The organism is Paenibacillus sp. ISL-20 (genome assembly GCF_018613005.1).
Lineage (GTDB): Bacteria > Bacillota > Bacilli > Paenibacillales > Paenibacillaceae > Paenibacillus_AQ.
The window spans coordinates 230,687-288,357 of record NZ_JAGGRD010000036.1 but is presented as its reverse complement, the minus strand read 5'-3'; the positions used below and the strand labels follow the sequence as shown (position 1 = coordinate 288,357).

Here is a 57,671-nt window from a genome sequence, read left to right as displayed (position 1 = left end):
GCCGGTATGTACCGCGAGTTCCCACCACCACCGCATTACAGCAGAGGTGACATTAGCCGGGCAGCCGACTCCAGCAGCCGGGTCATGATTCTCTTTTTACGGGTATGATTGCGGTCGTACAGGATAGCGGATTCCTGGTCCTGCTCGAAGTCGGATACCAGCCTGCGTACGCTTTCCGTATGAACGAGTAAAGCATTAACCTCAAAATTAAGGTGGAAGCTCCGCATGTCCATGTTAGCCGTGCCAATGGTTGCGACCTCGCCGTCAACGATCAGCAGCTTCGAGTGCATAAACCCTTTTTCATATTCATACACCCTTACCCCGGCATCCAGCAGAGCCGGAAAATAGGAATGGGAAGCCAGGAAGGGCAGCCATTTGTCCGGTTTCGACGGAAACAGAATCCGTACATCAAGACCGGACAAGGCAGCAACCCTGAGCGCGGTGAATATGTCTTCATCCGGTATAAAATAAGGCGTAGCCAGCCATACCGACTTACGAGCCGACACAATCATGGAGAAGAAGATGTTCTTCAGGGCTCTTAGCTCATTGTCCGGTCCGCTTGCAATAATCTGGACGGCACCGGCACGGTTCTCCAGCAAATCCGGTGAATAATAGATGGGTTCACTTGGCTGCTCACCCGTCATGTACTGCCAATCCTGCAAAAAGATAACTTGCAGCGTTCTGACAGCCTCTCCGCGAACAAGCATGTGGGTATCGCGCCAGAAACCGAATGCCTTGCTACGGCTTAAATACTCATCCCCTACATTCAATCCGCCAACGAATCCGACACTCCCGTCAATAACAACGATTTTGCGATGATTGCGGTAATTCACGCGGCTCGTGAAAAATATCGTTTTGGGACTGCCGAATACGGCGACCTGTACACCCGCATCCCGCATCTCCTGCAAAAAGGAAGGCGGCAGCTGCAAGCTGCCAACGGCGTCCACCATAAACCGAACGGCTACCCCCTCTTTCGCCTTCCGTATCAAAATTTCCTGGATCTGCTTTCCGATCGCATCCGGACGGTAAATGTAATATTCCATATGAATGTGATGCGCCGCTTGTTCCAGCTCCGCAATCAAGGCCGCAAAAGTCTCTTCCCCGTCGGTCAGCACCTTGGTATCGCTCGAGAAGGATATCGGCGTGCGTGCAAGGCGGGTAGACAGCTGAAGGAGCTGCTGCACTTCAGGCTTAAAGCAGGAGATGTCTGGGGTGTTCTTCCGGAGCACTTCGCTGGTATATACCAGAACGTCCTTCCGCGCCTTTTTATCGTATTTTCTCCGCTTGAAATAGTTCTGTCCGAACAAAAAATAAAAAACAAGCCCTACGATAGGGACAAGCGCCAAGAGCAGAATCCAGGCCAACGTGCTGGTGGGATGACGATTCTCCATAAAAATCATGAATCCGATGGATACTACGGTTAGCGTAGAGAATATCCCGATAATGGTCCCGGTCGTCTTCCCGAAATAATCCATGCCAAAATAATAAAACGCGAACAAAAGCGCGGTAATCAGTACAGCCTCTATTCCCTTTCTCATATCGTTTACCCCTTGTTCTTCATCGTTTCTGTCTCTATGTGTGTACGATGCTGGTCACACCATATTCTACATGATCTCCCCCAGGAACTAAAGACTGTTCTCCTTTAGCCGACAAGGCCTGATGCCCAAAAATAAAATATTGACAATGCGAACCCCATTTGTTAAAAATATAACTAACGATCGTTAGTTAGGAGGAATCTAATGAGTGCCGCCGACATTAAACAATCCGCCCTTGCCCACTTTGCCAAAAACGGTTACGAAGGGGCATCGTTAAAACATATCGCTGACGACTGCGGAATCAAAAAACCGTCGATTTATGCCCATTTTTCCAGCAAAAAAGATTTGTTTCTGCAGGTGCTTCAGGACGTATTCCAGCGCCAAGAGGACTTAATGGTAGGCTATTTTCTCGACCATGTGGATCGGCCGCTGGAGCAGCAGCTGCACGGATTTCTTGAAAGCCGTCTCCAAGCTTATCGTATGGATGATGAAGTCCGGTTCTTCTTGCGGATGGCCTTCTTCCCGCCAAGCACGCTGTATGACGAAGTGATGGGGATGGTATATCCATTGCTGGACCAGCAGGAGGAGAACCTGTCCAAACTGCTTGCCGCAGGCTGCCCGGTTCACGGACGCATTATTCGTTATCCGCGTAATGCCGCGATTGCCTACATGACCTTGCTGGACGGAATTCATCTGGAAACCGTGTTCGGCGGAGAAGAACGGGCCCTAAGACGGCTTGTGGCCGCTTGGCCCGTGTTTTGGTTAGGGGTAACGAAACAGGGATATAACCACGAGAGTTAATGCCCCCTATTCTACGCATGATAAAAGGGCCTAAGGAGAATAGGAATCGGTAAGTGAGGGGTTACTGTTATTTTCATAAAAGGAGTGACAATCATAATGAATCGCAACTGGCTTTATGTGCTGCTTGGTGGATTGGTTGAAATCATATGGGTGATGGGTTTGAAGCATTCCTCTAACACATGGGAATGGCTTGGAACCGTGGCCGCCATTACAGCGAGCTTTTATCTTATTATCGAGGCGGCCAAACGGCTGCCGGTCGGAACGGTGTATGCCGTCTTCACGGGAATTGGCACAGCCGGAACCGTGGCTTCTGAAATGCTGTTCTTCGGAGAACCGTTTAAAGTACTCAAGGTGTTACTGATCTGTGTGCTGCTGGCAGGTGTGGTCGGACTCAAACTAATTACCAGCGATCATGCAGAACCGGAGGTAAGCAAGTAATGGCCTGGGTTGCTCTTGTATTTGCCGGATTATTTGAAATCGGCGGCGTTATCGGTATCAAAGGCGTGTCGGAACGTAAGGGATGGCGCTATGTACTGATTTTGGCCTTATCTTTTGCCGCCAGCTTCTCCCTTCTTTCTTATGCCATGACCGTACTGCCTATGGGTACCGCTTATGCCATCTGGACGGGAATCGGAACGGCGGGCGGCGCGATCACCGGGATGTTCCTGTTCGGGGAACCCAAGGAGTGGCGGCGGGTGCTGTTTATTGCCATGATTCTGTGCTCGGCTGTCGGTCTGAAATTGATCAGTTAAATAATTTCAACAAATTTCATATATTTTCAGAACCCATGAAAAGGGACGACCGTAGTAAAGTTGAAACGGTCGTTCTTTTTCATATATAATAATTCTTGACCTCTTGGTCAATCCAAGAACCGCAAAGTTCTCAAGCGAGGTGAGCTATTGATTGGCTGATAAAACGGCAGAAAAACGACAGCAAATACTCATCACTGCGATGCAGCTGTTTTCCGCGAAGGGCTCTTCGGTTACCTCCATGCAGGAAATCGCCGAAGTATGCGGGATGTCGAAAGGCAGCCTCTATCTTCATTTCAAATCCAAAGAGGAACTGGAAAAGAGCATTTACGAGCTTATCGCAAGCCGGATTAAAGATGAGATTCTCCGGGTCGATCAAGATCCGCTGCTTGCACCTAAGGAGCAGCTGCGCAAGCAGACGGAAGTGCTTCTGGTCCATTTTCTGGAGATCCGGGAATTTCTCCTGAAGCAATTCCATGATCAGATGCCGCCGGGGAAACCGCCTTTTGACAAGGAAAACATGCGGCAGGAAATGCTAGCTACATTGCAGTGGTTTAACAATAAGCTGAAAACCATTTATGGACCGGACGTAGAGCCGTATACGATGGAGATCGGCATGTTTATGGGCAGTATGCTCGGTTCGTATATCCGTTTCCTGTTCATGCCGGGATTTCATTTGAATGTGGGAATCATCGCTGATCATCAGATCCAGCTGCTCGATGATATTGTAGCCAGCATTCTGCGCAGACGGCCCGAGCCCCTGATCCCGATGGAGGCGGTTGGGCAATTGGGTCAATTATGCCAAACCGACATGCGCACGCAGCGTCACCCTCTCATTGTCATTAAGACGATGAAGAACGAGCTTAAGAAGATCCAGGCGGAACCGGATGTCCGGGAAGATGCGATGGAGTCGCTCAATATTATGGAGAAGGAGCTGCTTGCCCTTCAGCCCAGCCGGGCCGTTCTGAAAGGAATGCTTGCCAACTTGGAGGGGATCGAGGACCTTGAAGCATTGTTTACGGAGCTCAAGGGCACCATTGTGACTGTACTCGAAAGCTATCTTACACCCGGTGGAATGATGAAGGGGAATTAGTCCAAGTTAGAGACATAGAGTTTTGGAGAGGAGAGAGAATCGCCTAATGAAAGGAATTATCAATTTCTCGCTGCGCAACAAGTTTGCGATCTGGCTGCTGACCATCATCGTCAGCTTCGGAGGGTTATACAGCGGACTGACGATGAAGCAAGAAACCATTCCGGATATTAACGTCCCGTTCTTAAGTGTCACCGCGATCTATCCGGGTGCAGCCCCTGAAGGTGTTGTGGAGGATGTTACCAAACCGCTCGAGACGAGACTCCGCAATATTGACGGCGTCAAAACCGTAACCTCCACTTCCATGGAGAATGCAGCCAATGTCATGGTTGAGTTTGATTATGGTAGTGATCTGGACAACGCTACGGCGGCTGTTCGTGAAGCCATTAACGAGGTAAAGCTGCCTGATGACGCTCAGAAACCTACCATATCCAAATTCAGCATGAGTTCCATGCCGGTTGTCTCCCTAAGTATTGCGAACAAAGACAATATGGCATTGGATGAATTGACACGCCTCACAGAGAATGACATCGTTCCGGAGCTGGAGGATTTGGACGGAGTTGCTTCCATCCAGGTAGCCGGACAATTCGTGAACGAAGTACAGCTTAAGTTTAATCAGGACAAACTGAACGAGCTTGGCCTGACGGAGGATACCGTCAGAGGTATCGTGCAGGGTTCCGCGCTGTACGTTCCGCTCGGCATGTTCGAAATGGAAAAATCCCAGAAGGCCGTTGCTATTGATGGCGGCATCATCGGCATTGACGATCTGAAGAATATCGCTATTCCGGTTATTCCGGGTGGCGGCGGTGCAGACGCATCTGCCGGAGCTGGTGCTCCGAATGCCGGGACAGGTCAACAACCATCGCAGCAGCCTTCCGGTAACGCAGCTGGGGCAGGCCAACAAGGCGCTCCTGGAGCCGGTGCGGCTGCTGGCGGACCAAGCGGTGCTCCTGCCATTCCGACCGGCATTCCAACTGTGAAACTCAGCGAGATTGCCAAGATTGAAGTTATCGGAACCTCGGAATCCATCTCCCGCACCAACGGGAAGGAATCGATCGGTATCCAAATCGTGAAAGCCAACGACGCCAATACGGTTGACGTTGTCAATCAGGTGAAAGACAAGGCCGAAGAATTGAGAGGCCTCTATCCTGGCATGGATCTGACAATCATGCTGGACCAAGGCAAGCCGATTGAAGACTCTGTTCATACGATGCTCTCCAAGGCATTATTCGGCGCACTGTTCGCCGTTCTGATCATTATGATCTTCCTGCGCAACATCCGTTCGACGATTATATCGATCATTTCGATCCCATTGTCCTTGCTGATTGCGGTTCTGTGCCTGAGACAAATGGATATCACCCTGAATATGATGTCGCTCGGTGCCATGACCGTTGCTATCGGCCGGGTTGTCGATGATTCGATCGTCGTTATCGAGAATATCTACCGGCGCATGTCCCTCTCGACCGAGAAGTTGACGGGCCGAGAGCTCATTAGCGCTGCTACACGTGAAATGTTTGTACCGATCATGTCCTCCACCATCGTAACCATCGCGGTATTCCTGCCGCTTACCCTGGTCAGCGGTATGGTCGGAGAGCTGTTCATGCCATTTGCATTGACGATGGTCTTTGCACTGCTCGCTTCCCTGGTCGTGGCGGTCACGCTCGTACCCGCTATGGCGCACAGCCTGTTCCGCAAAGGCTTGAAGAACAAACATGATCATGCAGAGAAACCGGGCGCAATGGCCCGCGGGTATCGTTCCATTCTGAAATGGACGCTAAATCACAAAGCCATTACATTCCTGGCAGCCATCGTGTTATTGGCAGGAAGCTTGTTCCTGACGAAGTACCTTGGAGTTAGCTTTATTCCTGAACAGGAAGACAAATATGCCATGGTCACTTATTCTCCTGAACCTGGCGTCATGCTGGAGGATGTAGAGGAACGCGCATTAAAAGCGGAGAAATTGATCCTGGATCAGCCTGGAGTGCAAACGATGCAGTACTCTATCGGCGGAAGCAACCCGCTTGGTATGGGATCAGCCAATTCCGGATTGTTCTATATTATGTATGACCCCGACACGAAAAACTTCGAAGATGTCAAAAAAGGGCTTGTCGAGGATCTTGCCAAGGAAGTACCGGATGGCACTTGGTCCAATATGGACATGGCGGCCGGCGGCTTTGGCGGCAGCCAGTTAACGGTTAACGTCTTTGGCGACTCTCTGGAGCAGATCAAGCCGGTGGCTGATCAAATCGCAGAGCTAGCAAATAAGGATACCGCTACCTTCGACAATGCAAAGACCAGCTTGTCCGAAGCGTTCGAGCAGTATACGCTGGTTGCTGACCAAGAGAAGCTGAGCTCCCTTGGCCTGACAGCCGGACAATTGGCAATGAAGCTGTCTCCGGTACGGGAACGTCCGGTCTTGACCGAAATCAAAATTGAGGACAAGACCTACAATGTTTACATTGAGACGGACAGCAAGACCTATAAGAGTATAAAAGAAATCGAGAACGAAACTGTCACCTCCCCGCTCGGTATCGAAGTACCGATCAAGGATGTGGCCAAGGTGGAAAAAGGAACGACTCCAGACTCCATTATGCGCATCGACGGGAAAATGGTTGTGACCATCACAGCCGACATCCTGTCCAGCGATGTAGGATCGGCCTCCACCAACCTGGAGACTGAAGTAAACAAGCTTGAGCTTCCAGACGGCGTATCTGTCCAGTTCGGAGGCGTCACAGAGCAAATCAACGAAACCTTCGGACAGCTCGGACTCGCCATGCTGGCAGCCATCGCGATTGTATACTTTGTGCTTGTGGTTACATTCGGTGGCGGTCTCGCACCGTTCGCCATCCTGTTCTCGCTGCCGTTCATTGTCATCGGAGCCATTATCGGCTTGCTTATCACAGGCGAGACACTGAACGTGTCTGCACTCATGGGCGTGCTCATGCTGATCGGTATCGTCGTGACCAATGCAATTGTATTGATCGACCGCGTAATCCATATGGAGCGCGAAGGAATGAGCACACGCGAAGCCCTGCTTGAAGCCGGCGCTACCCGTCTTCGTCCAATCCTGATGACGGCACTCGCAACGATCGGCGCTCTTCTGCCTCTCGTATTCGGTTGGGAGAGCAGCGCAGGCATCATCTCGAAAGGTCTCGGCATTACGGTTATCGGCGGTCTGATCAGTTCGACGCTGCTCACGCTCGTGGTGGTACCTATCGTGTACGAGTTCCTGATGAAGTTCAGCAAGAAAAGAATCGAAGATTAAGTAGAACACCAAAGCCCCGGCCCTCCTATAATAGGAGACCGGGGCTTTTTTTGATGACTATGATGTTGACGACTATGATGTTGTCTTGCTCGCTAATGTACCAGCACAGCTTCCCTGGAATGCTTCCACGTCTTCAGCATGTTCAGATCCTGTGCAAGGAACTCCTCCAGCAGACTGAATAACGACTGATAAAGCGGACTTTCCGTGGATCCTTTCAGATCCTTGCAGAGGGATGGCACCCATGACAACAGATGCTCCTCCAGAAACTTCTCTTGAACCTCCATCAATTGCAGCATGCTATGTTCACAATACGTATTGTTCAGCATACGGTCATGAAGCAGTGTCATAAATTCCAGTTCAATGGCTATATGATCGTCCGCTTCCCCGTGCAGTTTATTAAAGGCAATACCGACGGATGCATAACAATCGGCTAAATCCTGAGCGCATCCATCCTTCGTATAATGAGACTCTGCCGCCTGACGCTGTTTGGACTGCTGAAGCAATCGGCGGTATTCCGCCCCTTCATATTCGCAAATCCGAACCAATTCCTCAGGTGAGCGTCCACATAAATATGTCATCAGTTCCGCACCGGCCTTCGAACACTCCGCAGCCTTGCTAATTCCACTTCCGCGGCTCCATTCCGCAATCATAGACAAGCTGGGCCAATTGCCCAAAAAATCAATCAGCAGCTCGTAGACCGTCCCCCGGTTTTCAAGCCATCTGTGACAGACGTCAGGCACCTCCAAAGTTTGAACAGGTGATATCGCCATATCGAACCTCCTATTGGTAACCTTTCTTGTTGGATGTGATATCCTTGACAGTATATCTTAGATGAACACCTAATGAAAGCAGTTAGAAATGATTTCCGAAAATTTCGGAAAAAATCAGGAAACTTTCGGAAATCTAGAATGTCACTACTCGCTTTCAAGGGGAGAAAGCTTTTGTCCACAGCTTCAATATAATGGATCCCGTAAGCGTTTACTGTGATTCTTCTCACAAAAGAATGGCCGTTTTGCCGCTGCTTGTCCTGCCGTCATGACCCAAACGGCGCATTGACTCCCGTTCGGGGAATGGCTACAATGTGACCATGCATGCTATAAAGGGGGATTTCCATGATCGAACCGCTTAAAGATTCTTTCGGTCGGGTCCATGATTATATTCGCATCTCGGTGACGGATCGATGCAATCTTCGTTGTGTCTATTGTATGCCGGAAGAAGGAATGGAATTCCAACCTCACGATCAGATTATGAGCTATGAAGAGATCGCAGCGATCGTGCGCGTCCTTGCCCCTATGGGCGTCTCCAAAGTACGCCTTACCGGCGGGGAACCACTGGTGCGCAAGGATCTGGAATCCTTGGTCCATATGATTGCTTCCATTGAAGGAATTCAAGATATATCACTTACCACCAACGGGATCATGCTCCCATCCAAAGCTCGTCTGCTTAAGGAAGCGGGACTCACCCGTATCAACATCAGCCTGGATTCGCTTCATGAGGAGCGTTACGCGCGCATTACGCGCGGCGGACGGGTGCATAAAGTGCTGGAAGGCATTGAAGCCGCTTATGAAGCCGGCCTGGATCCGATCAAACTGAACATGGTGTTAATGAAGGGCTTCAATGAAGACGAAATTCGCGACTTTATCGCTCTAACGCTCGATCGTCCCCTCCATGTCCGCTTTATTGAATATATGCCGATCGGCCAAGCATCCGATGTCTGGCGAGATTCGTATCTGCCGCTGAGCCGGGTATCCGAAGTGTGCCAGGAGGCGGGTTGGACCATTCAAGAAGAGCAGGGACCATCCGGCAATGGGCCTTCACGCAACATGAAGGTGGTTGGAGCTACAGGAACCTTCGGTCTGATCCATCCGGTCAGCGATCATTTCTGCGATTCCTGCAACCGCCTCAGGCTGACGGCGGACGGCCACATCAAGGCTTGTCTATACTGGTCCGACGAATTTAACGTGCGCCGTGTCGTCGATGATCCTTCCGCGGTGGCGAACCTGTTCCGCAAAGCGCTGGGCGATAAACCGCTGAATCATGAAATGGCGCTCGCGCTCGAGAAAAAGGCACAAAACCATACTCCCACCGTCCGGCGCATGTCGCAGATCGGCGGATAAACCCGTCTGCTGTGCGTATACTGCCGATGGCAGATTTATTATCGCTAGCGCGCAGTAATATATTAAAATTCCCCGCCAAGCATTTAGTTGGCGGGGTTATTTTTTTAGGATGAGTACCGGTTTCATCGGGCTTTGTACCTTGATACTGCTATAAAACTCTACTATCTATCCTCTGACAAGTCGGAACTCATCAGGCCGCCTGCTGCCTCATATTCCTCAGGCGTGTTCATATTAAATAAAATCCTGCGCGGATCAAGGCCCGTCATTGCCTCTAATTGCTCCTCGTGCACAAAGACGGCATTCAGCTCCTGCACCCATTCCACCATGCGCAGTTGTCCCTTAATCAACCTGTGCTCAAGGCCTTCTACGGTTACTTTGCGATATACCGCCAGAAGCGGATGCATCCTGCCTTCTACCACGGGGATTACAGCATCGGCTGCGTATTGCTTGTTCGCCAGATCCAGCAGTCCCCGAAGGAAACGTTCTTGGATATAAGGCATGTCACACGCAGCGACCATATTCCATGTGCTTTGGGATGACTTGAGCGCTGCATGAAGTCCCGCCATCGGGCCTTGCCCGACATAGAGATCGGGAATGCACTCCAATTCAAGAAATTGATAAGCGTCCGGGACATTGGTGGATAGGATTACCCGTCCGCTAACTTTGTCAAGTACCTGGACCGTTCGCTCGATCAAACGCATTCCCTCCATGGGCAACAGCGCCTTGTTTCTCCCCATTCTCCGGGAGGCTCCACCTGCAAGCACGATACCTGTCACCTGATCCGGCGAAAGGCCAACATCTAGGGGATGATCGCTCATATGTTCTACCCGCCTTTCTTACACGTTGTAAAAAAAGTTGATTCAGTTTACAGATTAATAACCAGAATAATGGAAAATCATTTAAAAGATGGTTTGTATCCCTTTTCAATGCATGATACATTGAAAGGAAAGCGGCTTCCTATGTTGCCGCGATTTTGGATTGTATTCGGTTTGAAAGGAATGACCTACTTGCGGAATATGGACAATGCTCAACCTTCGCTGACATCGCTCAAGCTGTTCAACTTCTTCATTTACGGAACCATGGTCATCTTCACCGGTTTCTTCCAGTTATATTTGCAAGACATCGGCATGAGCAAAATCGAAATCGGCAGTCTGATGGCAATCGCGCCATTTGTGTCCATCTTCGCAAATCCGTTCTGGGGATTCTGGGGTGACCGGGCGGCCAACATCAAACGCGTGCTGCTGATCATGATGACCGGTACGCTGCTGCTGGTCCAGCTTGTATTTCAGGCGAATACCTATGCAATGATATACATGACGATGATTTTCTTTTATTTCTTCCAGACTCCGATGTTCTCGCAGACGAATTCGCTGATTCTAACCTATATTGAGGGGACGCAGCAAAAATTCGGCTCGTTCCGGTTATGGGGGTCGCTGGGATGGGCGCTGACTGCAATTGCTGCAGGACCTGTCATCGACCGGCTCGGATCGGGACGCATCTCCATCGTGTTCTCGGTCATGCTGCTGGTGGCGGCGTTGTTCATGTTCACACTGCCCTCCATCCAGAAAACAACGGCGTCGGCATCGGTTAACCTTAAAGGACTCAGCAGGCTGTTCCTGAACCCCTATTTTGTCTGGTTCATTCTGTTAGGCATTATGGTATCCATTCCGAACACAGCCAATAACACCTTTATGTCCCTATACATTCTGGAGCTTGGCGGTACCAAGCAGATGGTGGGCCTTGCCATCTTCTTCTCGTCGATATTTGAAGTGGTGATCTTCATTCTGTTTGACCGCTTCCTGAAACGGAAAATCAATGTCCTGGTCGGCTGCCTGACAATTGTCAGCCTGCTCTTCGCCCTCCGCTGGCTGCTGATGGCGGAAGCCAACAGTGCGCTGGAGGTGGCCTTCATCCAGCTGCTGCACTGCGTAACCTTCGGCGGCTATTTCTATGTCGGCGTTCAGCTGACGATGCTATTTGTTCCGACGCCGTATCGCGCTTCCGGACAAGCGATCTATACCTTGAGCTGGAGCGGCATATCCGGTGTCATCGGCGGTCTCGCCGGCGGCTGGATGTTCCAGAACTTCGGGGCGCAGATCATGTACCGGACCGGTACGATGCTTGCCATTGTGGGTGCCATCGGCTTCGGCTGGATGTGGTACAACCTCCGCAAGCACGGGTACCAGCCGCTGCACCCGGACGATCCCGAAGGAGACGAGATCGAGGAGTACGCTGCTAGTTAGAACGTGGTCCGTACTAAAAGCCATTCAAATGATAGGATGGTATCACCGTAAATATAACAAGACTCGAATGAATCCTGGAACGGAATCTTCGAGTCTTGTTTACGTTATAGGGAGGCATGGGAGACTCTTCTACGCCCCCCAATGCCGCTGTTTCTATTTGCAAATCTTGATTAGCTCTTCGGAAGCTGGAACGAGCTCTTCAGCGAGACCACGCGGTTAAATACCGGACGCCCTGGCTGCGAATACTTCGAGTCGACGTTGAAATATCCGTGGCGGAAGAACTGGAACTTGTCCTGCGGTGCAGCATCCTTCATATTCGGTTCCACGAATCCTTGCACGATTTGCAGCGAGTTCGGATTGATGTCGTCCAGGAAGGACTTCTCGGCAGCTGCTTCTTCCGCTTCGCCTGCAACCTCTGGTACCAATTCGGCTTCTTCCTCTTCGTCCTTGAACAGCGGTTCGAACAGGCGGAATTCGGCAGGTACGGCCTGCGTTGCTTCCACCCAGTGAATCGTTCCTTTCACCTTGCGTCCGGTAAAGCCGCTGCCGCTCTTCGTCTCCGGATCATACGTGCAGTGGATCTCAACAGCCTTGCCGTTCTCGTCTTTGATCACATCATTGCACTTGATGAAATACGCATGCTTCAAACGCACCTCATTGCCAGGGAACAAGCGGAAATATTTGCTCGGCGGATCTTCCATGAAATCCTCTTGCTCAATATAGATCTCTCGCGAAAATGGGATTTGGCGAATCCCCATCTCCGGATTCTCCGTATTGTTCTCGGCATCCAGCCATTCCGTCTGGCCTTCAGGATAGTTCGTAATGACCACCTTCAGCGGGTCCAGCACAGCCATCGTGCGCGGCGCCTTCAGCTTCAGGTCCTCACGGATAAAGTGTTCCATCACTTGGCGGTCCACCGTGCCGTACGCCTTCGAAATTCCCGTCTCAAACACGAAGTTGCGAATGGCTTCAGGCGTGTATCCCAGACGGCGAAGTCCGGAGATTGTCGGCATGCGCGGATCATCCCAGCCATCCACCACATGCTCGTCTACGAGCTGCTTCAGTTTCCGTTTGCTCGTAACCGTCTGCGCCACGTTCAGACGCCCGAATTCGTACTGATGCGGCGTGCTGTCCATCTCGCATTCCGCCACAACCCAATCATAGAATGGGCGCTGATCTTCAAACTCCAGAGAACACAGGGAATGCGTAACCCCTTCAATAGCATCCTCCAGCGGATGGGCAAAAGCATACATCGGATAAATGCACCACTTGTCGCCTGTATTGTGATGATGCGCGTGGGAGATACGGTAGATGACCGGATCCCGCAAATTGATATTCGGCGAAGCCATATCGATCTTGGCGCGCAGCACGCGTTCGCCGTTGGCGAATTCCCCTTTGCGCATCCGCTCGAACAGATCCAGATTTTCTTCCACGCTGCGATCCCGGTACGGGCTATTTTTCCCAGGCTCGGTCAGGGTTCCGCGCTTTTCGCGAATTTGGTCAGCGGATTGGTCATCCACGTAAGCTTTCCCTTTCTTAATCAACAGCACCGCACGGTTGTACATCTCTTCAAAATAATCGGACGCGTACCGCAGCTCTTCCCAATCGAATCCGAGCCACTTCACGTCCTCCTTGATAGAGTTAACATACTCAATGTCTTCCTTCACCGGGTTCGTATCATCAAACCGCAAGTGCGTCCGTCCGCCGAATTCATCGGCCAGCGTGAAATTGATCCATATGGCTTTGGCATGTCCAATATGCAAGTAGCCGTTCGGCTCCGGCGGAAAGCGGGTAACGATTTCCTTGACTTTACCGGACTTCAGGTCTTCGGTAATAACATTTTTTATGAAATTGGAGGGGGTTCCCCGATGGTTCTCCACGTTGATCAACCTTTCGTCCTGTAATTTCTGTCTATCTCCTGTATAAACGTGTTTCCCTTAAATATACCTGTAATGCCGTGATTGTTCAAGGAATTCGGCACTTCCGTGCCGCAAGTTGCCGACTTGGGATGAGGATTCCAGCGAGCAGCCTGCTTCCAGCATCTAACCTATCATACAGAGGACCCTCCCACAGCCGAAAATGCCGGTGAGAATCGTTTTGACGGGGGCTTTTCAATAGGGTAGCATGGAGAGAAAAACAACGATGGAAGGAGGCCTGCAATCATCTTATGAAACCTAGCAAATTTCCCAAAGAACAACGCGAACAACTGGTTGAACTGGTTCAGGAATACTTTGAAACAGAGCGCGGCGAAACCCTCGGCCATCTGGCCGCGGAAGGGGTTCTTGATTTTTTCATGGAGACCTTAGGGCCGCATCTATACAATCAAGCGCTCAGCGACTGCAGAACAGTGGTCAATCAGCGTATGATTTCCCTTGAAGAAGATATTTACGCATTAGAGCAAAAAGTGAAGCGGACTCGTTAAAGCTACATACACTTCACGATGGAGAACAAAGGAGATACCATATGTTTGGATACACATTAGATGACCATGTTGAATTACGCCCCCTTGCCATAGAGCATGCCCGGGCGATGTTCGAGATTACCGACCGGTCGCGGGACCGTCTCCGCAAGTGGCTCCCATGGGTGGATGCCGTAACCGAGGTCAACGATACCGTCAATTATATCAAAGGCGCCATGAAGCAAGCGGCCGAGAATGGCGGCTTCTCGGCCGGCATCTGGGTCCGCGAGGAGCTGGCGGGCACCATCTCATTCCATGAGATTGATTGGAGCAACCGCTCCGTCAGCATCGGATATTGGCTGGATCAGCATTTTACAGGGCAAGGCCTGATGACAAGCGCATGCCGGGCGTTCACGGATCACGCGCTGATGCGAATGGGCCTGAACCGAGTGGAGATCCGCTGTGCAACGGCGAACCATCGCAGCCGGGCCATTCCGGAACGGCTGGGATTTGTGCTGGAGGGAGTCATAAGGGAAGCCGAGAAGCTGCCTCAAGGGTATGTCAACCACGCGGTCTACGGCATGATTCAGAGCGAATGGAAGCGGATGAGGTAACCCGAAATAAAACCGGCTTGTATCCTGCGATAAGGACATAAGCCGGTTTTTGCTGTCTATGTGTTCAAGGCGAGGGCCTGGCCTGGCTGGGAGCCCCCGTCTCACTCCTGGTTGTCCCGCAGGGTCTCCAGCCATTTGCTGAATTGCTTCTTCAGGCTGGCTGACAGCACATCGATCTCCAGCATGCGGGACAACCCGCGTTCATCCTTCCGTCCATCCTTCATCATCTGGAGCACGTCCAGCACCGTTATGCCGGAAGGCTGAGATTCAAGCTGAGCGACCGCGGAATCCGCGCGGACATTCCCTTCCACCAGGACTCGAAAGTAAAACCCGCTGTAGCCCGTATTCAATACTCTTGCCGGCATATCTTTAGCGCCATGCTTTTGCGACAGCTTAAAGCAGGGATACCGGGGCTGGCTGACCTGCACCACCGCGTCGCCTATCCGGTATACATCCCCGATGCAGACCTGATCCTCCAGCATCCCCCGCAGCGTCAGGTTTTCGCCAAATGCAGCATACTCCATCTGCTTGCCCAAGGAGCGTTCCCAATAAGGATAATGCTCAGAGGGGTACGCGCACACCGCCTTATCCTCACCGCCGTGATTGACGAGATCGGCCTGACCATCCCCTTCGAAATTCAATGCACTTAGGAACAAGGGACCTTCCACAGGCTGCTTATAAATTCCGGTAGACAGGTCCTTTCCCTGGTAATCAACCGTTACAGGCTTTCCCACATTCAGCGATACAATGCCCATGGTCATGGAAAATAACCTCCGCCTTCTTTTCTTTTCATCTACTATATGCAATAGCGTGTACCCTTGTCCAGAAGCCATTTAAGTGACGAAAAAAACAGCCCGGCAAGCTGCCGGACTGTTCAACCCTGTGACTCCATCTCTCTGCTGCCCGTTAACCGGCCTAGAGGGATATCATGATGTGATCATGATAAGAAGCAACACATTAAGATATCATCGACGTAACGTCCATCCACGTAGAACTCCTGAATCAGCCTGCCCTCTTCCTGAAACCCGCAGTTCCTGTAAAAAGAGAGTGCGCCCGGATTGCTGGACAGCACCCGCAGCCTCAGCTTCGAAATGCCTTCCACGCGCGCCATATCCTTCACGGCCTCGATCAACCGCTGTCCGATGCCCTGCCGTTGATAGGCAGGGTGAACCGCTATGTTCAGCTCCAGCACATGACGATTACTGTGAAGGCTTGTGGGCGACCGGAATCCGATGTAGCCGCACAGTTCTCCCTCATGCAGCGCCACGAGCTGTGTGCCTGGCGGACAATGCAGAAGATAATGTTCTCTTGTGGTCCACTCCAATGGGGCAGGGGCCGTGTTGCGATCCCATACCAGTTCGTCGAGTTCCATGAGTGCAGCAGCATCTTTCATCTCGGAGAACCGGATGGTCAATGTCTCTTGCCGGGTCTTCATCGCCATCCCTCACTTTGATAACCATTCCCTCTATTATATCAGACCAGTTGGCCTTCTTGCAGACGAGTTTCACGGGTCAAGATTTATTGTTCATGAATAGAGGCGTAAATATCCACGACACAGCCGGTGTCGCCCTCTCCGGCCAATCGTTTGAAATCCGCACCTGCAATACAAACGCAGCCTGTACGGTATCGGTTCCGGATGGCATCCGCTGCCACATCCTGCCCGTTAATCGTGATACGGGTCCGCTCGGCGCGATCCATGTGATAAATGAACGTTACCGCCTTCCCTGCATAATTGAATTGGAACTCCAGGCCATCCAGCGTCTTCGGCAGGACCGGATCAATCACCAGGTCTCCTCCCGCTTCGCGAATGCCAAGCGCATTGGAAATCAGTTGGTTCATGTAGATCCCCGGGCCGCTGGAATAAATCCGCCATCCGCCTTTGACAGGCACGCGTCCGCTCCGCAGCGCATCAAACGATTCCTGCGCTTCATAGCGCGTGTTGAACTTCCCGTCCGAGCTGCTGAAATACGCATTGCTCTGACGCAGCTCCGCATTTGGCACAACCTCGGTAATGCCGATCGGGTTAATACGCTCAAGCCCGCTCCAAACCTCACTGCTCTTGCCGAGTTTTGCCATCGCCTCGACATAACGGATGTGCGCATGCACATATTGAAGGCCAACCTCCCGGCCAAAATTCGCCGCCTGCTCCGCCCGCTTAAAGTGCGTGCTAACGCCCCCGTCATATACGGCTGGACAGTTCATCAATCTCACGCCGTCCGGACAGAACAGCTGCTCACGGATGATCTCATAATGGCTTGCTGCCTGCTCCGGCGTCAGCAGCTCGCTAATCATGCTGCGCGTCATCGGAAGAAGGCGGTACTGGATTCCCGTTTCCTGATCGGACGGATGCAGCAGGAATTTGCTCTGCTCTTTGCTCTCCATATAGACAAAGCCGGGAATCACTTCAGAATTCAGAATATACGTGTTGAAATCCTGCTGGATTCCTTCCGCGAGGTCCCCTATCGCATCGGACATCGCTTGGTCCACACGCTCCATAACGCGGGAGAACTGGTTCAAGGTCTGATAGGTCAAAGCTACCGTCCAGCTGCTGACCATGAACTGCTTCAGCTGCGCGTTCGCCGGCTGAAGCGTATCATCCCAGTCCCCGTCTCCATAAGAAGACAGATAAGTGTCATGAAGGAAATGATTTTGAATATAGGCCATTTGCTTCTTCACATGCTCAAGCACGGTGTACGTCTGCTCCGTAAAATCGAGGCTGTGCTTTCTGGTGTAAGGAACAACCGAATCCAATATGCTGTAATCATGTGTGACGGCCAAGTAATCGCCCAGCACCTTAAGCGGCCATACGATAATATCGCCGTGGCTCTCTTCCTGCTGAATATGGGCATATTGATCAAACATGAACCACTGCGGCCAATTCCCGTCATCCTCATACTGGTGGGAATATACCTCTAGCAGGATATCGCGTACCTGCTCGTATTTATGCGTAGCCATGAAATATTCAACAGGCCCTTGGCACACATCGCGCGTTCCCCACGCCGCGCCGCCGTATTGTTCCAGACCATGCGGTACCGAATAGTGAACGAGCATGTTATGCGTATACCACCAGGCGAGCGCATTCACCTTGAACAAGCCATCTTCCTGTCCATTCTGCAGACTCAGATGGAACCCGTTCATGACGGAAGCATAGAATGAGCGGTAGCTTGCAATCTCTTCATCGGCTTCCCGCACCGCGAGCGGAGCGTTCGCTGCATCAAGGCTGCCTTGTACGGTCATGGTCCATTCCGCACTCTTGCCAAGCTCAAGTACTGTTAAGGAAGCACTGCCAGACGCGGTGTTGCTTGCCAGACAAGTTTCATCCTTAACCTGCATATCGGCTCCCGTCACGCCAAGACGATAATGCAAATCTGTGTACACAGAAGCACTGAGTGAAGACGAATCGGCACGGAACGTCAGAATACCGTCTTCCTGAACCATATGATAAGGCACTTCGTATTCGTTGACATCCATCGTGATCTGCATAGTGACCAGATAACGATAAGCCCTTCCGCTCTCGGAACGGACTTGAAGCGTAACCTCCGATGCCGCAGCAGACGTGAAGTTGGTGATGATCAGCATGTCGCCTTCGGTCCTATAGTACCACCGCACATAGTTAAAGCCGATCTCGAACACGGATGGCATCGTCAGGAGACGATACTCGCCGTCCATTTCCACATAAATCCGCTGACCGGATGTCTTAGGCACGTTCAGTGCATTTCGCGCATGACTCATCATTTTGTTGAAGTTTGTGTTCCCCGTTACCAGCTGGGAATTAAACACACCATACATGTAAGAGGTTGTCGTAATGACAGGACTGCCCAGCTTCACATTGTTGCCACTCATCAAGATATGTCCATGCGGACGCTCTACGCGAAGCTCCTTCTCCTTCATGACGATATGCTCATAAGTATCCGTGAAGAACGAGAGCAGTTCTTCCCCGTCACGCTCCTCTTGGCGGCGTACAGGGTACAAAGCGTTCAACTCGTCTTCCGTCAGCGGCAATGTGCGCAGAGGCTCCCCGAAGCGATTGGATCGCTCGATCCGAGGCAGCGGATTGCCTGACTCCGTCAAGCGGGACGCTTCAACCTGCTGCCATGCAGCCTGAAGCTCATCCTGGAATTCCAGCGTTGTGACTGCATCCGGATGATTCTCTTTAAACAAGCCGTAAAATATGAACCGGGTCGTGCCACTAAGCGTTACGCGAGGGGACTGCAGGGCCGTATAGGCAAACTCGTATTGATATACCTCATTCGGCAGGCTCTCCTTGGATAAAGCCTCCGCCTGATTCGTCTCTTTATAGGAAAGGCCAAAAAACTGAAAGCCATCCGTTGCATACCCAACTGCAGAAGTCAGCGCTCCTTGTTGAAGATAGGGGAATACATCTCCCTGCGGCTGATTTTGACGGGAGCACACAACATACCCCAGATCTTCCTGCTGGAACACAGCATGGTCGATGTATTGGGACAAATAAGCTTCATTGGTTCGAACGGCGCCCGGATGGGCGATGCCGATATCCTGTCCATACACGACATCAGCTAGAATTCCTTCCCCCTGGAGCTGAATGTCCCAGAACCACGCGCCGGTATCCGTGGGGGTAAACAGAACCTTATAATCTACTCCCTTGACGCTGCCTTCCCACATCATCCGGCTACCCGTATGAGTGACCACGCTGTTGGAGTGTACCCCGAGCATAGGAACAGCCTGAATGCCGCTTTCCGTATGGATTCTCAGAAACAAATTGTTAAGGGCGCCATCAATCGGATTGGCGAGTAGCTGATTGATCATCGTCGTGCCGTAAGTGGCTTGATAAAGATCACCGCTAGGCAAAAAGGAAAACGTCAATTCTCCCGCCTGTAGTACAACTTTTGCATCGTGCATTACATGATTGGCTGTCACAAGTTTCACTTCCTATTCTGCATAAATGATGTTAGTCGTGTTATTTCCGAAGCCGAAAACGTCTTGTCTCCGTATCCCGGCTGTTCTTTCCGACCATGACGTCGAACTCACCCGCATCGCTGGTGAATGACAGATCCGAATGATGATAACGCAGCTGTTCTTCGGTCAGCGTAAAGGTGATTTCCTGGCGTTCGCCCGGCTGCAGCAGCACCTTGCGGAAAGCTTTCAGCTCCTTGATGGGTCTAACGACCTCACCGGATCGGTCCCGGACGTACAGCTGGACAACTTCTTCACCGGCCATATCGCCAGCATTCGTTACCGAAACCGTGATTTCAAGAGGTTGATCCGGGGACATCTCTTCCGCCGACAGGCTCATGCTCCCATAGAGGAAATCCGTATAACTGAGGCCGAATCCAAACGGAAGCAGCGGCTCATTCGGAATGTCCAAATATTGCGATACATAGCGTACCTGCGCATCGGGCGCATCCTTCGGACGGCCGGTATTAAAATGGTTATAGTATACCGGCACCTGCCCAACGGAATAAGGGAACGACATGCTGAGACGTCCGGAAGGATTCGCCTCGCCCATAAGCAGGGCAGCTACGGCAGCTCCGCCTTCACTTCCCGGGAACCAGGCTTCCAGCACGGCATCGACCTCATCCAGCACGCCGTGCAGATCCAGCGGACGACCGTTGAACAATACGGCAACCATCGGCTTCTCCAGCGTTTTCAAATGCCGAATCAGCTCGAGCTGCGGCTCCGGCAGGGTTATAAGCGCACGGCTGCCGGCTTCGCCGCTCATCTCGGAATCCTCGCCCAGCGCAAGCACGATCACGTTGGCTTCCTTCGCCGCCTTCATCGCCTCATCCAGCTGCTGCCCGGTCATGGCGTTCACATTACAGCCCTCAGCTACCGTGAGGGCACCGGAAGATAGCTTGGAGCGCAGTCCCTGTTCCAGGGTTACCGCATCTTCCTTGGAGCCTGTCCACGACCATGGCCCAAGAATATCGGCGCTGGCAGCGAACGGGCCGATCAATGCCACACGCTGCTCACCGCGCAGCGGCAGCAGCGAGTTGTTTTTCAATAGAACGCATGATTTCGCCGCAGCCTCCCGGGCCGCCTGACGGTGTTCTTCGCAGAACACAATCTCCCGTTCCGCCTGCGGATCGGCTCCCCGTACAGGGCGCTCGAACAGTCCAAGGCGCTTTTTCAATGACAGAATGCGCAGCACCGCTTCATCGATCAGGCTCTCGTCTACCCTGCCTTCTCGTACCATGTCCGGTAAATGATGAACATAACTGGAAGTCATCATCTCGATGTCCACGCCCGCTTCGACGGCTCTTAACGCTGCCTCCGCCTCGTCCTCCGCTACCCCGTGAGGAATCAGCTCTTTGACCGCACCCCAGTCGGAGATCAGCACGCCGTCAAAACCCCATTCGCGGCGCAGCACATCACGCATCAACCGCTTATTGCCCGTAGCCGGTAAGCCATCCACAGTATTAAAGGCAGTCATGACCATCTCAACACCCTCATCCAGCGCAGCCTTGTACGCAGGCAGGTAATATTCCCGCAGCTGACGCTCGGACATGTCCACCGTGTTGTAATCGCGGCCGCCTTCGCCTGCTCCATATGCGGCAAAGTGCTTCACGCAAGCTGCCAGCCGGTTGAGATCGCCGCTTAGATCATCCCCTTGGAAACCTCTGACAAAGGCTCTGGCAAATTCACTGTTTAAGTAAGGGTCTTCGCCAGTCGACTCCATCACGCGTCCCCAGCGGGGGTCGCGCACCAGGTCTACCATCGGCGCAAATGTCACATGCAGGCCGGATACCGACGCTTCACGGGCGGCGATTTCCGCACTCCGCTCCGCTAGGCTAGGGTCCCAAGAGCTCCCCATGGCAAGCGGCACCGGAAAGATCGTTTTAAAGCCGTGAACGATATCGGCCATGATCAGCAGCGGAATTTTCAATCGATTCTTGCGCAAATGTGCTTCTTGTACGGCTATCACTTCCTCCGCACCCGCCAAACCCAGCACGGAGCCGGCATTACTTACGATCTCATCGGTGATGCCAAGCGACTCCATCGGTCCTGTAATCTGCCCCGATTCCTGAGCGCCTTCGAAAAAAGGGACGGCCAGTTGTATAAGCTGCGCAATTTTTTCCTCCAGCGTCATCTGCTCTACCAGAGAAAGTAGTTGTTGATCTGCCATTTCCCATCCTCCTTTGTTATTGCTGTTCACTTCATAGTCGATTCGAAACGTTTTGATTTCCCCCGAAGCGATCCATATTTTCCCGAAAATCATATATTTTATAAGCGTTTTTACTTAAAAATTAACCTTCTAAAAAACAAGGAAACTAGCGCTTATTCGTGCATATAATCGAAACGTTTCTATACATGCGGACGAAAAAAAATCAGGGCAGAGGCAGCCAATCCAGCACACGCTGAATTTTACGGTCCCAATATCCCCATTCATGACCACCGGGTTCTTCCTCATAGGTGATGTGAAGCCCCAGGCTGTCCGCATATCGTCTAAAGGTTTGGTTATCGTTATACAAAAAGTCTTCGGTCCCACAACACTGATACAACATCGGTTTGTCGCCTGTATATGCCGCGAATTCCGTGGCCAAAAACAACAAATCGTCCCGGCTCCCCCGTAATCTATCGACACGGCCAAAGAGGGTTCGAATTTCTTGCTCCTGAAAGCCCGGCCCTGCAGCACGACTGACAAGATCCAGCCCACCCGACAGGCTTGCACCCGCCGCATATCGATCCGGATAACTCATGGCCAGCTTGAACGCTCCGTAACCCCCCATCGAAATTCCGGCGACAAAGGTATCTTCCCTTCGTCCGGACACCGGAAAAAACGATGGAACGAGCTCTGGAAGCTCCTCGCTCAGGAAGGTAAAGTAAGGCAAGCCGTTTGCCATGTCCATATAATAGCTTCGTCCGACGCCCGGCATCACGAGCGCAATGCCTTTATTCTCGGCGTATCGTTCGATGGACGATCTGCGCATCCATTCTGTCTGATCCGCTCCTCGGCCGTGAAGCAAATAAAGCACCGGCAGTTTCGAAGAAGAACCGTACGGCATCAAAGCGGCTTGCGGTATAAAAACCTCGATGCCGGTAGACAGTTTCAGTGTTTCGGAATAAAAATCACACGTGATCCATGCCAAGTTCCTCATCTCCAATCCGGTCTATTAATTCTCTACTTTGCTCTTCCCTGCAGATGCCCGTTCCATCATTTCAGTCGTCAGCATATAAGACTGCTTCACGGATTCACCGCCCAATATCTGAAACAGCAAATGGGCTGCAAGCGATCCCGCCTCGCTCTTGGGCTGCTTGATGGTGGTTAGCGGCGGATTCACGTATTCGGCTAATTGAATATCGTCATATCCGATGACGGATACATCATCAGGCACCGATATGCCACTCTCCTCAAAAGCCTTCAATCCTCCGATGGCCATCTCGTCGTTGCCGTAGAATATGGCCGACGGGAGCGCCCCCTGCATGATCATCATCTTGGTCGCATTGTAACCACCCTCGCGCACGAAGTTGCCGCTGAGACGCCATTTCGACTGTTCCTCCAGCCCCGCCTCGGCAAGTGCCCGTAAATACCCCTGATAACGCAAATGATTATCGTACGAATCCGATGAACCGCTGATGTATGCTACATGCCGATGACCGTTCTCAAGCAGATAACGGGTAGCCGTATACCCTCCTTGTTCCCCATCAACCAGCACATTCACCAGGTATTCGCTGCACAATGGACGATCCATCACGACGATCGGAAATTGGGGACCCGAGGTCTCGATCAGAACTTCATCCCGGATATTAGGTGCAAGTATGATGGCACCGTCTGCCCTTTTCTCTCTCAAAAATTTAACCGCCGTTGAATCTCTGCCCCCTATCGAACTGCAGGCGATCAGATCATATCCATTGGTTAAAGCGACTTCCTGCACACTTCGGATCAGCTCGGAATAATAAGGGCCGGATAGATCCGTCAGAATAAGAGCTATTGTCTTGGTGCGGCTCCGCTTCAAATCCATGGCAAATCCGTTCTTCCGATAATTCAACTGCCTTGCTGCATCGAGCACCTTTGATCTTGTCTTGGAACTCACTCTGCTGTCGCCGCTTAACGCGTATGAAGCCGTCGACAAGGCGACTCCAGCGAGCTTTGCCACATCCTTTATCGTTGCCATTTCCTTACGCCCCTTCTACTACTTAAAAACTCTATCTATCTTATTTCATGCCAGAGATCGTATATCCTTCAATAATATGTTTTTGGAAGAAAGAAAATACGATAATAATCGGAACAACCATAAATGCAGCGCCTGCCATCTGGAGGCCAAAATCAGATCCATGCTGCCCTTTCAGAAGCTGCAGACCCACCGAAAGCGTATAAAGCTTTTGATCGTTTGCCATAATGAGAGGCCACAAGAAACTGTTCCAGGCGCCAATGAACGCCAAGATTCCCTGCACAGCAAATACGGGCTTCGTGATGGGAACGATCAACTGGAAGAAGATCCGCAGCTCTCCCGCTCCATCCAGCCTTGATGCTTCAATCAGATCCGTCGGGATCGTGGACATAAACTGACGGAAGAGGAAAATACCGAATGCTCCGACCAGGCCAGGCAGCACAATACCCGCCATCGTGTTAGTCAATCCCATGGCATTAATCAGCAGATAGACCGGAATCATGGTAACCTGTCCCGGAATCATCATCGTTGCCAGCACGAGATAGAAAAGCTTCTTATTGCCAGGAAACTCGTATTTAGCGAATGCATATCCTGCAAGCGCATTGAGGAACAGACCGACAAAAGACCAGAACACAATGATAAGCGTATTTTTCAGGTATACGATAAAGTCCAGCTTCGTAAATAAATCCACATAATTTTTAACCGTAAATTCTTTCGGTAATAACGTTGGCGGAACCGCCGTAAATTCATTTTCCGGCTTGAATGAGGACGTGATCATCCAGATAAATGGGATCATCATCAGCAGTCCCCCTGCAATGAGCAGCACCGTCATGACTGTTTTCTCAATTCTTTTAGCTGCCATACCCTGAGCCTCCTTCAGTTACGATAAGGAACATCGCTTGAACCTGAACCTTAATATTCGACATCTTTTCTCTTGACTGCGAATTGTACGACCGTTACAGCGATAATGATGATGAAGAGCACAAACGATCCTGCAGCCGCATAACCAAAATTGCTAAGCTGGAAGCCATTGTTATAAATAAAGAGAGCCATCGACATCGTTGAATTGAGTGGGCCGCCCTTGGTCATAACCAGCGGCTCTTCGAAGAACTGAATCCAGCCGATCAATGTCGTAATGGTGACAAAGAAGGTCGCAAAGCTAAGCAGCGGTACCGTAATATATAGAAGCTTCTTCCATTTGCTCGCTCCATCAATTTCCGCAGCTTCATAATAGGAGCGTGGAATACCCTGCAGCGCAGCCAGGAAAATGATCATGTTGAGTCCGATGGATTTCCATACGGCCAGCAGAATCAGCGATAGCTTGGCTAGTGCCGGATCTGTCAGCCACTGCTGAGCCGGAACTCCGAACCAGGACAATATATGGTTAAAGAGGCCGTAATGGCTGTTATACAAGTAACCCCAAACAACCGCGACCGCCACAATATTCGTAATGGAAGGCATATAATACACGACGCGGAATGTTTTAAACAACAATCCCGTACCATAGTTAAGCAGCAATGCAGCGCCCATGGCAAGCATTACGACAAGCGGAACTCCGATAATAACATAGAACATGGTGTTAAACATGGATTTCAGAAAGACCGGATCTTTAAATACATTCATAAAATTATCGAAGCCAACGCCTTCAATGTTTGAATAATTAGCGAGACCAGCAAGGTCAATATCCGTGAAGCTGATGACAAGCGCAATGATGATCGGAATGATTGAGAACGTCAGAAGCAGCACCAGTGCGGGCGCAATAAACATATAAGGATACTTATATTGATTAAAGCGCTTGATAAAGTTCTGCAATGTCATTCACCTCCTGCAAGTGTGGGTTTCTCAATACAAGAATAACGCTCTTTGGAAGCAGTCAGGCTTGTTTCATCCTTCGAAGAAACAAGCCAGGCTGCGTGAAGACGCACTCTTATTTTTTGTTTAGAATTTCAGTAGCTTTCTTATTCAAAAGATCCATTTCTGCTTTGATGTCAGCTCCGCCAAGGGTAATTTTCTCAAAAGCAGCAATGGCTTCTTTGGAGACAGCATCCCACTCCTTAATGAACGGAACAGGCTTAGCGCTTTCGAGCTGTTTACCAAAGGTAGCAAAAATCGGATCTTCAAAGCGTTGGTCTTCCCATGCACTCTTAACAGCAGGCAGGTTTTTGGCCACATCATAGTTGGTCAGCTGCGATTCTTTTTCACTCATGAAGGAGATGAATTTAACGGCTTCATCTGCATTTTCGGTTGTATTGAATACCGACATGTTCGCTCCGCCGAGGAACGATGCATTGTTTTCTTTAGCTGGAAGTGTTGTCGTAGCCCATTTGCCTTCAATCTCAGGCGCCTTGTCTTTAACGCCTTGAATCATCCAAGGACCGCTGATAAACATCGGGAATTGTCCGTCTTTAAATGCGGCAAACAGATCCAAATCACTGGTAAGCGGCGTCATACCCGTGTCGTAGAAGCTCTTCAGGTATTCCATGGCTCCCATGAATTCCGGCTCGTTAAAATGAGGTGCCCGGTTCGCATCGATCATATCGCTTCCATTCTGCCAAGCAAACATGGACAGATAGTTCATATCTTTAGCATCGATGGTGATTGCGTAATTGCCGTCCCCTCTAGCTGCCAGCTTCTTACCGGCATCCTTCATTTCATCCCAAGTCTTAGGACCTTCCGGATAGCCTACTTCAGCCAGAATGTCCGTACGGTAGAACAGTACGCGCGTTTCCACATACCATGGGATGCTGACAACCTTGTCATCATAACTCATGGTTTGCACAGCACCGTCAAAATAGTTTTCTTGCTTCAAGTTTGGATACTGTTCAAGATAAGGCGTCAGATCGAGCAAAGCTCCAGCCTGAGCAAATTCCGGAATCCAGGTTGTTCCCATTTGAACGACGTCAGGGCCGCTTTTGGATGCAACCGCTGTTAGCAGCTTGTCATGCGCGCTGCCCCAAGGAATCAATTGAACGCTTACTTTAACGCCTGGGTTCTTCTCTTCATATGCCTTAATCAGAGTTTCATCTGTTGTGTCACCCATCAACCAAACTTTCAGCTCTTTCTTGCCCTCGCTGCCTTTGCTGCCTCCGTCTGCTTTCTCAGACCCGCCCGAGCATCCGGCTAATACGACGGAGAACATCAGTAATGCTGCCAACGTCCACAATATTGATTTTTTTCTCATTCTACATTCACCCCGTTTTTAATGTTTACCACCATGCGAAACGTAATACAAAACCTAATTGAAAGCACTTACTTCGAAACGTTTCGATTTTATTCAAAAAAATAAAGACGCCGGATAAAAGTTATTTCTATAATCCTACTGTCTCTTCATTCCCCCTATAAAGCACCTTTTCATGGTTATCCTTGGGATAAACATGCTCTTGCGTATTCTTAATACATAGCTTGCTTGCTTGATAACTTCAAAAAACGCATTCACTTTTGAAACGTTTCGACAAGTTCATTATAGCTCCCCCTGAGAGCGATTTCAATATCCTTTTTATTTTTTTTGTAAGGCGTTTCTTTGACAATGGGTGTAAGCCTTGAACCATAGACAAAAAAAGCATCAGGCTTCGAAGGATGCCCAATGCTTATTCCTATATCTTGAAATTATTACAACTTTTAAAACCTGAGTTAAGCTTTAAGGTGACCTGCATCCTTGTCATGACCGTCATGATGCAGCGGGATGCCCTTACTAAGCCGGCCATGTACCGCAAATGACAGGAATGACAGCACGGCAACACCTGCTGCCAACCATGCCACCGGCGTCAGCCCGCCGCCGTCATACATCGTTCCCATCGCATAAGGCCCAATCACCCGGCCTGCGGCTCCCATGCCGCCTGTCACGCCGATATAGAACGGTGCGGCTTGTCCTGCACGCTCCGAGATAAAAGCCGGGATCGCAGGAGAAATCAGCATTTCACCCAATGTAGCCAGCACCATCGCGAAGATCATGCCCGGATAACTGTGCACCGTCACGATAACGACATAAGCTGCCAGATAGAACAACGCGCTTACCGTCATCTGACTACTCTCTGTGCGGGCCGCCCAGCGCTTGATGGCATTCGTGAGCGGCTGCGCGGCAAAAATCAGGATCCCGTTCAGCGTCCATAAATAGCCGTAAGCTGTCTTGGACATTCCCTCCGAGATGATGAATGGAGACACCCCTGTATTCCAGATGGAATTCCCGAACCACAGGAACAGGGAACCCAATCCCATAAAGAGGTAGATTCGGGTGTTCCCGAGCAATGCCCAAGCCCCGGGGCCTGCTGGCAGCGGATTCTTAGGCTGCGGATGATGAGCCCCTTGCGATACGTCCGTTCCACCCAGCTTCGTCAGGTAGGACAAGAAGAAAATCGCAAATCCGAAGGACGTGACCCCGTTTAAGACAAAGCTTAAATGATAGGATATCTCCGCCAGGAAACCGCTCATAGCTGTTCCCAAGGCTACACCGATATTATTCGCGACATAAATGACATTAAACAATTCTCCCCGCCGATCGGCAAACCGGAAGCCGATAAATGCCTGAATGGCCGGCATCGACACCGCGTTACAGAATCCGATGAAACCCATCATCGCGATGAACAAACCCCATAGTCCATTAATGAATGGAAGGGTGAACAACCCGAGGGCATTCAGCAGCAGCGAGCCCACAATGAGCTTTTTCACCCCGACCCGGTGGTACAGCGCGCCACCAAGGAGTTGACCGAAGATCCCCCCCATGGACTGAATCAGAATGACAAAGCCTGCATCCTTCATGCTGCGTCCCAGTTCATCAAATACATACATCGTTGTCAGCGGCCACATCAAGGACCCGCCTGCAGAGGCAACGAGACTTGCAACAAGAAAACCTCTTACTTCCTTAGGGTACTGCTCCAACCATTTCATGTTTATAATCTCCCAGCAGCCTCGCAGCAGTATAATTACGCATTTAACCTAAAAAAAGCCCATGCGGGCTTTTATAATTCTTCTTAAAGAAAGAGGCGAACGCCATCTTTTTGATGCTCCTATAATCCTGTAAGAATGAACATTACTTGTCATTTCTTATCGCCCAAATCCTAGTATCGCTTGAGAGATCCATTTTTAGCAAGCACACTCATTGACGCTTTACCATAACAGCGAACAGGACGTTTAATAGCGGATCACTAATTCTCAAATACCCCCTTGGTTCGGAGCTTTCCGTCTATCCCGACGCCTTCTTATCAGGATTTGAATTTCTTGATCTTGCAGGAATGCGTATTTGAACCGAAGTGCCTATTCCAACTTTGCTGAAGATGGACACGCCATATTCACTCCCGTAATGCAGCTTCACTCGCTGGTCAATGTTTCGAATCCCGCAGCCCATATGGCTGTTATCCCGGGGATCGAATATTTCATCGATTCTCCCCTGCTTCATGCCAAGGCCGTCATCGATGATCCGGTACAGGACATCATTTCCTTCTTTCTTAACTGAAACGCGAATATGAATTCGATCTCCACTCCAAGCATGCTTCAGTACATTCTCAATGAAGGGCTGCAAAATCAGTTTAATAGTCTCGTAAGGCCATATATTCGTATCGATATCAAAAGTGACTTCCATACGCTGACCATATTTTACCTTTTGAATATCCAAATACGCATTGGCCTGCTCAATCTCTAATGCTATGGGTATCAATATTCTTCCTGAATTTAATGTGAGTCGATAAAATTGGGCCAACTGCACGACCATATTCTGAAGCTTCTCCGTCTCGCCAAATTTCGCAAGTTGGTTAATGGATGATAGCGTATTGTATAAGAAATGAGGATTGATCTGCGATTGTAGCATTTCAAGCTCGGCTTCCTTCTTTTGAAGTTGGGTTAAATACACTTCTTTTATTAACGCTTCGATATCCTCACCCATCGCATTCAAGGCATTCGCAATTTGAGGGAACTCCCCTTTGCCCCGATAAGTGATCCGTTTATGCAGATCCCCTTCCCGAAATGCATTGAGTACCCCTACAATCTTCAGGATTCGCTTGGAGAAGGATTGGGAAATAACATACCCCATATATGTAAACAACACTATGCAGATGATACAAATGACAATCAAAACGGTTCGTACTCTCTTCGCTTCCTGTTCAATAATGTTAAGCGGAACTTGTGCAACTATCTTCCAATTCTTCTGTGGTAAATCTTCTTCGATGATCAAATAATTTTTCTTATCGTGTGCTGCCAAAGCAGCATACTGCTCTGCCTTGATGCGGGTTGTGTTATGTTCAACGAATGGGCCGGAAGTAAACACCACATTCCCGTAGGGATCCAGTACCGATAACATACTTCCTTCGCCAAGCTTCGTGTAATCCACACTATCGAACAGCTGCGACAAGCGAACACTGAAGCGCATGATTCCCATTTCTTTAATCTCGAGTGGATTATTCATATCCACCAAACGTCGAATCATTGAGATCCGCCCATCCCGTTCATCCTCTTCTACCTGCCTCCATATCATCGTTGAATTATATTTCTCTTCCGGTAGTGTAAAATACCAAAACTCACTGGAAATTCGAGTCATATGGTAAATATCATACGTTTGTTCGTTGAAATCTTGATTTTTCTCGTTGTCCCAATTTTTATATCTCTCGTACACCGTTTGATTATGAAAATAGACAGATAGCCTTAAATTAAGACCTATCGCCTTTGCAGCGCTCTCCAGCTTCGGAAGAATGACATTGTTCATGCGGATATGATTATCCGTGCCCGATAAATTCCTGCGGACGCTCTGAATCAATGTAGGATCATCGTACAATGTCGCCGATGTTTGAACGATATCGTCCACTTTATAGGCTACGTTATCTCGAATCTGCTTGAGCGTCCCCTGGATATTGACCCGGGTTTGTTTGCGCATCGTCTCATCATACATAGAATGTAAAATATAAAAGTTCACGAAAACCAACAGCAATATAAATATTGTAAAGGTCAACATGAGCTTGTAGCCGATAGGTATATATCCCAACTTCTTGCCATTTGTTCTGGATGATGGAATCCAGTGATTGTTCATCCCAATTCTCTCTTTCGATATTCCATCGGTGTCATTGCGAATTTTTCTTTAAATTGGCGGCTGAAATAAGGAAGATAGCGGTATCCTACCTGATTGGCGACCTCGTATATTTTGATACCGGGCTCCTTCAGCAATTCGCACGCTTTTTCCATGCGCATCTGCACAAGCAGCTCATTAAACGTATTTCCTGACTTTTCTTTAATTAGAAATCCGATATGACTAGGCGAAAAAGAAAAATGTTGTGCGATATCCTTTATCGTTATATTCTCGCTCATACGTTCCCGCATGGTTTGGATTACACTTCGGATAAACTTGCTATCCTTCGAATTGGATTTCTCGTACAATCTTTCAGAAATTTCGAATATATGCTGTATAAACCAGGAGCGAATATCGCTAACGGTTTCCAATTGCATCAGAATATCCAGATGATGAATTTCCATGCCCAGCAGCTCAAACAAATCTTCGTTTCTACTGCTTAAATATTGCTCGAGCTTCCAAATAATATAATTTGACATATTATGTACGGTAAATCGTGAGCGCAGACTTCCAATGGAACCGAATAATTTCTCCAGCTCATCACAAATCTGAACAAGCTCATATTTCTCCATTGCATTCAGGAGAACAGTCATACGCTCATCTAGAATCTTGGCGTCGATCATTCCCGGCTCGGCACTGACGTCTTCGTACTTAATCACGCTTCCCTTGCCTAAAAACATTTTGCCTTCCACAGCTTCAACCGCTTGCCGGTATGTAATCTGGAGTTGGTTCAAGGTATGGACAGGTTCGCCCAGCCCTGTCGTGATCGAGATTGTCAAATGCTGCCGAAGCTTATCTATCAATGCGTCTACCGTTTGAATGACATCGGAATCCTCAAGCAATATCGCTACCCGTTGAGTTGACAGCTTGCAATATAGCAGCTTGCCCATTTCCGCGATAGCCTCCTGAATTTGCTGCAAGAATATCCTCGCCATTTCCCTTTGTGAAGAAAGACTACCCGCTTGGCGCCATGATACGTTATCGAGCTCCATAACAGCGATGCGGATTGGCCACTTCAACTGGTCGAATTCATATGAAAAGCTCATCATTGTCAACGATTCTTCTGACTCTTCTGATTCTTCCCGTTCAAGCAAACGTATGAGAAAATCACTTTTGACAATGGGAATCATCTCCTGGTAGGCCATCTCCACTTCGCGATGCTTCAACTCATCATCAAGATCCCGTTTCACCTTGAGCAATGACGAGATCAGTTCTTTGTCGTTCATTGGCTTCAGCACATAACTATAAGCTTTCAGAGACAACGCTTCCTGAACATAACTAAATTCCTGATATCCACTGACAAATATAATTCGTATATTCGGTTTATGTTCTAATGCAATACGTGCAAGCTCAAGACCGGACATATAGGGCATGTTAACGTCGCTGACTAGAATATCAATGTCCTTATTCTTAATGATCTCACATGCCGATAATGCATTATTAATGCCATCTACTACTTCCATGCCCAGATCAACCCAGGGAATGAACCTCTTCATACCTTCCAAATCTAGTTCCTCATCATCTACGAGCAGCACCTTGTACATGGTAATCCCCCTAACCAATTGTAAAAATTTCCCTTATTTTCATACTAATATCATACTATACATAACGAACTAACGAATATAAAACAAGGGTAATCGATACTAAAACAGAATCATCCCACAGAGTCCGAGGGACTCATTGGGATGATTCATTACGATTGTTCGATTAAAGATTATTTATTCTGTTTCTCAAGATTTGCCTGCCACTTAGCTGTACGGTAATCAAGAAGCTGCTGGTAACCCAGATCCATCAGACTCTTGTTTCCTTGATCAAGAATTTGATCTACTTCTTCATCACTCTTCGCCATAACGGAGTTAGCATAAATTTCGAGGAACAATTCATCCACAGATTTGGCAATAATATCTTCATCTGAGTTTGGAGGAGCATCAAGACCAACAAATTCAGTAACGTTTAATTGTGTCGGCCAAGTAACCGTTTGTTGGTAACGAACTTCCCACTGCTGTTCTTCAGCAGGAAGGCTTTCCATATACTTCCACTTGGCAGGGTCAATGTAACTCGTATTACCTACGAGCTGCCACGGGCTATTCTCAGCTGAGATTTTTGTTACTTCTTCTCTATCATAATTTTCTGTGAAATTTGGTTGACCATTCTCATCGAATCCCTTCCAGTTCTTACCTTCTGGACCGAAGAATTGAACGTTCATACCTTCTGGACCTGTCATCCAGTCAAGGAATGCGAAGATTGCCTCTGGATCTTCGGCTGCTGTAGTAATATGTGCAGCGTTCCATCCAAAGCTCGTGTAAGTACCTGCAGTAATCTTGTTCTTATCCAATCCTGGCTTATGAATAGGCCAAATCATGAAATAACCGCCATTTGGATCGTCCTTCGTTAATTCAATCTGTGCTTTTGCTGCGATATCTGTCGGGCTTGAACCTGCAAATACAGCCACCCGGCCAGTCATTACTTTCTCTTTAACCATATCCTCGGTTTGGCTAAATGCATCTTGAGAAATAAGTTTCTCTCTGTAGAGCTTAGCGATATATTTCTGAGCTTCACGGAATGTTGGATCTGTAAGTAACGGAGTCAGTTTTCCATCCTTTGGAACAGCAAGCAAGTTTGCTTTTAAGTTCGAATAGCTTAATTGCTCTCCAAATGCCGTATATAATACCCCAAGTCCTTGTCTATCCTGCGCCCGGTGCGGTTCGAATGGAACAATTGTATCACCATACTTGTCTTTAACCATCTTCAAGTAGTTATACAAATCGTCAGTTGTTTCAAGTGGTGGCTGACCTAACTCATCATAAATTTTCTTGTTAACAACATAACCTGCAGTACCATAAGGATTAGATGAGTACCAGTTAGGGAATCTGTAAATCTTTCCATCGTCAGCACGAAGCAGATCCAGATCGCCCATCCATGTTTTCAGGTTAGGATATTTATCTAACCAAGGATCGAATGCAACGAGCTTACCTTCTTTTTGAAGGCTTAAAATCATTGGTTCGTCACGGTCTGTCCAGATCAAATCAGGGAGATCGTCAGATGCAATCATTGCACTCAGCTTTTGCTTATGTGCTCCATTAGCCGCAATTACATCGATTTTCACTTGCTTCTCTTCACTTAAATACTTACCAAGCGGAACGCTTTCCCACTTAGGGAAGTCTGTTCCTTCATAGTGAGCATAAGCTGAAAACTGAAGCGGCTTCTCGCCAAGTACCCACTTGCCTTCTTCACTGCCTTCTGCTGGCGGGTCCGTTTTCTCGCCGCTATCGCCGTTTGCTGCAGGCGGTGCTGCTGGAGCTGGATCAGCTGATTTGCCGCATCCAGCAAGAGCTGTGACCAGTACGAAAATCAAAGATACCATCAACAGCAAAGACTTTCTTGTCTTTCTCATTTACTAAACCCCTCTCATTCTAAAAATATATATGTTCAAAGCTGTTCGCCTTAAACCGTTCTTAAAACTACTCTTTCAACGAGCCTACAAGAACACCTTTAACAAAGTACTTTTGCACAAAAGGATATACAAGAATGATTGGCAGTGTCACTACAATCATCATCGCCATTGTGAGTGATTTGGAGGTGATCTGTTTTGACCGTTCCATTAACATAGCAGAAGCGCTATCAAGTACTGAGTTTGAATTCGTTACAATATTGGCATTCAGCGTCTGCCGCAATATCGTCTGTATTGGAAGCAAATTATCACTAGTAATGTAAATACTAGGCAAGAACCAGTCATTCCAGTGACCTACGGCTGTTAGCAATGATAGGGTTGCAATAACCGGACCGGACAGTGGAAGTATAATCCGGAAGAACATTCCCCAGTTGCTGCAGCCATCAATACTAGCTGACTCTTCCAAACCAGCAGGGAGACCTCTAAAGAAGGTCCGGAATATAATCATGTTCCACACGCTAATTAAGGATGGAATGATAAATACCCAGAAAGAGTTCATCAAACCAAGCGAACGGATCAAGAGATAAGACGGAATCAATCCTCCAGCAAAGTACATCGTAAATATAAAGAACACCATATAAAATTTCCTACCGATCAAATAGGTACGAGTCATTCCGAATGCCAAGAGGGCGGTCATAAAAATTGACGTTGCGGTTCCGACTATGGTCCGACTAACGGATATAAAGAATCCATTAGCTAATCGGTCATCATCTAATATAATTTTGTAATTCTCCAGTGTGAATTCCCGAGGCCAGAAGGTAATCCCGCCTTTAGCGGTGTCCACACCCTGGTTAAAGGATACGGCCACAGCATTCCAGAATGGATAAAGCGCTGAAAAGGCCAATAAAGTAAGAAATGTATAGATTAAGACAAGCACGATCTTGTCACCAGTGCTAATTCTTTTTAGCATGCTGTACCTCCTGATTGCTACTGATTATTACCATAGACTGTTACCGGATCTTCGGGCCGCATAGTTAGCGATCGTAAGCAGTATTATGCTGATGACCGCTTTGAACAATCCGATAGCAACCCCGTAAGAATAGCGATTTGCCCCTAGACCGACTCGGTAAACATATGTATCTACAACGTCGGCTACCGGCCTTAATACAGGGTTAGAGGCCAACAGCAAGATATCCTCGAATCCTGCATTGAGCAGGTTACCGATTGCAAGTATCATAAAGATGATAACGACTGGCATAATCGAAGGAACCGTAATTAGATAGATCTGCTTCGTCTTGCTAGCCCCGTCAATATCTGCGGCTTCATACAGTGCCGGATCTATACTAGCTATGGCGGCGAGATATACAATCGAGTTAAATCCAATCTCTTTCCATACGTTGGCCGAAATCAGAATTGTCCAGAAGTATTGTTTTAGAGAAAGGAAGTTGATCGGTTCATCAATTGCTCCCACACTCTGCAGCAGCATATTCACACTACCGTTCTCTGTGGATAGCATTGCCATCACAAATCCCGCGACAATAACCCAGGACAAAAAGTGAGGCAAGTAGGTAATAGTCTGGATCACTCTTTTGAAGAACATATGTCGAACTTCATTCAACATCAGTGCGAGAATAATCGGTGCCGGAAAACCAATAAAGAATTTAAGTAAACTGATTACAATCGTATTCCGAATAATCCTCTCAAACTCTGGGGCATTAAAAAAAGCCTCAAAATGTTTAAAGCCTACCCATGGATTCTCAAAAATCCGTGAACCAGTAAAAATGCTGTAATCCATAAATCCGGTAATTACACCGTACATCGGCAGATAGGCAAAAATGAAAACCAGAATAACTCCTGGAATAACCATCAGCTGAACATCCCATTGCTTCATTAAGCGCCTAAATAAACTTTTATTATGGACCTTTGGCTGCCGGGAAATGGGTGATGGTTGCTGTTCTGTAGTAGCTTGCGGCATATTTATCCTCCTGTTACAAATTGATGTAAATACATGCCGGTTCTCTGAAATCTGCGACTTCGAAACCGCTTGCAATTGTCTTAGTACCATTCTACCCATGGAAATATATTGAAGCTATATAATAAAAGCCCGATTTTTTATACTTCTACCTGAATGTTTCATCCGTTCCAGCCAATTAAAATAACCGTCTATCGACGTACTTTCTCAGTAGACAGACCTTATTTGGCAGAGGTATTTCTTGCGCGACAAGGATGCTAACCCTTGAAAAAAAAGACTGCCTTCAGGTCATATAGACCCTCAAGACAGTCTTTTGTATTCATCTTTTTAAGCACCGGTTATTGTAGTCCTGACCTCTACCACCGTTGAGAAGAAGGTAGCTCCTTCGCCCATGTCCGACAACCTGTCGGGTGTAAGGGCATTGGCGCGCTGCTTCCTGCCTTCGCCTTCCCACCACAAGCCTTGGCTGACTACGGTGCCCGGCAGCATTTTATCCGTCACCTTGGCTCGGACTTCGTAGGTTCCACGGTCGTTGTATACCGTGACCATGTCTCCGTCCACTATACCGCGTTCCTCTGCATCTGCCGGATGAATCTGCAGGGCAGGCTCCTTCTCCAGCTTCTGATGCTTCTCCACATTCGCAAAGGTCGAATTCAGGAAGTTGTGGTTTGGCGGCGAAATGAACATGAGCGGGTATTTGTGCCCGCGGCCACGCCTTACGCCGTCGTAGCCTTCCTTCAAAGGCACGTAAGTCGGAAGAGGCGGAAGACCTGCTTCCTCCAACTTCGCGGAGTAAAGCTCGATCCGGCCCGAAGGCGTCGGCAAACGATCCAGATATGTTTCAAGCGGCGTCATGTCAAGTTTCACATAGCGGTGTTCCTTTAGCTTGTCCAGCGTGACGCCGTTCAGATAAGGGTTGTCCGGGAAGTCGAGCGCTCTTGCCATCATCTCCTCTTCGTTCTCATGGAAGGCCGGGTCGGTGAAACCCATGGCCCGGCCCAGCAAAGAGAACAGCTCCACGTTGCTCTTGCTCTCCCCGAGCGCCGGAATGACCGGCTCCTGCAGCTGGATATACTGATGCCAGTAAGAACCGAATAAATCCGTATTCTCAAATGAGGAGGTTGCCGGAAGCACGATATCCGCATACTTGGCTGTATCCGTCATGAACAGATCATGTACGACGGTAAACAGATCCTCCCTTGCAAACCCTTCGCGCACCCGCCCGGTGTCAGGGGCGACAACCAGCGGGTTGCTGCAATAGACAAAGACCGACTTAATCGGCTGTTCGGTCATGGCGAGCGCCTCGCCGATCCGGTTCATGTTAATGATCCGGGCATTCGGATTCGGCCGGAGATCCGGACGCTCCAGTGCATCGCTATCCATGCTGTTGTAGCCGCCGTTCGACTTGGCAGCTCCTCCGCCCCGCTTCAGCCATTGTCCGGTCAAGGCCGGAAGCGCCGCGATGCTGCGCACCGTCAAGCCGCCATTGTCGTGATGCTGAAGACCGTTACCGATATGAATGTAGGAAGTATCGGCCCGGCCGTACAGCTCGGCCAGCTTCTCGATATCCTCTACCGGAATGCCGGTAATGGAGGATACATGCTCCGGCGTATAGTCTTTGACATGCTCACGCAAGGCTTCATGCCCGAGCGTATACTGCCGGAGGAATTTCTCATTCACCATGCCATCTCGGAACATGATGTGCATGAGGCCGACGGCCAGTGCCGCATCTGTGCCCGGAAACAGCGGAATGAACCAATCCGACCATTGCCCTGTCTGGTTCTTATGAACATCGATCACAACGACCTTGGCACCGGCCTTGCGCGCTTTCTCTGCCAGCACGACCTGGTGCATATTGGTGCTGACGATGTTACCGCCCCAGACGATAATGACATCAGCATGAACGGTATCCTCCGGGACGGTGCCTCCATTAAACCCCATCACCGATTTCCAGCCCTCATTGCCCGCGGAATTGCAGATCGACTGCTTCAGACGGCTGGCACCCAGCCTGTTGAAGAATCTCCGATCCATGCCGTCCACGCTCAATATCCCCATATTGCCATAGAAGCTGTATGGTAGAATGCTCTCAGAGCCATGCTCCTCGATCAGCTTCTTGTAGCGCTCGGTAATCTCCTGAATCGCTTCATCCCAGCTGATTCGCTCGAAAGCCCCCTCACCCTTGGGCCCTACCCTCCGCAGCGGATAAAGCACGCGCTCGGGATGATACACCCGATGTGCCATATTACGGACTTTATTACAGATGGCTCCCTGCGTCATCGGATGATCCGGATTGCCGGTAACCTTCACGATTTTTCCGTTCTCTTTATGCAGCAGCAGGCCGCAAGTATCGGGGCAATCCAACGGACATACCGCCGGAAACACACCATTCTCCTGATGAATCATCGCTTGAGTCATTTCGTTCATTCCCCCTTGTACACGCTGAATCATATCCCCTTATCTTAAAAGAAAATCAGGGCTCCAGTAAAGTCTTACATTTTTTTCTGAGCAGGTGTTTCACACTACATCCTCCCGGGTATATTCCTATCAAGAGCAACGAAGAGGAACCCAGACCCTTACTCTTCCTTGCCAAATCATGGACCACTCCCAAAAAATTCGCCATGCCCATGTCTCCTCCCCCGAGACCGGCATGGCGAATTTGTTTGTATGCAGCGTCTATCGCATCACATCTGAGCTACTTGCCACTTACGCATCATAGAAAGTCATGCTTTCTGTAGCAAACATGCAAAAAACAAAGCCTGTCAAAGCCACATATTTATGTAAGCGCTTATCTGTCATTTTTTATAAATAATTCTGCTTTATTCTTCGTTGGAGGGTGTTTTACAAAAGATTTGAGCAGGCGTAATATACTATTCAGCTTCGAAATCATTCTTCATATTCACATGACATTCGCTTAATTTCCAATTTGGAAAGCGGGGGAACCACACGTATGGATGGATACCTATAGGATCTGTCAACCATACTATGGGGTGAATCCTGATGCAGCGCGTACGTACGCCGCGACTATTATCAGGTAGGGCGACTCTCACCGCCCGAATCCGACAGCTAACCTCGTCAGCGTTGATGGAGAGGGTTGTGAACTTGTGATCAAACACAGGGTTCTAACCTGTGTTTTTTGTTTGCCAAAAATCAATATTGGAATGGAGATAGCCCATATGTCCAGCACATGAGGCACACCGATTGAACTCACTTCAAGCAGCTCCCATCATGTACCTATTCTTAGATCGGCGGTGAAAAACATGTTATCTTCTATCAAACGATTCCTCATCGGAAGACCGCTTAAATCAACGGAATTGGGCGAGCAAAAGCTGAACAAAACCAAAGCGCTGGCCATCCTTTCATCCGACGCCTTGTCGTCCGTGGCCTATGGACCTGAACAAATTCTGATCGTCTTGATGACCGTTGGCGCGGCTGCCTATTGGTATTCCATACCGATTGCCGTCGGGGTCCTGGTCTTATTGCTGGCACTTATCCTATCATATAGACAAATTATTTTCTCATATCCGCATGGCGGCGGAGCCTACGTGGTTTCCAAACGGAATTTAGGGATGAATCCAGGATTGGTCGCTGGCGGCTCCCTGCTGGTCGACTACATCCTGACGGTTGCGGTCAGCGTATCGGCGGGGACGGACGCGATCACGTCGGCTTTTCCGGAACTGCATGCCTACAATCTGCCCATCTCCATCGTGTTCGTTCTATGTTTGACCGTACTCAATTTAAGAGGGGTTACGGAGTCGGCCACCATATTGGCTTATCCGGTTTACTTGTTTGTACTGGCGCTGTTTATCCTGATTGGCGTCGGAATATTCAACATAGCTACAGGCCATGCATCACCAGAGCTTCACACGCCGATCGGCACGCCTGTCGCCGGTCTCAGCTTATTCCTGCTCCTGCGGGCATTTGCCTCGGGCAGCTCTGCCCTGACCGGCGTTGAAGCCATTTCTAACGCCATCCCGAACTTCAAGGATCCCGCTCCGAATAATGCGGCCAAAACCTTGGTCGCGATGGGATCCTTGCTGGCAATGTTATTTTCGGGCATCGTATTCCTGGCCTATTACTATGGGGTTAGCCCCAGCGAGCAAGTCACTGTCGTTTCCCAGATTGCCGAGCATACCTTTGGACGAAACGTTTTTTATTACTTTATCCAAGGAACAACGGCTCTCATTCTGATCCTGGCCGCCAACACGGGATATTCCGCCTTCCCGCTGCTTGCCGTTAATCTGGCGAAGGATAAATTTATTCCCCGAATGTTCACCGTCCGGGGGGACCGTCTGGGATATTCAAACGGGATTATCATACTTGGGTTCTTCTCCATTCTGTTGCTGCTGGCTTTCGAAGGCAAAACCGAGCATCTGATTCCTCTGTATGCCGTCGGCGTGTTTATCCCTTTTACCCTCTCCCAAACAGGGATGATGGTGAAGTGGCTTCGAGAAAAGCCTGAAGGATGGATCGTCAAGCTGATCATTAATACCACCGGCGCATGCATTAGCTTTATCGTGACGATGATCTTCTTTTTCACGAAATTCGCCCAAGTGTGGACCGTCTTGATTTTCCTGCCGCTGATCATTTGGATCTTCACACGAATCCACAAACATTATGAGGCCGTAGCAGACCAGCTGCGAATTACGACCTGTGAGCCGGTTAAGCCGATTGAGGGAAATGTTATTATTCTGCCTGTGGCGGGAATCACGCATGTGGTGGAGAACTCGCTGAATTATGCCAAATCACTGGGAGCAGGACAAATTATCGCGGTGTACGTGCCGTTCGAGCGGGAGGACGAGGCGGCCTTCCAGGAAAAATGGAAGAAGTGGCAGCCGGACATCCGGCTGGTGACGCTGCACTCGCCTTATCGGAGCATCATTCAGCCGCTGACCAAATTCATCGATACCGTGCAGCGGAAGGCAAGCGAATCCCACTATCAGGTTACCGTTGTCATACCGCAGTTCATCCCCAAGAAGGGCTGGCATAACTTCCTGCACAATCAGTCCAGCTTGCTCATTCGCGCACATTTACTGTATCGGAGAGATGTGATTATCACCACAGTACCTTACCATTTAAAAAAATAGCGGGCTTGTTCCGCTGCGACTTATACAAGGAATCCACTCCGCCAACAACGTTAAAAAAGCTGCGATCATCCGATCCCTATTCTTAAGGGAGCGGTCAATCGCAGCTTTTTTCCCTCCGCCTAGACGCTTACCAGGCTTCGGGATATTAAGAAACATTCTGCGCAGAATGAACCTGTTGAGCAGTGCCGGTAGTTGGCGCAGACGGCAGTGCGGCGTCTTGTTCGCCGCGAAGCATGACCTCAACCTTATCATCCTTCTTCAAATATACGGTCCCGTAGGCAGCTCCCACAAACAGCGCGCCTCCGACGAAATTGCCAAGCCATACCGGAATGAAGTTCACCAGATACTCGCCCCAGCTGTAATATCCTTCAAATATCGCTGCCGGAATGAGGAACATATTGGCCACCACGTGCTGAAAGCCAATGGCTACAAACGCCATCGTCGGAAACCAGATCCCGAGAATTTTGCCACTCATCTGATCCGATCCGTAGGACAGCCACACGGCGAGCGCCACGAGCCAGTTGCACCCGATGCCCGACAAGAAGGCCTGCAGGAAGCTGTCGTCGATCTTATGACCTGCCATGGCCACCAGCTTCTCCAGATAAACGCCGCTGCCTGTCAGACCCGTCACGTGACCAAAGAAATAAGCGACGAACAACGCCCCTGCCATATTGCTTACCGTGACAAGAGCTAAATTTCGTACCATTTCTTCCGTGGAAATCCGCTTCTTGAATCTGGCCAGGGACACGGCCATCATGTTGCCTGTCAGCAGCTCTCCGCCCGCTAGCAATACAAGAATCAGTCCGACAGGGAATATTGCCGCGCCTATAAAACCGGCAATGCCTCCCCAAGCCTCCGATGCTCCGGCAATTACGCGAATATCCAGCAAAAAGCCGAGTGCAATAAAAGCACCCGCCAAAAATCCTAATATCATCACGTTCATAGCGGAGTTATGTGCTTTTTTCACCCCGTTCTCCAAGGTGATCTCCGCAATGCGATCAGGTTTGTAATAGGCCATGGCCGCTCCCCCATTTCTCCCGCATTCCGTCCTGAAATCTCTCGAATGCAGCGTCTGATGTTTCTGTTTACAGTTACCCATATTGTACCGCAGCCTCCATAGCAAGAACGTGAATTATATCACGATCGCGTGCGTCAGAGGGGACAAGACAGCCTCTGTCCTGGCTGCTCTTGATTTGCCCTGACTCATTCGCTCGAATCCGAGCGAGCGGTACATGTAAAATAGCGGTGTCGGAGAGGATCCCGACACCGCTTGGTTGATGCTTTAACCAACCATCATGTTCTAACCCGGAAAGCCTATGCCTTTATACCACCATCATGTTCAAAACCAGCAGCCTACGCCTCGGCGGCAGTCTCTACCCTAACAGGCGTTTCCTTCTCCTGAACCGGAACGTTCGAGATCGGAAGCTTCATGCTAATGAAGGACGACAGCAGGAAGAGCGCACCTGCCGTGAAATACACGACGACAATGGAGGTTGCCGACATATACCATCCCGTAAACCCGGAGCCGATGAGCAGCATGCCGGTAAACATCGGTGTCATCACGCCGTTCAGCCGACCGATGAATTTCTCTTCCACCTGCCGCATCATCACAGCCATCAATACGGTCTGCGCCATCGCCATCAGCACCCCGGTTACGAAGCGCATCGTACCGGTTAAGATCGGCCACTGGGACAGCACCTCGACAAAGGTCGAGAGGCCAAGGAAGGCAAGCCCGGCAAACAGCAGGTAGGAGCCTTTCACTCTCCCTGCAATCACAGCGGCCAGCACGCCGCCAATCAACATGCCAAGACCCTCTAGCGCGGTGAACCACTGAACGCTGGACATTGCCAACTGTAGACGCTCCGTGATGACAAAGATATCGAGCGGCTGAACAAGTCCGCTGCCGAGCGCCAATAAAACGTAAACCACCAGCAGCACCTTCAGCAGCCGACTGGAGCCGATGTAAGTGAAGCCTGCCTTCAAGTCCTTCATAAATGAACCGGTCGATTCCGAATGGTTAGAGGGCTCATCCACACTGGAAGGGAGAAACGCCAGCACAATCGCCGAAGCGCCGAATAGAACCAACAGGCTGATTAAAGAAGCCTGCATTCCAAAAGCTTGATAGATCGTCGTGCCGACCATCGGTCCCAAAATGATGAACAGCGACATCGAGGTCTGGGACAAAGCCGTGGCCGCGGGCACATGCTCATCCGGTAAGCAGCGCTTGATGATCTTCATGGACGAAGGCTGCGAGAATTGGGATACAACGGCCGAGACCAGGGTCACCGCAAACACGGCCTGCCAATATCCCGCATACACAACAAACAGGATAAGCAGTATGGATAAAAAGCTTAAAATGTCTCCCCAGATCATCGTTCGTTTGGGACGCCAACGGTCAGCCAGTACGCCGCCAATCATGGAGATCACAAAGATGGGCGCGTATTCAATTACGGTAAGCAGCGATACGGCGACCGGGTCATGGTTGCTCTTCTCCATAATAAAGAACAACAGCGCCATGTTGCGGATCCAGATCCCGATATTTTGCATAAAATCCGAAACCATCAGCAGCACAAACGCGCGGTTGCCAAACAAATGCCTCATATTCCATCCCCCATTAAAACCGACTATTCGGTTTAATTATTTGTGCGGAAACGCCCACCCCCCGCTTGCAAACCAACAGAAGCGTTTCCGATAAATCCTCCAATACACTACGAACCTTGACTCGATAACACACCGTTTAAAAAGTAAGTTACTCCCTTACGGTACAGCAGTCTCGATTCCTCCTGAGAACGTTCATAGTACCAAATCGACATTCCATCCAGAAGCGCGCCAAAAATGACGGATATCTCCTCGACATCTTCTGCCGGTATCCGTCCCTCATCCGCTCCCTCCGTCAAAATCTCGCGGTAGAGGGTACGCGGACCTTGCAGAATCGCCAGCATCTCGCCCACAATCGTCTTATTCTCCGGCTGATTGATATAGAACTCCTCCGCGATCTTGGTGAGCGGATTCTGGAAGTCATCGACCATATGATCGGCAATGCCGTACAGCTTCTCCTCGAAGCTGGCGTAACGGGCTTTTTTATCGTTCCAGGCTTCCATCCATTCCTGATTCTGTTTCGCCAGCAGCTTGACGAACAAATCTTCCTTGCTCTCAAAGTGATAATAGATGCTTCCCTTACTGGCCCCCGTATACTTGACCAGTTCATCCATGGATGTTGCCGCATACCCGCGCTGGATGAACAGCTCCTTCGCTTTATCCAGAATCAAATCCCGCTTTCGCTGCGCTTTTTCTGAAGACATCGTTGTAAGCACTCCTTGCTTGGAAATAATAGTCCGCCATCACAAACGGAAACCTGTTTCCCCTAATAAAAATGAATATAAAGTTGATGAACGCTACTCTAAATAAAAAACCGACTGTACGGTTTAATCATACTGAAAACATTCCCACATGTAAAGCAACGCCTTTGACAATGACATAGAAAAAAGGACTTTGCCTAAGCAAAATCCTCTCATTACTTGTACATCCCGAAATAAATATCATATTTTTTATTCCACTGCCCAAATGGCCCTTCCTTCTTTCATCGGATCGCCATAACTCAGCTGCAGCCCCGTAACCCCCTGTTTCACTTCGTACGGAATTTCTCCTGTCAACTCGCCGCCTGGGGCAATGGTGCCGTCCAGCATCTTCACGTCATCCGTAATGGGAACCGTATAGTTAAGATCGCTCGAATCCGTCAGGGAAAAAGAAAGCGCGGAAGAGATGACCAGCGGCTCCTGGCCATTGTTCTTCACGGTAATGTCAACCACCTTAAACGTATGACCCGGCTGGGGCTTTAAGTACTCGTCCCCTTCGGATTCGCGTACGCCGTTCAGCGTAATGACCGTGCCGTGATAATCCACCGTATCGCCCACCGCGGCAGGTTCGTCGATCGGCTTCACCTCTGCGTTGTCGGCCGGTTGGTCCTCACCTTGGGTTGGTTCTGCAGGCGGCTGCTCTTCAGATGTGTCCGTCTGACCTGTCCCCTCGCTATCCACAACAGCCGGCGGAGTTTCTGCGGGCGGATCAGCCTGATCATTGGAACAAGCAGCCGTCAGCAGCATGGAGAACAATACAGCCGAAGCCAGCATTACTTTTTTATTCATAATTTATCCTACCTCCTGTAAGTCGATATCTACATGTCCGGATATTTTCCAATTCGCTGTCAAAATCCATAATCCTTCAAAAACAAGAAAAAGACCCCCAAATCAGGGGTCTCGCAAGTAAATAGGATTACGAATGCACCGGTGCTTTCGTCTCGACCGCCGGCAATGCCTGCAGTCCAGCCGTGTTAAGGAAATTCCACGGTTTGTTGTAATGCGGCTGGAAGAAGAAGTCGATGAAGGCCAATTGATCAATCGTCATCCGATTCTGTATGCACACCGACAGCGTGTTAATGGATTGCGTCATATCCACTTTGGAAATGACCTGTGCACCAAGCATCCGGCGGCTGTCTTGCTCATATACCACCTTCAGCGTAACCTCTTCGAAGGTAGGCATGAATTCCGGACGGTAATGATCCGTAATGGTGATTGTCTCCACTTTCAAGCCTTCGTCCTTGGCGGCTCCTTCGGTCAATCCCGTCGAAGCAATGTTGTGTTCGTATATTTTCAATCCCGACGTACCTTGCGTTCCCATATATGGGGTTGTCGGCTGCACAAGATTGCGTGCAACGAGCGTACCCATCCGGACGGCGTTAGTTGCCAGCGGAATGTACATCATTTTACCCGTCGGGTTATAGTGTACGGAGCAGCAATCGCCCGCTGCATATACATCCTGCTTGCTGCTTTGCATATATTGATCCACGACGATGGCGCCATTTTTCAGCATATCCACTTGCCCCTTCAGCAGCTCCGTATTTGGACGGAAGCCGATGCAGAGGATCACCAGATCCGTGTCGATCTCACCTTTATCGGTGATGACCTTGTTCACCTTGCCATTCTCGCCTTGGAAAGAAGTCACGGTCTGACCCAGGGCCATCTCAATCCCTTTTTCACGGAAGGATTCCTCGATCTTGCCGCTAAATTCAGGGTCCAGATATTTGTTTAGAATGCGGTCAGCACTATCAATCAGCGTAACCTGCTTGCCGTTCTGCTGGAAGGCTTCGACAAGCTCCACGCCGATATAACCGGCGCCGACAACCGTAATGTGTTTCGATTCCTGCGCTTTTTCAATGATCGCATTGGAATGATTGTAGTTTTTGCAGAGCAGAATATTATTGAGATCGATGCCTTCAAGCTTCGGTACGATTGGCCATGATCCGGTTGTGATAATCAGTTTATCATAGGTATCATCAAAAATTTCTTCTGTAACCAGGTTCCGAACTTTCAAGCTTTTCTTATCCGTATCCACCGAGATAATCTCATGCTTCATCTTGGTTTCAACACCCAGCTCGTCGAGCTTCTGAGGTGAAGAGTAGAACAAACCGTCAGGGTCTTTTACAACGCCTCCAACGTAAAGCGCGATGCCGCAAGACAGGAATGAGATGTTATCATTGCGTTCATAAACGGTGATCTGGGCTTCTGGGTAAAGTTTGGCGGTATTCACGATGGCGGCCGTTCCTGCATGGGTACAACCGATAACTGCTACTTTCATGGTTTTTCCTCCTCCAAGTATGAAGCTTTATATTTGATTAAGATGAGCTCTTTTGCCTGGATTCATGCTTGGTAACGCTTGTTGAGCATGAATGTGGTGACTGGTAATATTATTTGTGAATGTTTTCACTTCATGCCCTTATTATAATGTGATTAATTTCACAGTTCAATAGGTAATTGCGTTATTCACATATTGTTCATAATTTCACATAGTTATAATGATAAAAGAAGTTGACCAAGAATACGGGTTCGGTATCAGGGTAAGCTATAAGAGCCCAGCCTCATGAAGTTGATTCAAGAATCATCTATCCTATACGTGCTGCCTTGAAGGATCTTGCTTCTCCTGATCTAATGGAATGATACTTGCGCTCAGTGTTTTTTAAGACACTGTCAATTAATCCGGTTGACCGAAGTGGTGTCCAAGAGAAAAACAGGACTGTTCTCCTCAGAGGCAAATCCCCCCAAAGAAAACAGCCCTGTTATGTAATCGTTACTTCCTGCTACTAACCAAGCAGAGATTCAATGGCACTCTTCATCGATTCCGGCGTATCCCTCGGTTCGAACCGCTGAACCACCTTACCCTCGCGGTCTACCAGAAACTTGGTGAAATTCCAAGCGATCTCTCCGCCTTCATTCGGTCCTGGTTGCTCGGATTTCAAATATTGAAATAACGGATGCGTTTCTTCCCCATTGACGTCAATCTTCGCAAAGATTGGGAAATTCACACCATAATTCAATTGACAGAACGATTCGGCCTCTTCACTTGTACCCGGCTCCTGTCCGCCAAACTGATTGCACGGGAAGCCAAGAACCTGCAGCCCTTGCTGGCTGTATTGGTCATACAGCTGCTGAAGCTCTCCGTATTGCGGCGTAAGTCCGCACTGGCTTGCCGTATTTGCAATAATTAGAACCTTGCCTGAATACTGATCGAGCGAGACTTCCTGACCTTTGGTATTGGTTGCATGATATTCATAAACTGACATCTTCGAATCTCCTCCCCGGCTTGTTTTGAATGGATGGCATGCTTTTCAAGCGCAACAACCTAGCCAATCTCCCTCCATCATATCGAATAAATGGCCCTAAACCAAATTTTCGGTTCCAACATCTCTACTCCGCCACCCGCAAATCCATTATGATGAATGTATAACCTCTTTAAACAAAATTTACATAGACTAATAACAGCTGTTTAATCAGCAAGTAAGCAGGGTAATAATTTAAGTTTGGAAAAATATTGCACGATTCCGTATCAACAACAGTAAGCGAGGAAAAGAAATGAAACTGTTATCCCGAAATGTTCATATCCCCATGGCATCTCATTGTCATTGTGCTCGCACTGATTGCCTTCATCGGCTTAATCAAAGGGGGGTATAACCGAAAGACCGTGCTGCGCAGCACTGGGCTATCGACGCTGGCCTTCTATTTTATACTGACGATCCCCATTGGCCTGATCACCCAGGAATCCCTTTACAAAGAAGAAACGATGCTGACCGATTTGGATCAGAATTTTGAGGACAAGAAGGCAAGTTCCGAGCTGCGAAGCTTTAAAGACTACATCTTGCTCCACGCTGGAGCCTATAAAAACGAGGATGATGCGGACATTGTGATCTATGCCGGCAACTACCACGAGAGCCAAACATTTCGTGGTCACATTACCTTGTTCGTATACGATCAGAACGATGAGGAAGTTTTCACCGAGATGTACAAGAACGTAACCCTTGCCCCCGGCGAGAAGAAGAAGCTCGACACCGCCTTTACCAGCCAGCCTATGGAAACCTACAGATACCGATACGAAATGCACCCCCAAATGTGAAGGGTGCGTTTTTCTCGTTTTCGTATTAAGTGTATTAAGTTGACAGATGGTCTCCAGGCTGGATCCCCGGCTTATCGTTATCAGGAAGAGGCTGATACGGCCCCGGCATCGGCGGCAGGTTCTTCGCATCCCTTCCTTTGCGGATATACCGGATACCCAAATAGAAAAGACCAACCACAGGCAGTGACAGCATAGCTATAGCAAGGAGCATGCTGGACATTTGGTACGAAGGATCCGTTTCGATCTCGGAAAAGTCCAAGAACATAAACGATATAAAGGTAACCAATGAGAACATGATGATCTGGAGCCAGCGCATCCATTTTACCAGGAAGAAGAATAGGATCGCGGAGAGTGCAACAAGCAGAATAGGGTATAGCCGCTGTTCCGGGTCCGCGTTCCCCAACTCTGCCTGACGCGTCAGCCAAAAACCGATGGCGAACTGAACCGGAAAAATCAGCCAAGCAAGTAAACCGGTTCCACGGAAAGCCGATCTTCGCTTTTGCAGCGCCTCTTCGTATTCGAGGAGCTTCATCTCGTATTCCAGCTGATTAAGCTCCTCCTCCGTTAATTCCCGGTCTTCCTCTTCGTTCTCCTGCACCAGACGGTCCAGGTAAGGCCGGAATTGCCGCTCCATATTGCCATCAAATTCGGCACGCTCTAAATCCTCATCCTCGCGAAGCAAAGACGCAACCGATTCATCTCCCAGATCTTGAATGATGATGGACATCAGGTATAAGGGGATGTCCCTTCTGCTGATTACCTCCAGCCAACGATTCGCCTCCATCGGATCAGTGAATGGAATGGCAACGGCACGTTCTGTCTGCCCTTCTCCCGCGACGAGGTACATAATCGGCATTAATTCTGCCATAGGCACGGATTCGGTCATTTTGCTCTTCTTATAAGCATAGCTGAATTGAAAGATGTATCGCCCATAGTATATCTCCTTGATGTCACCGATCCTAAGGCTCCCCTTCAGGGAGTCTTTCGTTTCCGGGTCCCATCTCTCGTACTCAATATGATCTTCGAATAACAAGTACTCGTCCAGATGCGTATTGTTCCAGATATGCCCTTTCAGGCTTCTAGACAGACGAATCATCATGAAGATACCAGCAGGTATGGCAGCCAGACTGATCCAGGTCCAGACATTGGTCCAGAGGTACAGTAAAATCAAAGGACCCAGTGTCAGGGTCAGGCCAAGCAGTATGCCCAGCACGTGCATTTCAAACGTAATCACCCAATAAAAAGGCTGCATTTTGGGCTTTCTCTGCTCATGAATCACCAGAGACATTCAAGCAACTCCCCCTCATATTCTTCGTTGTTTCCCAGCTCACATGAAATGAAGACATTGGAGATCATATAGGGAGCAGTTCGCACAATGTACCAAATAGTATGTTAGGCCAACGGTAGAGCGCGTCCTGCAGTGCGACAGAAGAGCGGTAATTGTAAGTCTTGCCGAGCGCTGGAGCAGCGTCCTGCGTTCACTCAAAGTCTAACGGACTCAGGAGACCTTATTTCGTAGAAAATGGGGTTTTGAGCGAAACGAACGGACAGGAGATCCGTTATTCATCTGAAAAGACGGTATTTTGACTGTTTCCAAGCTAAATAACGGCTGTGGTGTCCGAAAGAACGATAAATGGACCTCATAACAGGGAAATAACGTATCTGATGTCCGTTAGCCTCGGCGTTCGGCGGGGTTCTGGCCATCGTCACAGCGATTTCGTTGCACTTAGATACCTCTTCGTTACACCTGGGTATTATTTCGTTGCACCTAGATACCTTTTCGTTGCACCTAGATACGATACCGAAGCCAGGGGCGGACAAGCAAGTCTAGCTTGCATGCATATCTTGCATGCATATTATGTATAGAAATTAATATCCATCCCTACATCCCTATAAGTATGTTAATTACTACTCTTGAACCCAAAAATCCTTCCACGGCAAGTCGGCCGGGAAGGATTTCCATCTCATACTTTGCCTTATGAAGCCGTACGTTTCTGAGCCAGCTTCACAAGCAGATGAGCCAGTTGATGCTGCTCCGCTTGGGTTCCGACCTTCCATAACTCCTGAAGAAGCTTCTCTTCGGAATTCCGGGGCTCCTCGTTTGCAGCCAGATAGCCAGCTACCTTCTCTGCTGCCTGCGCCAGCTGCTCTTCATTCAACCCAATGCTCTCGGCAAGCTGAATTCGCTTATTCAAATAGGATTGGAAGGCATCAAAATCGGCCAGGATCCTCTCCTTCTCCCCATCATCAATCCGGTCCATCGCGTCACTGACCTTACTCACATCCAGCTCACCGTTCTTGTTCACTACATGATTATGTTCAGACATGGTAACGCCTCCTTGTCATTGACTGGGTAACGCTCTCTACTTAAACGGGATCTTCCGGTTTGAAACAGATGCCTTCCAAAAATCTCCTATACCTGCTAGCGGCTGCGGCCTCCGCGCCGTCCACCACTCTGGCCTCTTGCGCCGCGGCCTTCGGATGATCGTGTACCGCCTTGTCCACCGCGACTGCCTTGATTTCCCCGACCCTCGGTTCTGGACTGTCCACGGCTGCTGCTGCCACGTGTTCCGGCCTGTGACTGTCCACGGCCTTCGCCTGCACGCCCGCCGTCACGACTGCCGCTGCTGAGACCTCCAGCCGACGATGGTCCGCGTCCCTCGCCTGGACGACCGTCGCGGCTTCCAGTCCGTCCGGAGCCACGCTCATCTCTGCGTGACGATCCGGCTCTTCCTCTACCCTGCTCGCTACCGCGGCTCCGCCCGGAACCCGTACCGCGATCTGCCCGGCTTCTGCCTTGACCACGTTCTTGATCAGATTCAAGCGAAGAGATGTTTCTTGCTTTTCCCGGTCTGCCCGTATCCCTGCCTGAGCCGCCGATGCTTTCCCGAAGGCCTCCAGCACTGGAATCATAGCGCACGCGCTTCAAGCGAAGGGAGATCCCTTCCTCGATGCGCTGTAGATCGTTAAGATCCTTACCGGCAGCGAACGTGATAGCCATCCCGTTCCCCCCGGCCCGTCCGGTCCGTCCGATACGATGGATGTAACTATCAACATCATGAGGCATATCGTAGTTATAGACATGGGTCACGCCTTCAACGTCAAGCCCCCTTGCGGCAACGTCCGTTGCAACCAGCAGCTGCAGTTTGGCATCCCGGAATCGCTTCATCACCGCTTCCCGTTTGGCCTGTGACAGGTCACCATGAAGCTCGTCCGATTGATACCCATGGGCCAGCAGCGCCTCATTCAATATAGTTGCTCTACGCTTCGTCCGGCAGAAGATAATCGCGAGAAAAGGGTTATGCTCCTCGAGCATGGCCCGCAGCGCATCCTGCTTGGAGCGGTCCGTACACTCGACCACAACCTGCTGGATCTGCTCCAGCGGGATCGGGGAAGTCCCCTTAATGACGATATCGACAGGTTCATTCATATAGCTGCCGGCAAGCTGCTTCACGCCGGCAGGCATCGTGGCCGAGAAGAGCATCGTCTGGCGCCGATACGGAAGCGCATGGATCAGTGTCTCGACCTCGTCCAGAAAGCCCATGTGCAGCATCTGGTCGGCTTCGTCCAGCACCAGCTGCTTCACGCCGCCCAGCTCAAGCGTGCCCCGGCGTAAATGATCCAGCAATCGGCCCGGTGTTCCGATGATCAAATGTCGTCCGCCCTCGAGCTTTCGGAGCTGTTTCTCCACGTCCTGACCACCATAGACTGCCAGGATTTTGATCCCGTCCGGTTCGCCGGCTGTCAGCTTCTTGGCTTCTTCCGTAATCTGCAATGCCAATTCCCGTGTCGGCGCAATAATGAGCGCCTGCGGGTACGCCCGCTTGGGATCGATATGCTGCAGAATCGGCAGCATGAAAGCCAGCGTTTTGCCAGTGCCCGTCTTTGCCCGGGCGATAACGTCCTTTCCTTGCAGCAGCGGCGGGATGCTCTCTTGCTGTACCGGAGTCGGCACCGCAATTCCCTGCTCCTTCAGTTTCCGTACTCTTTGTTCGTCAATGCCCAGCTGTTGAAAGTTCGGCAAACGTTCCACCTCATTTAAATTATTTAGCATCTGCTTGCGTTAAATCGATTGGATTTAGCAAACAGACATATTTACATATAAGTCCCAACAAAATGCCGATCGAATTCGTTCTAAGAACACCGGAACATTTTTGTTGTTTTTCTTTTCGACTGACAAAAGACCCTGACTTTGGTAATGTCAATGATATAGAAAAATCCAGTTTGCACCAGCGAGGAGGTGTCCCCGATATGCATACCCTACAGATCATCCTGTCAGCACTCATCCTGATGGTCCTGTTCGGCCTGATCAATCTGATGATGAATTATATCTCAAGACGCGACGGGGAGCCTATCGTCCCCTTCCGAAAGAAGCTGTGGCTTATCCCGCTGTTGTCGGCCTTTATCATTATACCGTTAGAACTCTTCACGATGTTATATGCCCGGTGGTTTCCCATGTCTGATCCATCGGGATCAGGTGAAATCCTGGCTTACGACGGTCAGGGCTTATGGCTCAGCTTCTCGCTTACCATCCTGATTGGGTTCCTGATCTTCGAAGGTATCCTTCATCCTTTGATTATCACCCTGCTAAGGCTGCTGCTTCGCAAGGATACCTCCATCTATATTAAACAGGCGGTTACAGTCGTGACCGACACGGTTCTGCTATACATAGCGTCTCTGATCGTGCCCGGCATTCCTGTCGGCGGCTGGTTGCAAGCGCTTCTCATTGCCGTATTCTTTCACCTCATAGAGTGGATCCTCATCGGAGTCCAGACTTGGGTACAGCAGCGCAAGCGGACACGAGCGGAGTCTGCCGGTTAGAACCTGCCGGATTTGAAAATGGCATACAGCAGCCATGCAACCATGAGCAAGGCTACAATGAATCCAACTTCAATCACGGGGAAACTCCACAGCATCATCGGCTCCCGGCTCAGCGATGAACCGATAATCAGACCCACCATGATGATGCTGAAAGCCAGAAGCACAATGCTGAAGGAGAGCCGGTTACTGACCTGATCCAGCTTGCGCATCAGGGTTTTCAGTTCCGGAACACTGATCTCTACCCGCAGCTTCCCCTTGCTGATCAGTGCCGACAGCTGCCTGGCCTGTCCGGGCAGCTCAAGCAAACTCTCGGCAAGTCCGCTCACCCCATCCAGCACCTTCCTGCCGATCCGGCGGGTATTATACCGCTTCTTCAATAGCTTTCGGCCAAAAGGCTCCGCCATATCAATAATGCTCAGGTTCGGGTCCAGCATCTCGATGACGCCTTCCAGCGTCAGCAATGACTTGCCAAGCAGCGTCAAATCGGGCGGCAGCATAATCCCGTGCCGCTGGGCAACGGCAAACAGATCCGTCAACGCCTTGCCGATCCGCACTTGTGCGAACGGCACATCATAATACTCTCCCCGCAACCGGTCCATATCCGACCGGAGCGAATCCATATCGCAATCGTCCGGGATCAATCCCATTTTGGAAATCGCCCGGATCATCCCTTCCGAATTCCGCCGCATCAAGGCAATAATGAGTCCGGACAGATGGTCCTTCATATCTTCACTGAGATGCCCCACCAGCCCAAAGTCCAGAAAGACCAGCTTGCCGTCCTCCCTGACAAGTAAATTCCCCGGATGAGGATCGGCATGAAAAAATCCCTCAATAAAGACCTGCTGCAGCATGCCATCGATCAAATGTTCAGCGATTGCCTTCAGATCATGTCCCTTGTCCACGATCTCCTGCCTCCGGCTTAAAGTGATGCCATCGACATACTCCATCATCAGCACCTTGGAAGACGTGTACTCCCAATAAATCCGCGGAATGCGGATAAATTCATGCTCCGACATCTGGGAGGCTATCTTCTCTGCGTTTCGGGCTTCATGGCTGTAATCCAGCTCTGCCATCATCGCTCTGGCAAATTCGTCAACAATCCGGTCTACACGGTACTGCTTCACCCATTCCCAGTGGCGCTCGGCAATCGAGATTAAATCCCGCAATATCTCCAAGTCACGACCGATCATTCGCGCTACCCCGGGTCGCTGAACCTTGATCGCTACATGCTCTCCGGACTTCAGCTTCCCGGCATGGACCTGCCCAATCGAGGCAGCGGCCAGCGGTTTGTCTTCAAACTCACTCAACACCTCATCGATCGGCATACCCCACTCTTGCTCAATCAACTCCCGTGCGCTCACGGAAGAAAAAGGAGGTACCCGCTCCTGCAGCTTCACCAATTCCTGGATAATATGGTCTGGCAGCAGATCCGATCTTGTACTCGCCAACTGTCCGAGCTTTACGAAGGCGGGGCCAAGATCCTCAAGCACTCGCCGTATGCGTTCCCCGAGCGTAATCGTCTCCGGCTGTTCCCTGGAACTCCAGCGAACAGGCAGCGACAGAACATGAAACAGTCCCATCTCTTCCACCATATAGCCAAAGCCATGACGCATGAGCGCCATGGCGATTTCCCGGTAACGTCCGGCATGTCGGATTCGGACCGCCATCTATTCCTGCCGCGATCCTTCCAGTTCTACAACCTTCTTCTCCAGAGTAGCAATGCGCTGTTCCAGGCTGGCGACATCACTCTCTTTGGGAACATCCAGATCGGACAATACACGCTGCACCTGTTCATAAATATAGGTCTTGATCTGCGACTGCTCCTCTTCGCCGCGTTCGACGAGACGGTTCACAAGCGCTTTGGACTCCGCAGGAGCAAGCTCCCCACGTTTGACCAGATCATCCACGATTTTCTCAACTTTTTCCTTGCTGACCACGGTAAGGCCCAATCCTAACGAGATTGCTTTCTTAAAAAGATCACTCACGGTATATCCCTCCCGGTCGTTGTCTGGTTCCATTATAACCTTTAACGCTGGTAAAAACATCTATCCTTGGACTTGCTTTCATAAGTATAGAGAAGCTGCCTTATCAATTTCCCCTGATTTCACATGAAATATGAGGGCAATCCGCATTCGGATAACAAGAAATTGCATTCCAGCCATGCTTATTATGTAAAATACAATGGAAAAAGCGAACAGGCGGGAAGAAAATGATCCACCTGTTCGCTTTTAAATGCTATCCCCTAAGATAGAGAATGACTTAGTCGTCATCCCCATCATGATCATCATGATCCCAATCATGATGGTCATCATGGTCGTCGTATTTCTCATACTCTGCCTTGATCACTTTACCGCTGACCGCATGGACTTCTACGTCGGATGATCCGTTTGCTGTCTTCACTTCGACATCATACACCCATCTGCCGTCATCTTGGTCCAGATCCACTTCCACAGCCGTCCCGCCCTTAACGTGTTTAACGGCGATAGCGGATGCCTTGCCGGCACCGATCAGATTGCCTGGAAGGTTGTTACGATCATCATCGTCATCCCGGTCCACTCTTACACCAAGGGATTTGCCGGTATAGGCATCAATCCAAACATCCACATCCCGGTTATTCTGCTGGATCTCCACATCGTAGACCAGCTTGCCCTTTTTCCGGTCTATATCCATGCTCTCCACTTTGCCGCTAGCAGCAGCCAGTGCCAATTGTTCTGCTTTTTCCATTCCGATCAGCTGCTGCTGTTGCTCCGCTGCTGCCTGAGTTCTCGCTGCAGTCGTCTGTCCGGATCCTGCCGCCTGTACAGCATTATAGCCGTATACTCCACTTGCCGCGATGGCTAAGGACAGGGCGCCTGCCCACCATATTTTCTTCTTCATTATCTTACGCCTCCTCATGATTCTCTCCTGTTGATCTCTACAAACCCAATATACCCTCTCAACATGAGAGCTTTCGGAGAGAAAGATTAGAAAACGATGAGAAAACACGGACAAGACCTCTCATCTATTCATCAATCGTCCTCATCATCCCAAGTCACCGTCATGATCTTACCGGTAATCGCATGGACTTGAATGGTCGCTTCACGTCCGTCTTCCCGCTCGATCTCCACCAGGTAGTAACGGCTGCTCTTGTTCTCGCGATATTCCACGTCTTCAACCGTTCCCGGTACCTTCTCTAAAGAAAGCTTGATCGCATATTCTTTGGTAATCATCGTTGCAGGCGGTTCCGAAGTGTCGCTTCCGTTTCCGCTTTCCCGGCCCGTCGTTCCCCCTGTTGCTTCCTTGTCACCGTGATCTGCTGGCTCGGAAGGAGGAGTATCTGGATCCGGCTCCGTGGGCTCAACCGGTTCAGTAGGGGGCTCCGAAGCCCCCTCATCCAGCTGCTGGATGGACACGATGTCGCCTTGGCGGGCATCCACCGTCATCTCATACGTTCCGGTAGCCGACTGCAGCTCCAATCGATACACCCCGCCATCCAGCGTGGTCTTTCTTATTTCGCCGCCAGGATATTGGGAGAGCACCTCCTCCATCACTTCATCCGTTGACATGGCGGAAGTTGAAGGGCTAAAAGGACTCCACACCGCATTCACAATAATCATAGCTGCTACCAGCATCACGACACCCAGCAGCAGACTGACTTTTTTACGCATCGAATCACCTCGGATACAATCTGTCTTTACCGTCAGTATAGCGCAGCATGGTTAGAATACGATGAGAAAAAGGGGAGTTGGCTGCCTTTTATTTCGTTGCTTGAAGCCGAATCGTGGCGGTTGTACCCACACCCGGCAGGCTATCCAGCTCTATCGAAGCCGAGATGGCCTCTGCGATCTCCTTTGCCAAGGACAGACCAAGGCCGGCGCCCCCACCCCGGCGGGTACGAGCCTCGTCCACCCGGTAGAAACGGTCGAAGACGTGCTCCAGCTCATCTTTGGCAATGCCGATTCCGCGGTCGATGACCCGAATATAAACTTCCGCTGGCTTCCTGCCAACCTGGATGACGATATGTTCATCGCT

Annotated in this window: 46 protein-coding genes and 1 riboswitch (1 of these 47 cut by a window edge); of the genes, 12 read left to right on the top strand and 34 right to left on the bottom strand. The window is 49.7% G+C overall.

Features of this window, described 5'->3' with window-relative positions; genetic code table 11:
- Window positions 1–35 precede the first annotated feature (35 nt).
- Complete coding sequence (cls, locus tag J7E85_RS22125) at window positions 36–1,538, bottom strand: cardiolipin synthase (RefSeq protein ID WP_215161555.1); 1,503 nt, start codon at window positions 1,536–1,538, stop codon at window positions 36–38.
- Between the two features lie 201 nt (window positions 1,539–1,739).
- Here cls and J7E85_RS22120 point away from each other — a divergent pair, with 201 nt between their 5' ends.
- The 5 genes from J7E85_RS22120 (at window position 1,740) to J7E85_RS22100 (ending at window position 7,440) form a co-directional block, all read left to right on the top strand.
- Complete coding sequence (locus J7E85_RS22120) at window positions 1,740–2,336, top strand: TetR/AcrR family transcriptional regulator (protein WP_215161553.1); 597 nt, start codon at window positions 1,740–1,742, stop codon at window positions 2,334–2,336.
- A 96-nt stretch (window positions 2,337–2,432) separates the two neighbouring features.
- Entirely contained in the window at window positions 2,433–2,774 is a 342-nt protein-coding gene (locus J7E85_RS22115) for a DMT family transporter (RefSeq protein WP_215161551.1), read from the top strand.
- Complete coding sequence (locus J7E85_RS22110; RefSeq protein WP_076323958.1) at window positions 2,774–3,088, top strand: DMT family transporter; 315 nt, start codon at window positions 2,774–2,776, stop codon at window positions 3,086–3,088. The genes J7E85_RS22115 and J7E85_RS22110 overlap by 1 nt, the downstream gene beginning before the upstream one ends.
- 151 nt (window positions 3,089–3,239) lie before the next feature.
- Window positions 3,240–4,178, top strand: coding sequence for a TetR/AcrR family transcriptional regulator (locus tag J7E85_RS22105; RefSeq protein ID WP_215161549.1), 939 nt, complete (start codon window positions 3,240–3,242; stop codon window positions 4,176–4,178).
- 46 nt (window positions 4,179–4,224) lie between these two features.
- Window positions 4,225–7,440: an efflux RND transporter permease subunit gene (locus J7E85_RS22100; RefSeq protein ID WP_215161547.1), complete on the top strand. Its 3,216-nt coding sequence runs from the start codon at window positions 4,225–4,227 to the stop codon at window positions 7,438–7,440.
- Window positions 7,441–7,532: 92 nt separating this feature from the next.
- Here the strand turns inward: J7E85_RS22100 and J7E85_RS22095 are convergent, their stop codons facing one another.
- The gene (locus J7E85_RS22095) at window positions 7,533–8,210 is read right to left on the bottom strand and encodes a TorD/DmsD family molecular chaperone (RefSeq protein ID WP_215161545.1); all 678 of its coding nucleotides are present in this window, start codon (window positions 8,208–8,210) and stop codon (window positions 7,533–7,535) included.
- A gap of 342 nt (window positions 8,211–8,552) precedes the next feature.
- Between J7E85_RS22095 and moaA the strand changes: the two genes are divergently transcribed.
- Window positions 8,553–9,557: a GTP 3',8-cyclase MoaA gene (gene moaA / locus J7E85_RS22090; protein ID WP_215161543.1), complete on the top strand. Its 1,005-nt coding sequence runs from the start codon at window positions 8,553–8,555 to the stop codon at window positions 9,555–9,557.
- A 161-nt stretch (window positions 9,558–9,718) separates the two neighbouring features.
- Here the strand turns inward: moaA and mobA are convergent, their stop codons facing one another.
- Window positions 9,719–10,375, bottom strand: a complete 657-nt coding sequence (mobA, locus tag J7E85_RS22085; RefSeq protein ID WP_215161541.1) for a molybdenum cofactor guanylyltransferase — start codon at window positions 10,373–10,375, stop codon at window positions 9,719–9,721.
- Between the two features lie 189 nt (window positions 10,376–10,564).
- On the opposite strand from mobA, the gene J7E85_RS22080 reads away from it, so the two are divergent.
- Entirely contained in the window at window positions 10,565–11,800 is a 1,236-nt protein-coding gene (locus J7E85_RS22080; RefSeq protein ID WP_483311336.1) for an MFS transporter, read from the top strand.
- A 170-nt stretch (window positions 11,801–11,970) separates the two neighbouring features.
- Here J7E85_RS22080 and J7E85_RS22075 read toward each other — a convergent pair whose 3' ends face one another.
- Entirely contained in the window at window positions 11,971–13,689 is a 1,719-nt protein-coding gene (locus J7E85_RS22075; protein WP_215161539.1) for a glutamine--tRNA ligase/YqeY domain fusion protein, read from the bottom strand.
- Between the two features lie 278 nt (window positions 13,690–13,967).
- Between J7E85_RS22075 and J7E85_RS22070 the strand changes: the two genes are divergently transcribed.
- Together J7E85_RS22070 and J7E85_RS22065 are read left to right on the top strand one after the other, a co-directional pair.
- Complete coding sequence (locus J7E85_RS22070) at window positions 13,968–14,222, top strand: DUF2164 domain-containing protein (protein ID WP_213647051.1); 255 nt, start codon at window positions 13,968–13,970, stop codon at window positions 14,220–14,222.
- 41 nt (window positions 14,223–14,263) lie between these two features.
- Entirely contained in the window at window positions 14,264–14,812 is a 549-nt protein-coding gene (locus tag J7E85_RS22065; RefSeq protein WP_076323950.1) for a GNAT family N-acetyltransferase, read from the top strand.
- 101 nt (window positions 14,813–14,913) lie between these two features.
- On the opposite strand, the gene J7E85_RS22060 is transcribed toward J7E85_RS22065, so the two are convergent.
- The 16 genes from J7E85_RS22060 to J7E85_RS21985 all read right to left on the bottom strand — a co-directional run bounded on the left by J7E85_RS22060 (window position 14,914) and on the right by J7E85_RS21985 (window position 38,727).
- Window positions 14,914–15,573 carry an MOSC domain-containing protein gene (locus J7E85_RS22060; protein WP_215161538.1) on the bottom strand — a complete coding sequence of 220 codons (660 nt, stop codon included), beginning with the start codon at window positions 15,571–15,573 and terminating at the stop codon, window positions 14,914–14,916.
- A 176-nt stretch (window positions 15,574–15,749) separates the two neighbouring features.
- Window positions 15,750–16,247 carry a GNAT family N-acetyltransferase gene (locus J7E85_RS22055; protein ID WP_215161536.1) on the bottom strand — a complete coding sequence of 166 codons (498 nt, stop codon included), beginning with the start codon at window positions 16,245–16,247 and terminating at the stop codon, window positions 15,750–15,752.
- Between the two features lie 83 nt (window positions 16,248–16,330).
- Window positions 16,331–19,708, bottom strand: coding sequence for a GH36-type glycosyl hydrolase domain-containing protein (locus J7E85_RS22050; protein WP_353049545.1), 3,378 nt, complete (start codon window positions 19,706–19,708; stop codon window positions 16,331–16,333).
- Between the two features lie 40 nt (window positions 19,709–19,748).
- On the bottom strand, window positions 19,749–21,914 hold the full coding sequence (locus J7E85_RS22045) for a glycoside hydrolase family 3 N-terminal domain-containing protein (RefSeq protein WP_215161534.1): 2,166 nt from the start codon (window positions 21,912–21,914) through the stop codon (window positions 19,749–19,751).
- A 202-nt stretch (window positions 21,915–22,116) separates the two neighbouring features.
- The gene (locus tag J7E85_RS22040; RefSeq protein ID WP_215161532.1) at window positions 22,117–22,878 is read right to left on the bottom strand and encodes an alpha/beta hydrolase; all 762 of its coding nucleotides are present in this window, start codon (window positions 22,876–22,878) and stop codon (window positions 22,117–22,119) included.
- A gap of 24 nt (window positions 22,879–22,902) precedes the next feature.
- The gene (locus tag J7E85_RS22035) at window positions 22,903–23,904 is read right to left on the bottom strand and encodes a LacI family DNA-binding transcriptional regulator (RefSeq protein ID WP_215161530.1); all 1,002 of its coding nucleotides are present in this window, start codon (window positions 23,902–23,904) and stop codon (window positions 22,903–22,905) included.
- 40 nt (window positions 23,905–23,944) lie between these two features.
- A complete protein-coding gene (locus J7E85_RS22030; protein ID WP_098749258.1) occupies window positions 23,945–24,763 on the bottom strand; it encodes a carbohydrate ABC transporter permease in 819 nt (272 codons plus the stop codon).
- Between the two features lie 50 nt (window positions 24,764–24,813).
- Window positions 24,814–25,719, bottom strand: a complete 906-nt coding sequence (locus tag J7E85_RS22025; RefSeq protein ID WP_076323943.1) for a carbohydrate ABC transporter permease — start codon at window positions 25,717–25,719, stop codon at window positions 24,814–24,816.
- A gap of 109 nt (window positions 25,720–25,828) precedes the next feature.
- The gene (locus tag J7E85_RS22020; RefSeq protein ID WP_215161528.1) at window positions 25,829–27,082 is read right to left on the bottom strand and encodes a sugar ABC transporter substrate-binding protein; all 1,254 of its coding nucleotides are present in this window, start codon (window positions 27,080–27,082) and stop codon (window positions 25,829–25,831) included.
- 449 nt (window positions 27,083–27,531) lie between these two features.
- Window positions 27,532–28,785, bottom strand: coding sequence for an MFS transporter (locus tag J7E85_RS22015; protein ID WP_215161526.1), 1,254 nt, complete (start codon window positions 28,783–28,785; stop codon window positions 27,532–27,534).
- Window positions 28,786–29,080: 295 nt separating this feature from the next.
- Window positions 29,081–30,913 (bottom strand): cache domain-containing sensor histidine kinase, encoded by a 1,833-nt coding sequence (locus J7E85_RS22010; protein WP_251035930.1) that lies wholly within the window; start codon window positions 30,911–30,913, stop codon window positions 29,081–29,083.
- Window positions 30,910–32,493, bottom strand: coding sequence for a response regulator (locus J7E85_RS22005; protein ID WP_215161524.1), 1,584 nt, complete (start codon window positions 32,491–32,493; stop codon window positions 30,910–30,912). The genes J7E85_RS22010 and J7E85_RS22005 overlap by 4 nt, the downstream gene beginning before the upstream one ends.
- Before the next feature lie 170 nt (window positions 32,494–32,663).
- Entirely contained in the window at window positions 32,664–34,343 is a 1,680-nt protein-coding gene (locus tag J7E85_RS22000) for a type 2 periplasmic-binding domain-containing protein (RefSeq protein ID WP_215161522.1), read from the bottom strand.
- Window positions 34,344–34,410: 67 nt separating this feature from the next.
- Window positions 34,411–35,310 (bottom strand): carbohydrate ABC transporter permease, encoded by a 900-nt coding sequence (locus J7E85_RS21995; RefSeq protein WP_215161520.1) that lies wholly within the window; start codon window positions 35,308–35,310, stop codon window positions 34,411–34,413.
- Window positions 35,311–35,337: 27 nt separating this feature from the next.
- Complete coding sequence (locus tag J7E85_RS21990) at window positions 35,338–36,315, bottom strand: ABC transporter permease subunit (protein WP_215161518.1); 978 nt, start codon at window positions 36,313–36,315, stop codon at window positions 35,338–35,340.
- Window positions 36,316–36,639: 324 nt separating this feature from the next.
- Entirely contained in the window at window positions 36,640–38,727 is a 2,088-nt protein-coding gene (locus J7E85_RS21985; RefSeq protein WP_251035928.1) for a molybdopterin-containing oxidoreductase family protein, read from the bottom strand.
- Between the two features lie 483 nt (window positions 38,728–39,210).
- Window positions 39,211–39,406: riboswitch (cyclic di-AMP (ydaO/yuaA leader) on the top strand.
- 163 nt (window positions 39,407–39,569) lie between these two features.
- Here J7E85_RS21985 and J7E85_RS21980 point away from each other — a divergent pair.
- On the top strand, window positions 39,570–41,396 hold the full coding sequence (locus tag J7E85_RS21980; protein WP_215161514.1) for an APC family permease: 1,827 nt from the start codon (window positions 39,570–39,572) through the stop codon (window positions 41,394–41,396).
- Window positions 41,397–41,541: 145 nt separating this feature from the next.
- Here the strand turns inward: J7E85_RS21980 and J7E85_RS21975 are convergent, their stop codons facing one another.
- The 6 genes from J7E85_RS21975 to J7E85_RS21950 form a co-directional block, all read right to left on the bottom strand.
- Window positions 41,542–42,414: a formate/nitrite transporter family protein gene (locus J7E85_RS21975; RefSeq protein ID WP_215161512.1), complete on the bottom strand. Its 873-nt coding sequence runs from the start codon at window positions 42,412–42,414 to the stop codon at window positions 41,542–41,544.
- A 335-nt stretch (window positions 42,415–42,749) separates the two neighbouring features.
- A complete protein-coding gene (locus J7E85_RS21970; protein ID WP_215161510.1) occupies window positions 42,750–43,997 on the bottom strand; it encodes an MFS transporter in 1,248 nt (415 codons plus the stop codon).
- A 107-nt stretch (window positions 43,998–44,104) separates the two neighbouring features.
- On the bottom strand, window positions 44,105–44,698 hold the full coding sequence (locus J7E85_RS21965) for a TetR/AcrR family transcriptional regulator (protein ID WP_215161508.1): 594 nt from the start codon (window positions 44,696–44,698) through the stop codon (window positions 44,105–44,107).
- A gap of 246 nt (window positions 44,699–44,944) precedes the next feature.
- Window positions 44,945–45,541: a DUF4352 domain-containing protein gene (locus J7E85_RS21960; RefSeq protein WP_215161506.1), complete on the bottom strand. Its 597-nt coding sequence runs from the start codon at window positions 45,539–45,541 to the stop codon at window positions 44,945–44,947.
- A gap of 127 nt (window positions 45,542–45,668) precedes the next feature.
- Complete coding sequence (locus tag J7E85_RS21955; RefSeq protein WP_215161504.1) at window positions 45,669–47,030, bottom strand: FAD-dependent oxidoreductase; 1,362 nt, start codon at window positions 47,028–47,030, stop codon at window positions 45,669–45,671.
- A gap of 502 nt (window positions 47,031–47,532) precedes the next feature.
- Window positions 47,533–48,012: a glutathione peroxidase gene (locus J7E85_RS21950; protein WP_076323929.1), complete on the bottom strand. Its 480-nt coding sequence runs from the start codon at window positions 48,010–48,012 to the stop codon at window positions 47,533–47,535.
- Between the two features lie 308 nt (window positions 48,013–48,320).
- Here J7E85_RS21950 and J7E85_RS21945 point away from each other — a divergent pair, with 308 nt between their 5' ends.
- Window positions 48,321–48,839, top strand: a complete 519-nt coding sequence (locus J7E85_RS21945; protein WP_215161502.1) for a hypothetical protein — start codon at window positions 48,321–48,323, stop codon at window positions 48,837–48,839.
- 34 nt (window positions 48,840–48,873) lie between these two features.
- Here the strand turns inward: J7E85_RS21945 and J7E85_RS21940 are convergent, their stop codons facing one another.
- The 3 genes from J7E85_RS21940 to J7E85_RS21930 all read right to left on the bottom strand — a co-directional run bounded on the left by J7E85_RS21940 (window position 48,874) and on the right by J7E85_RS21930 (window position 52,893).
- Window positions 48,874–50,127: a hypothetical protein gene (locus tag J7E85_RS21940; protein ID WP_215161495.1), complete on the bottom strand. Its 1,254-nt coding sequence runs from the start codon at window positions 50,125–50,127 to the stop codon at window positions 48,874–48,876.
- 688 nt (window positions 50,128–50,815) lie between these two features.
- The gene (locus J7E85_RS21935) at window positions 50,816–51,166 is read right to left on the bottom strand and encodes a DUF3243 domain-containing protein (protein ID WP_215161493.1); all 351 of its coding nucleotides are present in this window, start codon (window positions 51,164–51,166) and stop codon (window positions 50,816–50,818) included.
- A gap of 95 nt (window positions 51,167–51,261) precedes the next feature.
- Window positions 51,262–52,893 (bottom strand): DEAD/DEAH box helicase, encoded by a 1,632-nt coding sequence (locus J7E85_RS21930; RefSeq protein WP_215161491.1) that lies wholly within the window; start codon window positions 52,891–52,893, stop codon window positions 51,262–51,264.
- Window positions 52,894–53,090: 197 nt separating this feature from the next.
- Here J7E85_RS21930 and J7E85_RS21925 point away from each other — a divergent pair, with 197 nt between their 5' ends.
- Window positions 53,091–53,660: a hypothetical protein gene (locus tag J7E85_RS21925; protein ID WP_215161489.1), complete on the top strand. Its 570-nt coding sequence runs from the start codon at window positions 53,091–53,093 to the stop codon at window positions 53,658–53,660.
- Here J7E85_RS21925 and J7E85_RS21920 read toward each other — a convergent pair.
- The 5 genes from J7E85_RS21920 to J7E85_RS21900 all read right to left on the bottom strand — a co-directional run.
- The gene (locus J7E85_RS21920; protein WP_215161488.1) at window positions 53,657–55,327 is read right to left on the bottom strand and encodes an ABC1 kinase family protein; all 1,671 of its coding nucleotides are present in this window, start codon (window positions 55,325–55,327) and stop codon (window positions 53,657–53,659) included. The two genes, J7E85_RS21925 and J7E85_RS21920, sit on opposite strands and share 4 nt — an antisense overlap.
- Window positions 55,328–55,645 (bottom strand): phasin family protein, encoded by a 318-nt coding sequence (locus J7E85_RS21915; protein ID WP_076323924.1) that lies wholly within the window; start codon window positions 55,643–55,645, stop codon window positions 55,328–55,330. It lies immediately after the preceding gene.
- Window positions 55,646–55,919: 274 nt separating this feature from the next.
- A complete protein-coding gene (locus J7E85_RS21910; RefSeq protein ID WP_215161486.1) occupies window positions 55,920–56,537 on the bottom strand; it encodes a PepSY domain-containing protein in 618 nt (205 codons plus the stop codon).
- Window positions 56,538–56,668: 131 nt separating this feature from the next.
- Complete coding sequence (locus J7E85_RS21905; RefSeq protein WP_215161484.1) at window positions 56,669–57,307, bottom strand: PepSY domain-containing protein; 639 nt, start codon at window positions 57,305–57,307, stop codon at window positions 56,669–56,671.
- An 88-nt stretch (window positions 57,308–57,395) separates the two neighbouring features.
- Window positions 57,396–57,671: the 3' end of a sensor histidine kinase gene (locus tag J7E85_RS21900; protein WP_215161482.1), read on the bottom strand. It continues 1,077 nt past the right edge of the window; only the last 276 of its 1,353 coding nucleotides appear in the window; its start codon lies off the right edge, out of view; it ends in the stop codon at window positions 57,396–57,398.

What these genes read in the sequence shown, in the direction of transcription:
- cls (WP_215161555.1), bottom strand. Translation starts at nt 1,538, where the DNA reads ATGAGAAAGGGAATAGAGGCTGTACTGATTACCGCGCTTTTGTTCGCG.
- J7E85_RS22120 (WP_215161553.1), top strand. Translation starts at nt 1,740, where the DNA reads ATGAGTGCCGCCGACATTAAACAATCCGCCCTTGCCCACTTTGCCAAA.
- J7E85_RS22115 (WP_215161551.1), top strand. Translation starts at nt 2,433, where the DNA reads ATGAATCGCAACTGGCTTTATGTGCTGCTTGGTGGATTGGTTGAAATC.
- J7E85_RS22110 (WP_076323958.1), top strand. Translation starts at nt 2,774, where the DNA reads ATGGCCTGGGTTGCTCTTGTATTTGCCGGATTATTTGAAATCGGCGGC.
- J7E85_RS22100 (WP_215161547.1), top strand. Translation starts at nt 4,225, where the DNA reads ATGAAAGGAATTATCAATTTCTCGCTGCGCAACAAGTTTGCGATCTGG.
- J7E85_RS22095 (WP_215161545.1), bottom strand. Translation starts at nt 8,210, where the DNA reads ATGGCGATATCACCTGTTCAAACTTTGGAGGTGCCTGACGTCTGTCAC.
- moaA (WP_215161543.1), top strand. Translation starts at nt 8,553, where the DNA reads ATGATCGAACCGCTTAAAGATTCTTTCGGTCGGGTCCATGATTATATT.
- mobA (WP_215161541.1), bottom strand. Translation starts at nt 10,375, where the DNA reads ATGAGCGATCATCCCCTAGATGTTGGCCTTTCGCCGGATCAGGTGACA.
- J7E85_RS22070 (WP_213647051.1), top strand. Translation starts at nt 13,968, where the DNA reads ATGAAACCTAGCAAATTTCCCAAAGAACAACGCGAACAACTGGTTGAA.
- J7E85_RS22065 (WP_076323950.1), top strand. Translation starts at nt 14,264, where the DNA reads ATGTTTGGATACACATTAGATGACCATGTTGAATTACGCCCCCTTGCC.
- J7E85_RS22060 (WP_215161538.1), bottom strand. Translation starts at nt 15,573, where the DNA reads ATGACCATGGGCATTGTATCGCTGAATGTGGGAAAGCCTGTAACGGTT.
- J7E85_RS22055 (WP_215161536.1), bottom strand. Translation starts at nt 16,247, where the DNA reads ATGAAGACCCGGCAAGAGACATTGACCATCCGGTTCTCCGAGATGAAA.
- J7E85_RS22045 (WP_215161534.1), bottom strand. Translation starts at nt 21,914, where the DNA reads ATGGCAGATCAACAACTACTTTCTCTGGTAGAGCAGATGACGCTGGAG.
- J7E85_RS22035 (WP_215161530.1), bottom strand. Translation starts at nt 23,904, where the DNA reads ATGGCAACGATAAAGGATGTGGCAAAGCTCGCTGGAGTCGCCTTGTCG.
- J7E85_RS22030 (WP_098749258.1), bottom strand. Translation starts at nt 24,763, where the DNA reads ATGGCAGCTAAAAGAATTGAGAAAACAGTCATGACGGTGCTGCTCATT.
- J7E85_RS22025 (WP_076323943.1), bottom strand. Translation starts at nt 25,719, where the DNA reads ATGACATTGCAGAACTTTATCAAGCGCTTTAATCAATATAAGTATCCT.
- J7E85_RS22020 (WP_215161528.1), bottom strand. Translation starts at nt 27,082, where the DNA reads ATGAGAAAAAAATCAATATTGTGGACGTTGGCAGCATTACTGATGTTC.
- J7E85_RS22015 (WP_215161526.1), bottom strand. Translation starts at nt 28,785, where the DNA reads ATGAAATGGTTGGAGCAGTACCCTAAGGAAGTAAGAGGTTTTCTTGTT.
- J7E85_RS22010 (WP_251035930.1), bottom strand. Translation starts at nt 30,913, where the DNA reads ATGAACAATCACTGGATTCCATCATCCAGAACAAATGGCAAGAAGTTG.
- J7E85_RS22005 (WP_215161524.1), bottom strand. Translation starts at nt 32,493, where the DNA reads ATGTACAAGGTGCTGCTCGTAGATGATGAGGAACTAGATTTGGAAGGT.
- J7E85_RS22000 (WP_215161522.1), bottom strand. Translation starts at nt 34,343, where the DNA reads ATGAGAAAGACAAGAAAGTCTTTGCTGTTGATGGTATCTTTGATTTTC.
- J7E85_RS21995 (WP_215161520.1), bottom strand. Translation starts at nt 35,310, where the DNA reads ATGCTAAAAAGAATTAGCACTGGTGACAAGATCGTGCTTGTCTTAATC.
- J7E85_RS21990 (WP_215161518.1), bottom strand. Translation starts at nt 36,315, where the DNA reads ATGCCGCAAGCTACTACAGAACAGCAACCATCACCCATTTCCCGGCAG.
- J7E85_RS21985 (WP_251035928.1), bottom strand. Translation starts at nt 38,727, where the DNA reads ATGACTCAAGCGATGATTCATCAGGAGAATGGTGTGTTTCCGGCGGTA.
- J7E85_RS21980 (WP_215161514.1), top strand. Translation starts at nt 39,570, where the DNA reads ATGTTATCTTCTATCAAACGATTCCTCATCGGAAGACCGCTTAAATCA.
- J7E85_RS21975 (WP_215161512.1), bottom strand. Translation starts at nt 42,414, where the DNA reads ATGGCCTATTACAAACCTGATCGCATTGCGGAGATCACCTTGGAGAAC.
- J7E85_RS21970 (WP_215161510.1), bottom strand. Translation starts at nt 43,997, where the DNA reads ATGAGGCATTTGTTTGGCAACCGCGCGTTTGTGCTGCTGATGGTTTCG.
- J7E85_RS21965 (WP_215161508.1), bottom strand. Translation starts at nt 44,698, where the DNA reads ATGTCTTCAGAAAAAGCGCAGCGAAAGCGGGATTTGATTCTGGATAAA.
- J7E85_RS21960 (WP_215161506.1), bottom strand. Translation starts at nt 45,541, where the DNA reads ATGAATAAAAAAGTAATGCTGGCTTCGGCTGTATTGTTCTCCATGCTG.
- J7E85_RS21955 (WP_215161504.1), bottom strand. Translation starts at nt 47,030, where the DNA reads ATGAAAGTAGCAGTTATCGGTTGTACCCATGCAGGAACGGCCGCCATC.
- J7E85_RS21950 (WP_076323929.1), bottom strand. Translation starts at nt 48,012, where the DNA reads ATGTCAGTTTATGAATATCATGCAACCAATACCAAAGGTCAGGAAGTC.
- J7E85_RS21945 (WP_215161502.1), top strand. Translation starts at nt 48,321, where the DNA reads ATGTTCATATCCCCATGGCATCTCATTGTCATTGTGCTCGCACTGATT.
- J7E85_RS21940 (WP_215161495.1), bottom strand. Translation starts at nt 50,127, where the DNA reads ATGTCTCTGGTGATTCATGAGCAGAGAAAGCCCAAAATGCAGCCTTTT.
- J7E85_RS21935 (WP_215161493.1), bottom strand. Translation starts at nt 51,166, where the DNA reads ATGTCTGAACATAATCATGTAGTGAACAAGAACGGTGAGCTGGATGTG.
- J7E85_RS21930 (WP_215161491.1), bottom strand. Translation starts at nt 52,893, where the DNA reads ATGCTAAATAATTTAAATGAGGTGGAACGTTTGCCGAACTTTCAACAG.
- J7E85_RS21925 (WP_215161489.1), top strand. Translation starts at nt 53,091, where the DNA reads ATGCATACCCTACAGATCATCCTGTCAGCACTCATCCTGATGGTCCTG.
- J7E85_RS21920 (WP_215161488.1), bottom strand. Translation starts at nt 55,327, where the DNA reads ATGGCGGTCCGAATCCGACATGCCGGACGTTACCGGGAAATCGCCATG.
- J7E85_RS21910 (WP_215161486.1), bottom strand. Translation starts at nt 56,537, where the DNA reads ATGAAGAAGAAAATATGGTGGGCAGGCGCCCTGTCCTTAGCCATCGCG.
- J7E85_RS21905 (WP_215161484.1), bottom strand. Translation starts at nt 57,307, where the DNA reads ATGCGTAAAAAAGTCAGTCTGCTGCTGGGTGTCGTGATGCTGGTAGCA.